This window comes from Bradyrhizobium sp. CB82 (assembly GCF_029714405.1).
GTDB lineage: Bacteria > Pseudomonadota > Alphaproteobacteria > Rhizobiales > Xanthobacteraceae > Bradyrhizobium.
In genome coordinates this window covers 3,380,835-3,436,683 of record NZ_CP121650.1, presented here as the reverse complement: position 1 = coordinate 3,436,683, position 55,849 = coordinate 3,380,835, and the positions used below count along the sequence as shown (strand labels likewise).

52 protein-coding genes, 3 pseudogenes and 1 riboswitch (2 of these 56 only partly in view) are annotated in these 55,849 nt (G+C 63.8%); of the genes and pseudogenes, 23 read left to right on the top strand and 32 right to left on the bottom strand.

The window, feature by feature from the left end; translation table 11 throughout:
* On the bottom strand, positions 1–2,584 hold the 5' portion of the coding sequence (alaS, locus tag QA640_RS16390) for an alanine--tRNA ligase (RefSeq protein WP_283041633.1). The gene continues 95 nt to the left of window position 1, outside the view; only the first 2,584 of its 2,679 coding nucleotides appear in the window; the start codon lies at positions 2,582–2,584; its stop codon lies beyond the left edge, outside the window.
* Between the two features lie 220 nt (positions 2,585–2,804).
* Positions 2,805–2,893, top strand: a riboswitch (glycine riboswitch).
* Positions 2,894–3,038: 145 nt separating this feature from the next.
* On the opposite strand from alaS, the gene gcvT reads away from it, so the two are divergent.
* The 3 genes from gcvT to gcvP are packed head-to-tail and all read left to right on the top strand — an operon-like array spanning position 3,039 to position 7,466.
* Positions 3,039–4,187: a glycine cleavage system aminomethyltransferase GcvT gene (gcvT, locus tag QA640_RS16385; protein WP_283041632.1), complete on the top strand. Its 1,149-nt coding sequence runs from the start codon at positions 3,039–3,041 to the stop codon at positions 4,185–4,187.
* Between the two features lie 10 nt (positions 4,188–4,197).
* Positions 4,198–4,566 carry a glycine cleavage system protein GcvH gene (gene gcvH / locus QA640_RS16380; protein WP_283041631.1) on the top strand — a complete coding sequence of 123 codons (369 nt, stop codon included), beginning with the start codon at positions 4,198–4,200 and terminating at the stop codon, positions 4,564–4,566.
* Between the two features lie 17 nt (positions 4,567–4,583).
* Positions 4,584–7,466 (top strand): aminomethyl-transferring glycine dehydrogenase, encoded by a 2,883-nt coding sequence (gene gcvP / locus QA640_RS16375; RefSeq protein ID WP_283041630.1) that lies wholly within the window; start codon positions 4,584–4,586, stop codon positions 7,464–7,466.
* A gap of 90 nt (positions 7,467–7,556) precedes the next feature.
* Here gcvP and recA read toward each other — a convergent pair whose 3' ends face one another.
* From recA to QA640_RS16360, 3 genes are all read right to left on the bottom strand, one after another.
* On the bottom strand, positions 7,557–8,645 hold the full coding sequence (recA, locus tag QA640_RS16370) for a recombinase RecA (protein WP_027527840.1): 1,089 nt from the start codon (positions 8,643–8,645) through the stop codon (positions 7,557–7,559).
* A gap of 1,163 nt (positions 8,646–9,808) precedes the next feature.
* A complete protein-coding gene (locus tag QA640_RS16365) occupies positions 9,809–10,018 on the bottom strand; it encodes a DUF2798 domain-containing protein (RefSeq protein WP_283041629.1) in 210 nt (69 codons plus the stop codon).
* 543 nt (positions 10,019–10,561) lie between these two features.
* Positions 10,562–10,732: a hypothetical protein gene (locus QA640_RS16360; protein WP_283041628.1), complete on the bottom strand. Its 171-nt coding sequence runs from the start codon at positions 10,730–10,732 to the stop codon at positions 10,562–10,564.
* A 287-nt stretch (positions 10,733–11,019) separates the two neighbouring features.
* Here QA640_RS16360 and QA640_RS16355 point away from each other — a divergent pair, with 287 nt between their 5' ends.
* The gene (locus tag QA640_RS16355; protein ID WP_283041627.1) at positions 11,020–11,208 is read left to right on the top strand and encodes a hypothetical protein; all 189 of its coding nucleotides are present in this window, start codon (positions 11,020–11,022) and stop codon (positions 11,206–11,208) included.
* A gap of 183 nt (positions 11,209–11,391) precedes the next feature.
* Positions 11,392–11,625: a hypothetical protein gene (locus QA640_RS16350; protein ID WP_283041626.1), complete on the top strand. Its 234-nt coding sequence runs from the start codon at positions 11,392–11,394 to the stop codon at positions 11,623–11,625.
* A 137-nt stretch (positions 11,626–11,762) separates the two neighbouring features.
* Here QA640_RS16350 and QA640_RS16345 read toward each other — a convergent pair whose 3' ends face one another.
* From QA640_RS16345 to QA640_RS16335, 3 genes are all read right to left on the bottom strand, one after another.
* A complete protein-coding gene (locus QA640_RS16345; protein ID WP_283041625.1) occupies positions 11,763–12,113 on the bottom strand; it encodes a hypothetical protein in 351 nt (116 codons plus the stop codon).
* Positions 12,114–12,368: 255 nt separating this feature from the next.
* The gene (locus QA640_RS16340) at positions 12,369–12,599 is read right to left on the bottom strand and encodes a hypothetical protein (RefSeq protein ID WP_027526271.1); all 231 of its coding nucleotides are present in this window, start codon (positions 12,597–12,599) and stop codon (positions 12,369–12,371) included.
* 80 nt (positions 12,600–12,679) lie between these two features.
* Positions 12,680–12,970, bottom strand: a complete 291-nt coding sequence (locus tag QA640_RS16335; RefSeq protein ID WP_283041624.1) for a hypothetical protein — start codon at positions 12,968–12,970, stop codon at positions 12,680–12,682.
* A 353-nt stretch (positions 12,971–13,323) separates the two neighbouring features.
* Between QA640_RS16335 and QA640_RS16330 the strand changes: the two genes are divergently transcribed.
* Together QA640_RS16330 and QA640_RS16325 are read left to right on the top strand one after the other, a co-directional pair.
* Entirely contained in the window at positions 13,324–13,788 is a 465-nt protein-coding gene (locus tag QA640_RS16330) for a PaaI family thioesterase (protein ID WP_283041623.1), read from the top strand.
* 296 nt (positions 13,789–14,084) lie between these two features.
* A complete protein-coding gene (locus tag QA640_RS16325; protein ID WP_283041622.1) occupies positions 14,085–14,327 on the top strand; it encodes a PilZ domain-containing protein in 243 nt (80 codons plus the stop codon).
* A 50-nt stretch (positions 14,328–14,377) separates the two neighbouring features.
* Here QA640_RS16325 and QA640_RS16320 read toward each other — a convergent pair whose 3' ends face one another.
* Positions 14,378–16,387 carry a pyrroloquinoline quinone-dependent dehydrogenase gene (locus QA640_RS16320; RefSeq protein ID WP_283042809.1) on the bottom strand — a complete coding sequence of 670 codons (2,010 nt, stop codon included), beginning with the start codon at positions 16,385–16,387 and terminating at the stop codon, positions 14,378–14,380.
* 58 nt (positions 16,388–16,445) lie between these two features.
* Positions 16,446–16,676 (bottom strand): hypothetical protein, encoded by a 231-nt coding sequence (locus QA640_RS16315; RefSeq protein ID WP_283041621.1) that lies wholly within the window; start codon positions 16,674–16,676, stop codon positions 16,446–16,448.
* Positions 16,677–16,821: 145 nt separating this feature from the next.
* Here QA640_RS16315 and QA640_RS16310 point away from each other — a divergent pair, with 145 nt between their 5' ends.
* Together QA640_RS16310 and QA640_RS16305 are read left to right on the top strand one after the other, a co-directional pair.
* Positions 16,822–17,226 (top strand): hypothetical protein, encoded by a 405-nt coding sequence (locus tag QA640_RS16310; RefSeq protein ID WP_283041620.1) that lies wholly within the window; start codon positions 16,822–16,824, stop codon positions 17,224–17,226.
* Between the two features lie 143 nt (positions 17,227–17,369).
* Positions 17,370–17,696 carry a hypothetical protein gene (locus QA640_RS16305; protein WP_283041619.1) on the top strand — a complete coding sequence of 109 codons (327 nt, stop codon included), beginning with the start codon at positions 17,370–17,372 and terminating at the stop codon, positions 17,694–17,696.
* Positions 17,697–17,798: 102 nt separating this feature from the next.
* Here QA640_RS16305 and QA640_RS16300 read toward each other — a convergent pair.
* Positions 17,799–17,915 (bottom strand): annotated as a pseudogene (locus QA640_RS16300) (carboxymuconolactone decarboxylase family protein); the annotation flags it as partial.
* Positions 17,916–18,384: 469 nt separating this feature from the next.
* Here QA640_RS16300 and QA640_RS16295 point away from each other — a divergent pair.
* On the top strand, positions 18,385–19,575 hold the full coding sequence (locus tag QA640_RS16295) for a GNAT family N-acetyltransferase (RefSeq protein ID WP_283041618.1): 1,191 nt from the start codon (positions 18,385–18,387) through the stop codon (positions 19,573–19,575).
* 5 nt (positions 19,576–19,580) lie between these two features.
* On the opposite strand, the gene QA640_RS16290 is transcribed toward QA640_RS16295, so the two are convergent.
* Positions 19,581–20,246, bottom strand: coding sequence for a DsbA family oxidoreductase (locus tag QA640_RS16290; protein WP_283042808.1), 666 nt, complete (start codon positions 20,244–20,246; stop codon positions 19,581–19,583).
* An 83-nt stretch (positions 20,247–20,329) separates the two neighbouring features.
* Complete coding sequence (locus QA640_RS16285; RefSeq protein ID WP_283041617.1) at positions 20,330–21,151, bottom strand: helix-turn-helix transcriptional regulator; 822 nt, start codon at positions 21,149–21,151, stop codon at positions 20,330–20,332.
* Positions 21,152–21,252: 101 nt separating this feature from the next.
* Here QA640_RS16285 and QA640_RS16280 point away from each other — a divergent pair, with 101 nt between their 5' ends.
* Together QA640_RS16280 and QA640_RS16275 are read left to right on the top strand one after the other, a co-directional pair.
* Complete coding sequence (locus QA640_RS16280; protein ID WP_283041616.1) at positions 21,253–21,483, top strand: hypothetical protein; 231 nt, start codon at positions 21,253–21,255, stop codon at positions 21,481–21,483.
* A gap of 34 nt (positions 21,484–21,517) precedes the next feature.
* On the top strand, positions 21,518–21,916 hold the full coding sequence (locus tag QA640_RS16275; RefSeq protein WP_283041615.1) for a hypothetical protein: 399 nt from the start codon (positions 21,518–21,520) through the stop codon (positions 21,914–21,916).
* 136 nt (positions 21,917–22,052) lie between these two features.
* Here the strand turns inward: QA640_RS16275 and QA640_RS16270 are convergent, their stop codons facing one another.
* The gene (locus tag QA640_RS16270) at positions 22,053–22,622 is read right to left on the bottom strand and encodes an SET domain-containing protein (protein ID WP_283041614.1); all 570 of its coding nucleotides are present in this window, start codon (positions 22,620–22,622) and stop codon (positions 22,053–22,055) included.
* 263 nt (positions 22,623–22,885) lie between these two features.
* Positions 22,886–23,620, bottom strand: coding sequence for a TetR/AcrR family transcriptional regulator (locus tag QA640_RS16265; protein ID WP_283041613.1), 735 nt, complete (start codon positions 23,618–23,620; stop codon positions 22,886–22,888).
* Positions 23,621–23,738: 118 nt separating this feature from the next.
* Here QA640_RS16265 and QA640_RS16260 point away from each other — a divergent pair.
* The 5 genes and pseudogenes from QA640_RS16260 (at position 23,739) to QA640_RS16240 (ending at position 27,395) form a co-directional block, all read left to right on the top strand.
* Positions 23,739–25,123: pseudogene (locus QA640_RS16260) on the top strand (carotenoid oxygenase family protein).
* A gap of 171 nt (positions 25,124–25,294) precedes the next feature.
* Positions 25,295–25,777: an MAPEG family protein gene (locus QA640_RS16255; protein WP_283041612.1), complete on the top strand. Its 483-nt coding sequence runs from the start codon at positions 25,295–25,297 to the stop codon at positions 25,775–25,777.
* A 76-nt stretch (positions 25,778–25,853) separates the two neighbouring features.
* Positions 25,854–26,423: a hypothetical protein gene (locus QA640_RS16250; protein WP_283041611.1), complete on the top strand. Its 570-nt coding sequence runs from the start codon at positions 25,854–25,856 to the stop codon at positions 26,421–26,423.
* Between the two features lie 15 nt (positions 26,424–26,438).
* Positions 26,439–26,993 (top strand): septation protein IspZ, encoded by a 555-nt coding sequence (locus QA640_RS16245; protein WP_283041610.1) that lies wholly within the window; start codon positions 26,439–26,441, stop codon positions 26,991–26,993.
* A gap of 105 nt (positions 26,994–27,098) precedes the next feature.
* Positions 27,099–27,395, top strand: a complete 297-nt coding sequence (locus QA640_RS16240; protein WP_283041609.1) for a hypothetical protein — start codon at positions 27,099–27,101, stop codon at positions 27,393–27,395.
* Between the two features lie 284 nt (positions 27,396–27,679).
* Here QA640_RS16240 and QA640_RS16235 read toward each other — a convergent pair.
* The 3 genes and pseudogenes from QA640_RS16235 to QA640_RS16225 form a co-directional block, all read right to left on the bottom strand.
* Positions 27,680–28,618: pseudogene (locus tag QA640_RS16235) on the bottom strand (IS630 family transposase).
* 75 nt (positions 28,619–28,693) lie between these two features.
* Positions 28,694–30,538 carry a DEAD/DEAH box helicase gene (locus QA640_RS16230; protein ID WP_283041608.1) on the bottom strand — a complete coding sequence of 615 codons (1,845 nt, stop codon included), beginning with the start codon at positions 30,536–30,538 and terminating at the stop codon, positions 28,694–28,696.
* A gap of 275 nt (positions 30,539–30,813) precedes the next feature.
* A complete protein-coding gene (locus QA640_RS16225) occupies positions 30,814–32,469 on the bottom strand; it encodes a fumarate hydratase (protein WP_283041607.1) in 1,656 nt (551 codons plus the stop codon).
* A gap of 250 nt (positions 32,470–32,719) precedes the next feature.
* Between QA640_RS16225 and QA640_RS16220 the strand changes: the two genes are divergently transcribed.
* On the top strand, positions 32,720–33,199 hold the full coding sequence (locus tag QA640_RS16220; RefSeq protein ID WP_283041606.1) for a hypothetical protein: 480 nt from the start codon (positions 32,720–32,722) through the stop codon (positions 33,197–33,199).
* A 294-nt stretch (positions 33,200–33,493) separates the two neighbouring features.
* A complete protein-coding gene (locus QA640_RS16215) occupies positions 33,494–33,667 on the top strand; it encodes a hypothetical protein (protein WP_283041605.1) in 174 nt (57 codons plus the stop codon).
* Between the two features lie 173 nt (positions 33,668–33,840).
* Here QA640_RS16215 and QA640_RS16210 read toward each other — a convergent pair whose 3' ends face one another.
* The 10 genes from QA640_RS16210 to flgB form a co-directional block, all read right to left on the bottom strand.
* A complete protein-coding gene (locus QA640_RS16210; protein ID WP_283041604.1) occupies positions 33,841–34,548 on the bottom strand; it encodes a glutathione S-transferase in 708 nt (235 codons plus the stop codon).
* A gap of 225 nt (positions 34,549–34,773) precedes the next feature.
* Positions 34,774–35,463, bottom strand: a complete 690-nt coding sequence (locus tag QA640_RS16205; protein WP_283041603.1) for a lectin — start codon at positions 35,461–35,463, stop codon at positions 34,774–34,776.
* A gap of 149 nt (positions 35,464–35,612) precedes the next feature.
* On the bottom strand, positions 35,613–36,584 hold the full coding sequence (locus tag QA640_RS16200) for a TIM44-like domain-containing protein (RefSeq protein WP_283041602.1): 972 nt from the start codon (positions 36,582–36,584) through the stop codon (positions 35,613–35,615).
* Between the two features lie 201 nt (positions 36,585–36,785).
* Positions 36,786–39,371 carry a cell cycle histidine kinase CckA gene (locus tag QA640_RS16195; protein WP_283041601.1) on the bottom strand — a complete coding sequence of 862 codons (2,586 nt, stop codon included), beginning with the start codon at positions 39,369–39,371 and terminating at the stop codon, positions 36,786–36,788.
* Between the two features lie 155 nt (positions 39,372–39,526).
* Positions 39,527–40,606 carry a flagellar biosynthesis protein FlhB gene (flhB, locus tag QA640_RS16190; RefSeq protein ID WP_283041600.1) on the bottom strand — a complete coding sequence of 360 codons (1,080 nt, stop codon included), beginning with the start codon at positions 40,604–40,606 and terminating at the stop codon, positions 39,527–39,529.
* Positions 40,607–40,609: 3 nt separating this feature from the next.
* Positions 40,610–41,380 carry a flagellar biosynthetic protein FliR gene (gene fliR / locus QA640_RS16185; RefSeq protein WP_283041598.1) on the bottom strand — a complete coding sequence of 257 codons (771 nt, stop codon included), beginning with the start codon at positions 41,378–41,380 and terminating at the stop codon, positions 40,610–40,612.
* Positions 41,381–41,397: 17 nt separating this feature from the next.
* The gene (gene fliQ / locus QA640_RS16180) at positions 41,398–41,661 is read right to left on the bottom strand and encodes a flagellar biosynthesis protein FliQ (RefSeq protein ID WP_007612284.1); all 264 of its coding nucleotides are present in this window, start codon (positions 41,659–41,661) and stop codon (positions 41,398–41,400) included.
* Between the two features lie 161 nt (positions 41,662–41,822).
* On the bottom strand, positions 41,823–42,131 hold the full coding sequence (gene fliE, locus QA640_RS16175) for a flagellar hook-basal body complex protein FliE (RefSeq protein ID WP_283041597.1): 309 nt from the start codon (positions 42,129–42,131) through the stop codon (positions 41,823–41,825).
* 17 nt (positions 42,132–42,148) lie between these two features.
* Entirely contained in the window at positions 42,149–42,574 is a 426-nt protein-coding gene (gene flgC, locus QA640_RS16170) for a flagellar basal body rod protein FlgC (RefSeq protein ID WP_283041596.1), read from the bottom strand.
* Between the two features lie 18 nt (positions 42,575–42,592).
* Entirely contained in the window at positions 42,593–42,997 is a 405-nt protein-coding gene (gene flgB, locus QA640_RS16165) for a flagellar basal body rod protein FlgB (RefSeq protein WP_283041595.1), read from the bottom strand.
* 351 nt (positions 42,998–43,348) lie between these two features.
* Here flgB and QA640_RS16160 point away from each other — a divergent pair, with 351 nt between their 5' ends.
* Both QA640_RS16160 and fliP read left to right on the top strand, forming a co-directional pair.
* Positions 43,349–44,293: a flagellar biosynthetic protein FliO gene (locus QA640_RS16160; protein WP_283041594.1), complete on the top strand. Its 945-nt coding sequence runs from the start codon at positions 43,349–43,351 to the stop codon at positions 44,291–44,293.
* Positions 44,290–45,045 (top strand): flagellar type III secretion system pore protein FliP, encoded by a 756-nt coding sequence (gene fliP / locus QA640_RS16155; RefSeq protein WP_283041593.1) that lies wholly within the window; start codon positions 44,290–44,292, stop codon positions 45,043–45,045. The genes QA640_RS16160 and fliP overlap by 4 nt, the downstream gene beginning before the upstream one ends.
* Positions 45,046–45,159: 114 nt before the next feature.
* Here the strand turns inward: fliP and QA640_RS16150 are convergent, their stop codons facing one another.
* Complete coding sequence (locus QA640_RS16150; protein WP_283041592.1) at positions 45,160–45,396, bottom strand: hypothetical protein; 237 nt, start codon at positions 45,394–45,396, stop codon at positions 45,160–45,162.
* Positions 45,397–45,502: 106 nt separating this feature from the next.
* A complete protein-coding gene (locus QA640_RS16145) occupies positions 45,503–49,249 on the bottom strand; it encodes a tetratricopeptide repeat protein (RefSeq protein ID WP_283041591.1) in 3,747 nt (1,248 codons plus the stop codon).
* Between the two features lie 237 nt (positions 49,250–49,486).
* Here QA640_RS16145 and QA640_RS16140 point away from each other — a divergent pair, with 237 nt between their 5' ends.
* On the top strand, positions 49,487–52,279 hold the full coding sequence (locus tag QA640_RS16140; protein WP_283041590.1) for a UPF0182 family protein: 2,793 nt from the start codon (positions 49,487–49,489) through the stop codon (positions 52,277–52,279).
* A gap of 70 nt (positions 52,280–52,349) precedes the next feature.
* Here the strand turns inward: QA640_RS16140 and QA640_RS16135 are convergent, their stop codons facing one another.
* The 3 genes from QA640_RS16135 to QA640_RS16125 all read right to left on the bottom strand — a co-directional run bounded on the left by QA640_RS16135 (position 52,350) and on the right by QA640_RS16125 (position 54,462).
* Positions 52,350–52,646 carry a hypothetical protein gene (locus QA640_RS16135; RefSeq protein ID WP_283041589.1) on the bottom strand — a complete coding sequence of 99 codons (297 nt, stop codon included), beginning with the start codon at positions 52,644–52,646 and terminating at the stop codon, positions 52,350–52,352.
* A gap of 164 nt (positions 52,647–52,810) precedes the next feature.
* Positions 52,811–53,671, bottom strand: a complete 861-nt coding sequence (locus QA640_RS16130; RefSeq protein WP_283041588.1) for a tetratricopeptide repeat protein — start codon at positions 53,669–53,671, stop codon at positions 52,811–52,813.
* A 50-nt stretch (positions 53,672–53,721) separates the two neighbouring features.
* Positions 53,722–54,462 (bottom strand): FecR family protein, encoded by a 741-nt coding sequence (locus tag QA640_RS16125; protein ID WP_283041587.1) that lies wholly within the window; start codon positions 54,460–54,462, stop codon positions 53,722–53,724.
* Positions 54,463–54,773: 311 nt separating this feature from the next.
* Here QA640_RS16125 and QA640_RS16120 point away from each other — a divergent pair, with 311 nt between their 5' ends.
* Positions 54,774–55,849, top strand: the beginning of a protein-coding gene (locus tag QA640_RS16120) for a VCBS domain-containing protein (protein ID WP_283041586.1). It continues 2,137 nt past the right edge of the window; the window shows 1,076 of its 3,213 coding nt (coding positions 1–1,076); it begins with the start codon at positions 54,774–54,776; its stop codon lies beyond the right edge, outside the window.

Below are 55,849 nucleotides of genomic sequence, written 5' to 3'. Positions count from 1 at the left end.
CGCCACCCTTGCCGCCGAGCGCTTCGGAGGCGACGCGAACCAGATTAACTGCGTTGAAGCGCGAAGTGAGGTCGGCGGTGACACCAACCACAACGCCGGCCTTGCCGTCCTCGGTGACGCCGACGATCGCGACGACGCCGGAGCCGATCTGCTTCTTGCCGTCGTCGGCAAGGCTCTTGAGATCCTTCATCTCGATGCCCTCGACCGCACGCGCCATCAGTTTGACGTCGCCGACCTCGCGCACGCCTGCGGCTGCGCCATTGCCGGACGACGCAGCGCCGCCCATCGCGAGCTTCTTGCGCGCGTCGGACAATTCACGCTCCAGCTTCTTGCGCTCGTCCATCAGCGCGGTGATGCGCGCCGGCACGTCCTCGAGCGAGGTGCGCAGCTCGGCGGCTGCGGTCTTCGCCAGCGCCATGGTGTCGTTGGCATGCTTGCGTGCATGACGCCCGGTCAGCGCCTCGATACGGCGCACGCCGGAAGCGACCGCGCTCTCGCTTGTCAGCGTGATCAGGCCGATATCGCCGGTGCGCTTGACATGAGTGCCGCCGCAGAGCTCGACCGACCAGCCCATTGCGTTGGCGCCGTGTTCGCGCGCGGTCTTGCCCATCGAGACGACGCGGACCTCGTCGCCATATTTCTCGCCGAACAGCGCACGCGCGCCGGCTTCGCGGGCCTCGTCGACACCCATGATGCGCGTCGTGACCTCGTCATTTTCCAGCACAACGTCATTGGCAATGTCCTCGACGCGGGCGAGCTCCGCCGGCGTGATCGGCTTGGGATGCACGAAGTCGAAACGCAGGCGATCGGGCGCGACCAGCGAGCCGCGCTGAGCGATATGATCGCCCAGTACCTGGCGCAGCGCCTCGTGGAGAAGATGCGTCGCGGAGTGATGGGCGCGGATCGAGGACCGGCGCGCGTGGTCAACTTCGAGCTGGAGCGCGGTGCCGGCCTTAAGCGTCCCCTGCTCCACCGTGCCGATATGCACGAAGAGATCGCCGAGCTTCTTCTGCGTGTCGGTGACACGAAATTTGATCCCGCCCTCGCCGACCATCACGCCGGTATCGCCGACCTGGCCGCCGGACTCCGCATAGAACGGGGTCTGGTTGAGCACGATCGAGCCGGTCTCGCCGGCCTTGAGGCTGTCGGTTTCCTTGCCGTCCTTCACCAGCGCCGCGACGACGCCTTCGGCGCTCTCGGTCTCATAGCCGAGGAATTCGGTGGCCCCCAGCTTTTCGCGCAGCGGGAACCAGATCGCCTCGCTGGCGGCCTCGCCCGAGCCCGCCCAGGACGCACGCGCCTTCTCGCGTTGACGCTCCATCGCATCGGTGAAGGCAGACTGGTCGACGCTGATACCGCGCGACTTTAGCGCGTCCTGTGTGAGATCCAGCGGGAAGCCGTAAGTGTCGTAGAGCGTGAAGGCGACGTCGCCGTCGAACATGTCGCCCTTCTTCAATGACGCGCTCTTCTCGTCGAGGATGGCAAGGCCGCGCGCCAGCGTCTTGCGGAAGCGGGTTTCCTCCAGCCGCAGCGTTTCCTCGATCAGCTTTTCCGCGCGCACCAGCTCGGGATAGGCCTGGCCCATCTCACGCACCAGCGCCCAGACGAGGCGATGCATCAGCGGCTCCTTCGCGCCCAGAAGCTGCGCGTGGCGCATCGCCCGTCGCATGATCCGGCGCAGCACGTAGCCGCGGCCCTCGTTCGAGGGCAGTACGCCATCAGACACAAGGAAGGCCGAGGAGCGGAGGTGATCGGCGATCACCCTGAACGAGGCGACCGTCTGCTCATTCGGTCCGCTACCAAGCGCGGACGCGGTCGCATCGATCAGCTGACGGAAGAGATCGGTCTCGAACACACTGTCGACGCCCTGCAGGATGCAGGCCATGCGCTCCAGCCCCATGCCGGTGTCGATCGAGGGGCGCGGCAACGGCTGGCGCTCCTCCTTCGTCACCTGCTCGAACTGCATGAAGACCAGATTCCAGAATTCGAGGAAGCGATCGCCGTCCTCTTCCGGGCTGCCGGGAGGCCCGCCCCAGATGTGCTCGCCGCGATCGATGAAGATCTCCGAGCAAGGGCCGCACGGACCGGTATCGCCCATCGCCCAGAAATTGTCCGAGGTCGGGATGCGAATGATGCGGTCCTCGGAGAAGCCCGCGATCTTCTTCCACAGGCCGGCCGCCTCGTCGTCGGTGTGATAGACGGTGACGAGCAGCTTGTCCTTCTTCAGCCCGAAATCCTTGGTGATCAGATTCCAGGCGAGCTCGATCGCGCGCTCCTTGAAGTAGTCGCCGAAGGAGAAGTTGCCGAGCATCTCGAAGAAGGTGAGATGGCGCGCGGTGTAGCCGACATTGTCGAGGTCGTTGTGCTTGCCGCCGGCGCGCACGCATTTCTGCGAGGTGGTGGCCCGGTGATAGGGGCGCTTCTCGACGCCCGTGAAGACGTTCTTGAACTGCACCATGCCGGCATTGGTGAACATCAACGTCGGATCGTTGCGCGGCACCAATGGCGAGGACGGCACGATCTCGTGGCCGTTCTTGGCAAAGAAGTTCAGAAAGGTCGACCTGATCTCGTTGACGCCGCTCATGTTCATCCAATCGGGTGCAAGATCCGCCAGAATCCGCCCAAACCTGAAATTAAGGCTGATATCTGCGGGCGATAGCGCTTTTAGACAAGGTGAGCTGCCCTGTCCAGAAACTGTGCAGAGAGATCAGAGGGTTGCCGCAGCCGCGCAATAGGCCGTTGATAGACATTGCGGCCGCGTTGACAGCCTTGGCCAGCCTGTGTTCTGTACCTACATGTAACGTACGGCCACGTCGGGAGAGACCGGCTTTGTTGCCGGCGCCGAAGGAGCAACCGCCCCGGAAACTCTCAGGCAAAGGGACCGTGTGGCTTTGACAGCATCTGGAAAGAGGCGCCGACGGGCATTGAAGCCCGGGTGGCACCCGCCGACGGGATAATACTCTCAGGCACAGCGACAGATGGGGCTTCGACTGGTTTCCCTCGGGGAATTCTCCCCGGGAACCGCGAGGGCCCCTGTGATGCTTGCGTCGGACGACAAGAACTCCCTGAAACGTACCCTTCTTTACGACCTCCATGTCTCCGTGGGCGGCAAGATGGTGCCGTTCGCGGGCTATGAGATGCCGGTGCAGTACCCCGCCGGCGTGCTGAAGGAGCACCTCCATACCCGCAGCAAAGCGGGCCTGTTCGACGTCTCCCATATGGGCCAGATCGCGCTGCGGCCGAAATCCGGGAGGATCGAGGACGCCGCCAGCGCGCTGGAGCGGCTGGTGCCGCAGGATATCGTGGCGATCGCCAAGGGGCGGCAGCGCTATGCTCAGTTCACCAATTTCGACGGCGGCATTCTCGACGATCTGATGGTCGCCAATTTGGGTGATCACCTGTTCCTGGTCGTCAATGCCGCCTGCAAGGCCGAGGACGAGGCACATCTGCGCGCGCATCTCTCCGATGACTGCATCATCGATTCGCTGAACGACCGCGCGCTGATCGCGCTCCAGGGTCCGAAGGCCGAAGCGGCGCTGGCGAAACTTTGTGCAGAGGCACCGGCCATGAAGTTCATGGACGCCGGCCCGCACGAGGTCGCCGGCATCAGGTGCTTCGTCTCGCGCTCCGGCTACACCGGCGAGGACGGTTTCGAGATCTCGGTTCCGGCTGCCGATGCCGAACGCCTCGCCAAGATGCTGCTGGACAATCCGGACGTGCTGCCGATCGGTCTCGGGGCCCGCGACAGCCTGCGGCTGGAAGCCGGGCTCTGCCTCTACGGCCACGACATCGACACCGCCACCACGCCGGTCGAGGCCGCGCTGGAGTGGTCGGTGCAGAAGAGCCGCCGCAGCGGCGGCGCCCGCGCCGGCGGCTTTCCCGGCGCCGAAAAGATTCTCGCCCACTTCGATCACGGCGCATCCCGCCGCCGCGTCGGCCTGCGTGCCGAGGGCCGCGCCCCGGTGCGCGAGGGCGCGCTGCTGTTTGCCGAGAGCGCGGGCGGCGATCCCATTGGAAAGGTCACATCGGGCGGTTTCGGCCCAAGCCTGAGCGCGCCGGTGGCGATGGGCTACGTGCCCATGAGCCTGAGCGCGCTCGGCACAAAGCTCTTCGCCGAGGTGCGCGGCCAGCGCCTGCCGCTCGCAGTCGCTGCCATGCCCTTCGTGAAAAACACCTACAAACGCTGAGGACGAGACAATGACCACTACGCTGTACACCTCCGACCATGAATGGCTCGCCATCGACGGCGACGTCGCCACCGTCGGCATCACCGATTACGCCCAGCAGCAGCTCGGCGACATCGTGTTCGTCGAGCTGCCCAAGGTCGGCCGCGCGCTGAAGAAGACGGAAGCTGCGGCCGTGGTCGAGTCCGTGAAGGCGGCGTCGGACGTCTATGCGCCGATCTCGGGCGAAGTGCTCGAGGTCAACCAGGCGGTCGTCGACGAGCCGGCGCTAGTCAATTCGGAGGCCGCAGGCAAGGCCTGGTTCTTCAAGATCAAAATTGCCGACAAGAGCGAGCTCGGGGGCCTCATGGATGAAGCCGCCTACAAGGCACACACGGCTTAAGGACGATGGAGCAAGCGATGACCGCGCACCGTAAATCCAGCGGCGAAACCGCCGCCAGTTTCGTTCGCCGCCACATCGGCCCCTCAGTGCGCGATGTCACCGCAATGCTCGAAACGGTCGGCGCCAAGAGCGTCGATGCGCTGATGGCGGAGACGCTGCCGGCCTCGATCCGGCAGGCATCTCCGCTCGATCTGGGCAAGCCCCTGACCGAGACCGAGGCGATCGCGCACATGGCCGAGCTCGCAGCCCAAAACCAGGTCTTCACCTCGCTGATCGGCCAAGGCTATTCCGGCACCATCCTGCCCGCGGTGATCCAGCGCAACATTTTGGAAAACCCGGCCTGGTACACGGCGTATACGCCCTACCAGCCCGAGATCAGCCAGGGCCGGCTGGAGGCGCTGTTCAACTTCCAGACCATGATCTGCGACCTCACCGGGCTCGACGTCGCCAACGCCTCGCTGCTCGATGAAGCGACCGCCGCGGCCGAAGCCATGGCGCTCGCCGAGCGGCACTCGCAGGTGAAAGCGCAAGCCTTCTTCGTCGACAAGGACGTGCATCCGCAGACGCTCGCGGTGATGCGCACCCGCGCAGAGCCCTTGGGCTGGAACCTGATCGTCGGCGATCCCCTCAGTGATCTCGACAAGACAGACGTGCTTGGTGCACTGCTGCAATATCCCGGCAGCTCGGGCGCGGTGCGCGACCTGCGGCCGGCCATTGCGACGCTGCGCGCCAAGGGCGCCCTTGCGATCGTTGCCGCCGATCTGCTGGCGCTGACGCTGCTGGCCTCGCCCGGCGAGCTCGGCGCAGATATCGCGATCGGCTCGGCACAGCGTTTTGGCGTGCCGATGGGCTATGGCGGCCCGCACGCAGCCTACATGGCGGTGCGCGATGCGCTGAAGCGGTCGCTGCCCGGCCGCATCGTCGGCCTGTCCGTGGACTCGCGTGGTGCACCCGCCTATCGCCTCGCGCTCCAGACCCGCGAGCAGCATATCCGCCGTGAGAAAGCGACCTCCAACATCTGCACCGCGCAGGTGCTGCTCGCCGTGATCGCCTCGATGTATGCGGTCTATCATGGCCCTGAAGGCCTCTCGCAGATCGCACGCATGGTGCATCGCCGCACCGCCGTGCTGGCCGCGGGTCTGCGCAAGCTCGGCTTCGCGCCACGTTCCGAACACTTCTTCGATACAGTCAGCGTGGACGTTGGTACGAAGCGTGACGAGATCATCGCGCGCGCCACGGCCGAGACAATCAATCTCGGCCTCGGCAGCGACGGCCTGCGCATCGCGCTGGACGAGACCACGACCCCGGCCACCATCGAGGCGGTCTGGCGCGCGTTCGGAGGCAAGCTCGCTTATGCCGAGATCGACGCGACCACGCGCGAGGCGCTGCCCGAGGCGTTGAAGCGGACCACCGGCTTCCTCACCCATCCGGTGTTCCATGCGCATCGCTCGGAAACCGAGATGCTGCGCTACATGCGCAAGCTCAGCGATCGCGACCTCGCGCTCGACCGCGCGATGATCCCGCTCGGCTCGTGCACCATGAAGCTCAACGCGACCACCGAGATGATGCCGCTGACCTGGCCGGAGTTTTCCAGCCTGCATCCATTTGCCCCGCGCGGGCAGGCGGTGGGCTATCATGCGCTGTTCGCACGGCTTGAAAAATGGCTGTGCGACATCACCGGCTACGACGCGATCTCGCTCCAGCCGAATTCGGGCGCGCAAGGCGAATATGCCGGCCTGCTTGCGATCCGCGGCTATCACGCGGCACGTGGCGAGAGCCATCGCAAGGTGTGCCTGATCCCCTCCTCCGCCCACGGCACCAACCCGGCCTCCGCCGCGATGGTCGGCATGGAGGTGGTGGTCGTCGCCTGCGAGAAGAATGGCGACGTCGACGTCAATGACCTCCGCGCCAAGGCCGAAAAGCATTCGGACGATCTCGCCGCGGTGATGATCACCTATCCCTCGACGCATGGCGTATTCGAGGAGCACATCAGCGAGATCTGCGACATCGTGCATGGCCATGGCGGCCAGGTCTATCTCGACGGCGCAAACCTGAACGCGCAGGTCGGCCTGTCACGGCCCGGCGACTACGGCGCCGATGTCAGCCACCTCAATTTGCACAAGACGTTCTGTATCCCGCATGGCGGCGGCGGTCCGGGCATGGGCCCGATCGGCGTAAAAGCGCACCTTGCGCCGTTCCTGCCAAGTCATCCGGAGATTCGTCATCCCGCGCCCCACGCGGACGCGGCGGTTGGCCCGGTGTCGGCAGCAGCGTTCGGCTCGGCCTCGATCCTGACCATCTCCTACATCTACATCCTGATGATGGGCGGCGAAGGCTTGAAGCGCGCGACCGAGATCGCAATCCTCAACGCCAACTACGTCGCGGCGCGTTTGGATGCGTATTTCCCAGTGCTCTACAAGAACGCGAAGGGCCGCGTCGCGCACGAATGCATCATCGATCCGCGCCCGCTGAAAACGACGAGCGGCGTCACCGTCGACGACATCGCCAAGCGCCTGATCGACTACGGCTTCCATGCTCCGACTATGAGCTTCCCGGTCCCGGGCACGCTGATGATCGAGCCGACCGAGTCGGAATCAAAGGCCGAGCTCGATCGCTTCTGCGACGCCATGATCGCGATCCGGAAGGAGATCGCCGAGGTCGAGAGCGGCCGCTTCAAGATCGAGGCATCACCGCTGCGCAACGCGCCGCACACCGTGCACGACATCGCCGATGACGATTGGAAGCGCGCCTACAGCCGCAGCGAAGGTTGCTTCCCCGCCGGCACCTCGCGCACCGACAAATACTGGTGCCCGGTGGGCCGCGTCGACAACGTCTATGGCGACCGTAACCTCGTGTGCACCTGCCCGCCGGTGAGCGACTACGCGCAGGCTGCGGAGTGAGGCCAACGGCTTAACGAAACGGGCGCCGAAGACGTCGGCAACTCAACGTCCTCAGCGCCCGCTCCTCGCGAAACTTTACCTGCGCGAGCCCTACTCCTCCGTCGGCTCCTCGCCGTCGGCGTCGCGCTCGGGATTGCCAGCTAAAATTTGCTCGGCAATCAGGCCGGAGTTTTGCCGGATCGCGGTCTCGATCTTGGCGGTGACGTCCGGGTTGGCCTTCAGGAACGCTTTGGAGTTCTCGCGGCCCTGGCCGAGGCGCTGGCTGTCATAGGAGAACCAGGCGCCAGACTTTTCGACGATGCCGGCCTTGACACCGAGATCGAGGATTTCGCCCATCTTGGACACGCCCTCGCCGTACATGATGTCGAACTCGACCTGCTTGAAGGGCGGTGCCAGCTTGTTCTTCACCACCTTCACGCGCGTGGTGTTGCCGACGACCTCGTCGCGCTCCTTGATCGCGCCGATGCGACGGATGTCGAGGCGGACCGAGGCGTAGAACTTCAGCGCGTTACCGCCGGTCGTGGTTTCCGGCGAGCCGTACATCACGCCGATCTTCATGCGGATCTGGTTGATGAAGATCACCATGGTGTTGGATTTGTTGATGGAGGCCGTCAGCTTGCGCAGCGCCTGGCTCATCAACCGCGCCTGGAGACCGGGCAGCGATTCCCCCATCTCGCCTTCGAGTTCGGCCTTCGGCACGAGTGCCGCGACCGAATCGATCACCATCACGTCCACCGCGCCCGAACGCACCAGCGTGTCGCAGATTTCCAGCGCCTGCTCGCCGGTATCGGGCTGGGAGATCAGGAGGTCGTCGATGTTGACGCCGAGCTTGCGCGCATAGACCGGATCGAGCGCGTGCTCCGCGTCGATGAAGGCGCAGATGCCGCCCTTCTTCTGCGCTTCCGCCACCGTGTGCAGTGCCAGCGTCGTTTTGCCTGAGGATTCCGGCCCGTAGATCTCGACGATGCGCCCCTTGGGCAGGCCGCCGATGCCGAGCGCGATATCAAGCCCGAGCGAGCCGGACGACACCGCCTCGATGTCCATCGAACGGTCGCTTTTGCCGAGCTTCATCACCGAGCCCTTGCCGAACTGGCGCTCGATCTGAGAGAGCGCGGCAGCCAAGGCTTTACTCTTGTCCATGGAAGATCCTTCGACGATACGCAGGGCAGTAGCGGACATTTGGTCGTGCTCCTTATGGCGGGGATTCGGCGTCGCGACAAACGGTTGGCGAAGCAGGTCGGCGATAAAAGTAACGTACACCGTTTGTTCCAGGTTCGCAATATGTTCTTTTGCGCTTCGACGGTACTGTCCGCATTTAACCCTCTGTGTACTAATTTGAATTCGGCAGTGTCCTAATTTGTTCGTCAGCTGCCACAACCTGTTCATCCACCAGATGGATTAGGCGTAAGAGGTGGGCAATTGGTGCCATCCCGGCGGGGCGCCGAACCGCTCAGGGTGGAGACGGTTTCGGGTTCACACCAAAATCCGTGAAAACAACCCCATGCAAAGGAGCCGGGCCAATTGTGATCCACGTGACGCCAAGGTGATTTCGACAGCCTTTTAGCCCGTTTATCGCCGGGCGCCGATCGAGGAACGGTGGAAAGATGTCTTCGGCTGTCTTCAGGATTGCGCTGTCGCTGACAAACTTTCGATCCGGCCACCAGTCTCGTGCTCCCAAGACCACGACTGAAGGGGCTGGCAGGCCGCCGCAATGTCGCTCGCTCTCATGGTCCAAAACTGAGGACGGCGGCGAGCAAGGCCGCACCGCCTAAAGCATGATCCGGAAAAGTGTGAAGCGGTTTTCCCTCGCGACAAGCGCGGAAACGCGTTTGCGCGGAGATCATGCACAAACAACAACCTCTAAAGCGCGATGACGATTCATCCCAGTCTCATCGCGCTTTAGCGGCCTCTGTCTCTCCGCGCGTGCCGGCCTACAGCACGGCCAGCAGAATGAGCCCCACGACCAACACGACAAAACCCATCGCCGTCGCAGCGGCGAATGATCGCTCTACGTTATCCATATGCCACCCCCTGATCGGCGGGCCACGTTCCCCCATGGCGTCGCCGAACTCGCAGAGTCTCCTCAATCGCTGTGTCGTAATTTCTGCGAGTGGGTGTCGGAATTGGGACGGGATTCGTCCTTGAGATGGCAAGGCGACCCAGCCGCAATCTGGGCTTGAAGAGTCAATCGCCCACTTCTGCCTGTAAGCTCCTTGTAAGCTGCGCGGGTTAACTTTGCTTGGCTACGGTGTTGCAGCCCAGCACCTCAGCCTCCAATAACCTTCTGCCCCGCCCGGCTCTCCCCGGCGGGGCTTTTTTTGTTCGCTGTCCCGCAATCAGCATCATCCGGAAAAGTGTGAAGCGGTTTTGCGCGTCCGCTGCACCGAGAAGGATCTGATCGCGGCCGCCGCCACGACAGGCAGCATCGCGGCCCAGGAGATCAGCCAGGACAGTAGCCAGTGTTTGAGGACGTCGGGCACCGCGGTTGCGGGCAGGCTCGCAATGGCGGCGGCGGCGATCAGGCAAGTCGGGCGGTGGATCGCGCCGAACATGAAATGGCTGTAGCAACCGGAAATGCCGAGCAAGAGGCGCTTTTGTCTTTCGACCCGACACGGGCGAAGCAAGGCACTTGCCGCGGCCTCATCTCGCCCCGCGAGGCGATCCGGGTGCTAGCGGCGGCCCGGCGGATGGCTCGCCGCCGCAGCCAGGCGGCGGCAGTTTCGACAGTCCCTCGAAGCGCCAGAAGGTGATCTGGCTCGTCTCGCCGCATCGCTCGCAAGCTAGCCTCTCCTCGCCGAGGCTGTAACGCCCGCGCCCGAAGACGGCAGGCGATGCCGGCTGCCTGCAATGCGGACAGACCAGCGAAAAGTTTCGCGCAGCCCAGCGCAACATGAGATTCCGAAGCCAGCCCACTTTACGAGGTCGAGTTTCTTACGAGGTCAAGTCAGGTACCATATCGTGAAACCTAGCGGTGTCATGTGTGTTCAAACATTGCAATGGGCGTTCATGCCGCATGTCGTTCGTTGACATGTCGCTCGCGGAACCCGTGGTTCTCCGGCCATGAACAAAGTTCCTGCCCCGGCCGCCGCACCCGGTCAATTCGGATAGTTGGTCCGCCCACCGTCCCGGTCGTGCATCTGAAGGATGCGCACAAAATCTGCCATGCTCGAACGATCGTCCCCTTCGCTTGCGCGCAGATTGTAGCCGTTTGTCTCGGCCCGGTCGCGTTGCCAGACCCACTTGAGGAGGTCGACGATCAGTTTCATGGAATCCGAACGCGTTGCCGGGTCGCCGGGTGTTGAGCCGAATGGTTTTGGATAAATCCTTGCCGAGCCAATGCACGGTCGGCCGGCTGGTTCCCTTAGCCCTGCCGAAATTTTGCGTTGCACCATTCGAGGCCAGCATATTTCGCAACACCTCATCGCCGGGTTTCGCACCGTACGGAAGGATTTGTTTGCATTATCCATGGCTTAGCGGCAAATTTGATGCACCGGGGGAATATTATGACGTTCAACATGTTATGTTAACCAACGGTGAATCGTGGAGGTAGGCCATGAATCACAGGGGCATCGAGTTCACTGTGGCCAAGACGGCGATACAAGGCGTCTGGCAGTGGCAATTCCGTATCGGTGAAACGGTCAAGACCGGCAAGACCGAGACCAGGATCGATCTCCTTGCCATCCGTCGCGTGCAACTGCGCATCGACCGGGAACTCAAGGCCATGGATCGCAAGACGGCTTGAGCTGGTCGCCCTTGTCAGCGAGATCCGCCGTGCCCGTGTGGCTGCGGGGTAATAAGCATTGTCTATAAAACTTTGCTGCTGACGAATCCCGTAGAGTTCCGGAGTTGATCTACCTGCGGTTTGGGATTGCACTGCGCGCCTACATGGCCTCGGGACGCGGCCATTACGCGATCGGTGCCAGCCATGCCGCTCTATTTCTTCCGGATCCGGAACGGGCGCTATTCGGGCTCATCCGAGCAGGCCTCCGAATTTTCCGACCGCGATGCCGCATGGAAGGAAATGACCCATGTCTGCGCCGACATGGCCGCCGGTATCGCCCGCAAGCTGCAAGAGAATTCCGAATGGCACATGGAGCTCCTGGACGAGGCCAAGCAACCCGTCTTCCGGATTCGGATCGTCGCGGAATCCTTTGATTAGAGCATGATCCGGAAAAGTGTGAAGCGGTTTTCCCTCGCGACAAACGCGGAACGCGTTTGGGCGGAGATCGTGCGCAAACAACAACCTAAAGCGCGATGACGATTCATCCTAATCTCATCGCGCTTTAGTCGCCAAGGTCAGCCGCGTCTGGTCGCCCTGCCCTCGGGCTTCCCGGCCGCCTCGCTGGCCGCCTCGCGCTGGCGCTTCCGCCGCAAATCGCTGGCGCGAACGAAGCGCGCCCCGACGTGTTCGCCATTGCGCCAGGTCAGCATGCAGATGCGGATCACCTCGCCGCCGGTCGTGAACGACAGGCCGAACACTTTCGGTACCGGCAGCGCACCGACGTCGATGGAAACGCCGTCGTCGGAGACATCGACGATCGTGCATTCGATCCACGGCGCATCGGGCGCAGGAATCAGAAATCCGGGCCTATAGAGATCGACCCGCACATGTCTGCGGGCGCCGAGGTCTTTGCGGTGCCGGGCCATGGCTCTCCCCTGGGAGAGGAGAGCCTAAACCGCAAAGCTTTGAACGGGGTTTCCGAAAAAGACTAAAAGTTGCTGCAAGCTGAAGGTCGGTCCAAAGCGGGCGGCCCTGGACCATGATCCCGTCCCGAAGGGCCGCGTCGGGGCAAGCTGCGAAGCGGTTTTCCCTTGCGACAAACGCGGAGCGCGTTTGCGCAGAGATCATGCTCAAACAACAACCTGAGACGTGATGACGATTGTTCCCAATCTCATCGCGATCTAGTCGGCGCTCGGCAGCCTCCGCATCGTGAACTCGATGTCGCCGCCAGGCAGTTCGCGCCAGCTTTCGACCTCACTCATATAGCCGGCCTTGGGATAGCGGGCGAAGAAGGCCTGCGCCTTCGCCCTCGCCGCCTCGCGCGGCAATGTGAAGGTCTCGCGCAAATAGCCGTCGCCCGCCTTGCGCCGGCGCGCCATCCGGTCGGCAAGATCCCGCGGGCGAAATACCATGTCGCAGCTCCTTCACCCCTACCGCCCCCTTGAATATAGGGACACCGGAGAGCGAAGAGGAGTCCGGCGGACAGGGACGGTCAATTGGCGGTTGGAGCGGTCTTGGTCTTCTTGGTCGCAGCAGAGGCTTTTGGCGCGGCAGCCTTGGGGGGATCGGCGCGCATGCCGCCCCAGGGATCGTTGGCCGCCTTGGCGTCCGGAATCTTCTTCAGCGTCTCCTTGTAGCGCTGGTCGCGCTCAGCGTCGGCCGCCTTCTCGTCATCGGTCTTGCCTGGCGCATCCTCCATCATATTGATGTGGGGCATTGCATTTTGCGCGTAAACCGGCCCGGCAAGCACCGCCAGCAGCGCCGCCACACGGGAAACCTTCATCACGTCACTCCTTAGTCATCGATGGTCGGTCCGGCGCGTCGTCAGCCGTGACGCCGCATGCCCGTGCGACCCGCTAGAAACGGTCCAATCTGCAGGATTTGGGCGATTGCAGCCAATCGTCCCAGATCGGTCCGCATTTGGTGCACCCGCCCAGCGCAAGGCCGACCAGGCCCAAGCAAAACACCAAGACAAATCGTCGCAACATCATCCACCCTGTTCGGAAAGCGCCGCATCATAGGGGCCGAAGTCGGGCATTTTCAAGCCAAGGAGGGGCGCCGGGGAACGAGGTGACTTTGCCGGTCCAAACCGGGCAGAATGGCCGAAACATCGGGCAACAGCGGGAAACGGAATTCATGCCAACGCAGCCAACGACAGAATTCGGCATCGAGGAGGCAAGGCGCGTGCTTGGCGACGTGTTCGCGCCTTGGGTTCAGGATCTCGGCCTGTCGGTCGAGCGCATCGACCACGAACCGCCTCCGAACGATCAGGATTGGCAGCCAGGTGCGGTGCTGCGCATGGCGTTCTCGGAGCGGCTGTGCCGCAGCGGCGGCGTGGTCTGCGGCCAGGCCCTGATGGCGCTCGCCGACACCTCCATGGTGATCGCGATCCTCGCCGCCAACCGCGGCTACCGGCCGATGACGACCGTCGACCAGACCACGCACTTCATGCGCGCGGTCTCATCATCGGACGTCTTGGCTGATGCGAAGGTGGTGCGGCTCGGACGCACCATGAGCTTCGGTCGCGTCACGCTGTTGTCCGCCATCGACCACAAGCCGGTGGCGATGGTCTCGAGCGCGTTTGCGATGCTGCCGGGCTAAAGCGCAATGAGGTCGGGATGACTCGTCATCGCACTTTGGGTTGGTTCTTTGAGCATCATCTCCGCGCAAACGCGTTCCGCATTTTGTCGCGAGGGGAAACCGTTCGCACCTTGCGCTAACGCGGCCGCGCCATAATTGATCAGCCTCCTTGCGAGGCCGCGGGAAGCGCACGCGCCCGCCGCGCACTGTCGTAAACGAAGTATGAAGCGCCCCGCAAGTACGACGTATATTGAATTTAGTTCGATGTAATTTCTGTGCCGTAATTTACGTACTCTGAGTTTTTTGGATTAACGAACATGATCGAGAAGCGTGCAGCGCAGCGACATCGGGTTTTCAAGGGTGCGACGATCTCGTTTGAAAGCCGCGGCGTTGCCTGCATGGTTCGCAATTTGTCGAGCGGAGGCGCTGCAATCGACCTCGACGGCCGCGTTTTGCTACCGCCGTCGTTCACCCTGTCGATCTCCAGCGATCAGTTCGTGCGCAAGTGCCGCACCGTGTGGCGCAACGACAAACGCCTCGGTCTTGCCTTCGAACAGTAACGCACAGGCTGTGAACCGCGGTTCGCAAAGATGCGCCTTTTGCCAGGCGACTAGACCGTCCTGCGGCGACTCACGCGCCAGCGGAAGCCGGCGATGACGAGCGCGATCGTCACGAGCACAAGCACGGCGACCGCAGCCCAGAACCGGCCGCCGGGACGATCGAGCGTGCGCGACAACAACGAGGGCGATTCCCCTGCCGGCGCCAGGCGGAACGCGACCACGCTATCGCCGATCGACGTGCCGCCCTCCGAGTGGCCGCCGGCGCCGATCGCGACATATTGCTCGCCCTTCCAGAGATAAGTCATGGGATTGGCAACGCCGGGCACAGGCAGCCGGCCCTGCCACAGCTCGCGTCCGCTGCGCGCATCGAAGGCGCGCAGATAAGCATCCATCGCGCCGGTGAAGACGAGACCGCCCGCAGTGATCGCGACGCCATTGACGAGCGGCGTGCCCCACGGAAACGGCAGGCCGAGCGGCGCGAGATCCTCGGTGGTGCCGACCGTGGAGCGCCAGAGGATCTTGCCGGCCTTGAGGTCGACCGCGACCATCTCGCCCCATGGCGGCTTGACGCAGATCAGCCCCATCGGGGACATCACCACTGAACGCGACATCGCAAAAGGCGCGCCATTCTGCTGGCCGAAATCATGGCCCGGCGGCGGGTTGAAGCCGGCCGCATCCGCACGCGGGATCAGCTTGATGAGGTGCGCAACCCGGCTGGTGTTGGCATAGAGGATCTGGTTGACTGGATCGAACGCCGCGCTGCCCCAGTTCACGCCGCCGCCGGTGAACGGAAACTCCAGCGTACCTTGCGTCGAGGGCGGCGTGAACAGGCCCTCATTGTGTGCCGTTGCGAACTGCTGTTTGCAGGCGGAGCCCATGCCGGGGATCAGCGAGAAAGTATCGTCCGCCGAGATCGTCTGCTGCGTCAGCGCCGGCACATGGGTCGGGAACGGCTGCGTCGGCGACAGTTTTTCGCCCTCGGCCGCGCTTTGCGGAACGCTGCGCTCCTCGACCGGCCACACCGGCTCGCCGTTGTCGCGGTCGAGCACGAAGACGAACCCGTGCTTCGTCGGCTGGATCACGACGTCGCGCTGACCTTCGCCGGTATCGATGCGCGCGAGCGTCGGCTGCGCCGGCAGATCGTAATCCCAGAGATCATGATGCACGATCTGGAACGACCATGCGAGCTCGCCGGTCTCGATGCGCAGAGCGACGACCGAATTGGCGTGCTCGTTGTTGCCGGGACGTTTGCCGCCCCAGAAATCCGGCGAGGGCGAAGTCGTCGGCAAGAACACCAGTCCGCGTGCCTCGTCCACCGACATCGGTGCCCAGACATTGGCGTGACCGGCCTCGATGCGGTCACGCTTCAGAGGCTCAAAGCTCCAGCGCGGCTGGCCGCTGCGCGCGTCGAAGGCGCGCACAGTGCCCGCCGGCGCGTTGACGCGCCGGTTGTCGCCGATCGCAGAACCCACCACGACGACGCCGCGCCCGACCGCGGGCGGCGAGGTGATCTGGAATTCGCCGGGCCATTCCAGCTTCATGCCGACGTCGATTCTGACCTCGCCCTTGTCACCGAAACCGGCACAGGGAATTCCGGTCTTCGCGTCGAGCGCGATCAGGCGGGCATCGTTGGTGCCCGTGAAGATGCGGGCGCGGCACGAAGCATCCGCCGGCGCCTGGTCATCGACCCAATAGCTGACGCCGCGGCAGACGAAGCGGTTTGCGGGGCGATAGTCGGTGCTGATTTTCGGATTGTAGCGCCACTTCTCGGCACCCGTACCGGGATCGAGCGCGATCACCTCGTTGAAGGGCGAGCAGAAGATCAGGCTGTCCTCGACGAACAGCGGCGTCGCTTCGAATTTCGTGCGCTTCATCACCTCGGGCGGACGCGTGACGAGATCGCCGGTGTGATATTCGAAGGCGCGAACGAGATTGCCGACATTGTCGGGCGTGATCTCGTTCAGCGTCGAGAACTTTAGACCGCCGGGATCGCCGCCCCAAGAACTCCAGCCCGCGTTCCAGCCGGCATCCGAACCGAACGCCGGTGCAGTCGCGAGCATCAGGATGGCGAGCAAGCCGCCTGGTCGGCGCAGGCGGATCATAGGCGCAGGTCCGGCACTATTTCGGCTTCCTGGCGGGCTCGGACTGGCGCGCGCCGCCCCACGGGTCGTATTTCTCCTTGGGATCAGGAATGCGCTCGAGGGCGGCCTTGTACGCCTTCTCGTCAACCTCGGGGGCCTTCTTCTCGGTCTTGGGACCGTCATTGCCGTGGCGTCGGCCGCCCATTTGGGCCTGCGCAGGCGCGGCAACGACCGCGAGCACTGTCACCGCGACGACAACAATCCTCATGCGTCAATCCCCCCACCTGGCGTATCAGCCTAACCTGCATTGCCTTATTGGCAAATCCCCGCTCCCGCTCAGCAAATATTGATCGGTAGGGACTTCGATCGGCCGCGTTCGCACCTATTTGTGGTTGCGCAGGGGATCTTCACGGATGCTACGAATCATTGCTCATGCGGCACTGCTCGCTGGCGCGCTGGCGCTCGGCGCGTGCGGCTTTGCTGACAGCCGCGCGCCGGTGCCCGAGTTCATGCGCATGAAAGACGCCGAGCGGCCACCTCCCGAACCCCCGCCCGACGTCAAGAAGATCGTTCGCGAGCAGCTGGAGGTTGTTTTCACGGCGGCGTCATATCCGCGCGAGGTGCAGGTCGCCCCGCCCCATCACGAGGTCCGCGGGCTGGGGTGGACGTCCTGCGTGCGCGCGCAGCTCACATCGGCAACCGGCACCGCGCTCGGCACCCAGACCTACATCGTGACCATCAGCGCCGACAAGGTCGTCGACCGGCGCCGCGCAGAAGCCGACGACATCTGCGGATCCGAAACCTATGAGCCGATTTAGGGGGAACGGCCCGTCTTCCGCCCGGACAAGAGGAGTTCCCGGGAACATCAGTCATGTTCAGGGGAAAAACCCGCAAAGGCCCCCGGAACGAATGCGCGCCCCCATTCTTGTCACCCCGAGGGCAGTTGCCACGGAGGAGACTGATGCGGACAACGATGATTGGACTGCTGGCGGGCGTCGGGGCCCTGGCCGCGACGGGAGCCGCGAAGGCTGCCGATATCTACACGACCAGCGAATACACCAATCCCGATCTCGTGCAGCAGGTGCGCCTCGTCTGCGACGACGCCGGCCGCTGCTGGCGCACCCATAACGGCGCGCGCGTGATCGTCCGCGATTCCTACGGCTACATGCCGCGCGACCGTTACTATGAGCGACGCACCTATCGCGACTGGGACGAACCGCGCGCGGGCGTCGGCATTCGCGCGCCGGGCGTCAGTGTCGGCGTGGGTGTCGGCGACGATCGCTGGTAGTTCCATCCAGCCTGGAGATCGAGGGGACCGCATGGCGATGGCCGTGCGGTCCCCCTCTCGTAAAACGGTCTCAGGCAGCAACCGTCTGCTGCTGGCGCGAGGCGCCTCGGTGTGAAAGCCGATACAGCCGTCACAATGCGCGGCAACGCCGAGCGCGAGCGCAATCAGCTCCTTGGTTTTCTTGTCGAGCGCGCCATCCCGCGTCGCGGCCTGCGCGAGATCATGATCGCCAGGTGGACCGGCAGCGCCTGGGTGCTCTATTTCGCCGATGCGCCGACGCTGGTGAAGATCTCGCCACGTTCCAGGCACCCTTCATCGCCTATCTCTGGATCGGCATTCTCACCGCCACCATGCAAGCTGGCCGTCGAGGTCGGACAGGACCAGACCCGCGAAGTCAGGATGTCGGTGCAGGTCGATCCGGTCCGCGTTCCGCAGACGGCGGTGGGTATCGAGATCAGGATCACGGATCGCGCCAATGGCGAAAGCGCAAGCACGCGCGACCATTTTGTGCCGGCCGACCAGTAACGAGGCGACATCCGGCGGACTGCGCCGGATGGTCAACGGATCGTTAACACTACCGTTCGAATTGGCGGCTCGCGCCAACGGTATCTTCCAATCTTTGCGCTAAAGCATGAGCTGACGCGGTCCGGGCTTCGGCGCGGCCGGCGTCGACGAGGAACGGCGGGACGTGGTCGATATCGCACATCGAGCTGCGATCAAGGGCGCATCGGCAAGCGATGCCACGCCTCCGCGCGCCCGCAACCTCTCCGATACCGCACCGCTCGTCCCGCTCGTGTCAGTTGACCTCAGGCAATGGCAGGCTCTCAGCGCGCGGGCGATCGAGCCGAACGGCTATTATCTGCCGCCCTGGGAGCTCGCCGTCAGCGCGACCGCCCGGGGCCGCACCGGCGCAATGGCGCTATGCGCGGTCGATACGTCGACGCAACTGATCGGGCTGATGCCGGTCGTCTCGCTATGGCGCGCCTTGAAAATCCCTCTCCCCGCGCTGGCGAGCGCGCATCCCTACGGCACGCTGTGCAGTCCATTGCTTGATCGTGACACCGCTAGCGAAGCCGCAGCGCGCCTGCTCGATCAGGCGCGGGAAGCCGGCGCCCACGCCTTGATCCTGCGCGACGTCGCGCTCGATGGTGCGGCGATGAGGTCGCTGGCTGCGATCTTGACCAGCAACGGTTTGAAGCCGAGCGTGCTGAGCTCGTACATGCGCGCCAGTCTCGATGCGACGCAGGATGGCGATACGCTGCTGCGCGCGGCACTTGGGGCGAAGAAGCTCAAGGAGCTTCGGCGCCAGCGGCACCGGCTCGAAGAGCATGGTCCGGTCATGTTCGACGTCGCTCGCACGCCTGACACGGTCAAAGCAGCGCTCGAAGCGTTCCTGCAGCTCGAGGCGAGCGGCTGGAAAGGCAAGCGCGGCACTGCCCTGATCCAGCACGCAGGCGATGCCACCTTCATTCGCCGCGCCGCGCCCGCGCTCGCCGAAACCGGCCAATGCGAGATCATCAACCTGCGCGCCGGGACAACGCCGGTTGCCGCCGGCCTCGTGCTGCGCCACCGCGACCGCGCCTTCTTCTTCAAGCTGGGGATCGACGAGCGTTTTACGAAATATTCGCCGGGCATGCAGCTCACGCTCGACCTGACCCGTCATCTCTGTGCCGATCCAGCCATCGCAAGCGCCGATTCCACGGCAAGCGCCGACCACCCGATGATCAATCCGGTCTGGCGCGGCCGCTTTGCAATCGGCGATGTGCTGATTCCGCTGCGGCGGAATGATCCGGTGGTGGCGCTGATCAAAGCGGCACTGGTCGCGCGCACCGCGGCGCTGGACGCCGCACGGGCAGCGCTTCACTTGCTCCGCAAGTAGAACGACTACTCCGCTGCCTGCGCGTTGATCTCCTCCGACACCTGGCGGATGGCGCGGGCGAGCAGGTTCGGATCCTGGGCGCCGGAGACGGCGTATTTCTGCGCGAAGACATAGGTCGGCACGCCCGAAATGCCTTTCTCGGCAGCGTCCTGCGCCTGGGCCGAGATCAGGGCGACGTCCTCGTCGGAGGCGAGCCGTCGTCGCACGTCGTCCGCACTGAGCCCGACATCGGCCGCCGCCTGCACCAGCACGTTCACATCGGTGAGATCGCCGCCGTCGCGGAAATAGAGCTCCATCAGCCGCTGCTTCATCTCAGGCGCCTTGCCGGCAGCCTCCGCCCAGTGGATCAGGCGGTGGCAGTCGATGGTGTTGGGCTGGCGCTGCACGAGATCGGGCCGATAGGTGAGGCCCTCCTCGCTCGCGGCCGCGACGACGCGGCCGGCGATGCCCTTATAGGCCTCGACCGAGCCGAATTTCTTGGTCAGATACGCCTCGCGGCTGATGCCCTCGCGGGGCACCCAGGGATTGAGGAAGAACGGGCGGAAGTTGAGCTCGACCGGCACGTCCGGCACCAGCGCCAGCGCATTCTCGATCCGGCGCTTGCCGATATAGCACCAGGGGCACACCACGTCGGAGACCACGTCGATCTGAAGTGGCTTCAGCGTGCTCATGTTAGGTGAGCTCATGGCAATCTCCTTCGGCGGACTTTTGGTTCCGCCGGAAGATAAGCTGAACGCGCCCCGAGGCAAGGGCGCTAGCCCATTTTGGCCGCCATCTGCTTCAGCCGCTCTGCCGTGCGCTCATCCGCCGGGAAGAACGTCTCCAGCGCCAGCTCCGACAGCGTGATATCGACGGGCGTGCCGAACACCATGGTGGTGGAGAAGAAACTTAGTATCTCGCCCTCATGGCGCAGCTTGAAGGGGATCGCGACGCTGTCGCCCGAGAGCGGCGTGGTGCGTGCCGGAATCGGATAGCTCTTCAGATCGTTGTAGAGCTTGATCAATTCAGGATCGGCGGTCGCCTCGCATTGCCGGTGCAGCCGCTCGAGCAGATGCCCGCACCATTCAGCGAGGTTGACGGTACGCGGCGCCAGCGCCTCGGGATGGAACGCGAGCCGCAGCACGTTGAAGGGCTGGCCGAGCAGCCGCTGCGGGATGCCATCGAGCAGCGGCGCCACCATGCGGTTGGCGGAGACCAGGTTCCAGTGCCGGTCATAGGCGAGTGCCGGGTTTGGCTCATGCGCCCTAAGTACGAGGTCGATCGCCTGGCGGGCTGACTTCAAGGCGGGATCCTCCAGCGGACGCTGCGGAAAGGCCGGCGCGTAGCCGGCGGAAACCAAGAGCACGTTGCGTTCGCGCAAGGGAACATCGAGCCGCTCGGCGAGCTTCAGCACCATCTCGCGCGAAGGCATCGCGCGGCCGGTCTCGACGAAGCTCAAATGCCGCGCCGAGATTTCCGCTTCGCCCGCGAGATCGAGCTGGCTCATGCGGCGGCGCTGCCGCCATTCGCGCAAGTGATCGCCGATATGGATGGGCTGGGCGCGCTCGGCTCGCGCCGCGGATGCGTGTGCGTTCATGGTCGAAAACCTAGCACGCGGATTTCGTCCCTTCCATTACGTCGGAGGTAATCGAATTGCTCCGCCGGGCAGCTCATCTTCGCAGACGACAGGAGATGACCATGATCGCGCTACTTCTCTATCGGACCGTTGCCGACACCCTGCTGCCCTGGTCACTGAAGTTTGCAACCCGCATGCTCGCGCGCAGCCTGAACATGCCGGAACCGCTGGTGCATTCGACCGGCGACTTCGTCGTCGCGCAGGTGCTGGCGTTCGAGCACAGCGTCGGAAAAAGCCTCTGCCCGTTCCGTCTTGCACGCATCATTCGCGCCTTCTGGCGCGGCCTGCACTGATCTTCACCCCGAAGCCCACAGAAGGAGAACGACCATGATCTTCGCATCCACCTTCCTGCGCCGCGCCTTGCTCGCCGACGCGATCTTCAGCGGTATCTCGGCCGTCGGCCTCACGTTCGGCGCCGGCGTCTTCGCAACCCTCTTCAATCTGCCCGAGGCGCTGCTGCGGGAGACCGGCCTGTTCCTGATCGCCTATGCCGCACTGGTCGGATGGCTCGCCTCGCGCAGCTCGGTGCCGAGAGCGCTCGTCATCCTCGTCGTGGTCGGCAACGCCGCCTGGACGGTGGCGAGCATCGCACTGTTGTTCTCCGGTGCGGTGTCGCCGAACCTTGCCGGCGAGCTGATGGTTGTCGCGCAGGCGATCGCGACCGGCGTGTTCGCGGAGTTGCAGTATGTGGGGTTGCGGAGGAGCACGAGCGCTGTGACGGCGTGACGTTGCGTTACCAATCGCTGTCGTCGCCCGGCTCGACCGGGCGACCCAGTATTCCAGAGGCAGCGGACGTATGCGGAGAAGCCGCGGCGTACTGGACGCCGCAACCTGCGCGGGGCACGACCGCGGAGATTGGCGCCTACGCCCGCGCGCGGCCGTTGGACTTGCCGTTGACGTGCTTGCCGTTGACGTGCTTGCCGTTGAGCTTCTTCGTTTTCGCACCCGCCTTCTGCGCCTTGCGCTCGGCGCGCGCCTTCACCTTGGCCCGCTCGACCCGCGCCTCGGCGCGGAGCTTCTTGCGTTTCTTCTCACAAGATTGGCACTTGCAGCCGATCGGCTTCAGATAGGCTTTGAAGTAGTCGGTGCCGTAGTCGTAGTTGATCTCGTCACCGGGCTCGATGTTCTTGATCGCCCGGATGAAGACCTTGCGCTCGCGCGGGCGCACGTCGGATTCCGCATTCGGCCGGCAGGAATGGTTGATGTAGCGGGCGACGTTCTTGCGCACCGAGCCGTCGATGGTCCAGCGGCCGTTGAGCTCAAACAGATATTTGTTCTCGATGTCGTCCTGCTCGGGAATCCGCGAGTCCAGGATCGGTCCGAAATAGCGGATGATCCGGGTACCCTTCTTGATCGGTTTGGTGGCGAAGAGGCCGAGTCCGGTCTTGGAGCGGCCGACGCGATAGGGCTTGTTCGAAGAGATGGCTGGCATGATCAGACGGATACGACAAACACGAACGAAGGGCCTGCCCAGCAGGCGAAGGCGCTCTTCTAGAACGATTCCGCGCTCCTGTCAGGTGTTTCCCACCCCCGTTTGAACCTTCCCCACAACGAACGCGCCCGATTTTGAGCGAGTTCCGACGTAGGACGCAGGTCTGTCCCGGCGAGGCCGGCCAGCGAGTTCGCACGCGACACTGCCGACCAATATGCGCGCGGGTTCAGTGCGGCTCGAAGGCAGACCGAGCTCGCGACGCGTCAGGGCTTGGCGGCGCCACTCTCGATAGGCTGCTTCCCCGTCACCGTCGACTTCAGGATGGCCTCCAGAAGCAGTTCGGCCGTGGTGCCTTTGGGCAGCCGCTCCAGAATGTCCACGAGGCGGCCGTCGAGCAGCAGCATGGTGAAGCCGTGCACCATCGACCAGGCGCGCGCGATCGCGGCAGCCTGGTCAAGCGTCATGGTATCGCGGCTGATCTGCTCCTGCCGCATCGCGCCGATGGCGTTGGCGAGCCCCGCGAAGGAGGCCTCCGCGGCTTCGTGCAGCGAGGGCCTGGAATAATCGAGCCGCTCGGTGCGGAACATGATGCCGTACATGCCGGGATGGGCCTGCGCATAGGCGACATAGGCCTTGGGTCGCGCCAGCGCCCGCTCGAGTGGGGTCGTCGCGGCATCGCAGGCCGAGGCCATCGCCGCATTGAACTGGCGGAAGCCGACCGCAGCGAGTTCGCTGACGAGACCGGTGAGATCGCCGAAATGATGGGTCGGCGCGGCATGCGACACACCAGCCTCGCGCGCCACCGCACGCAGCGTCAGGCCGGCGAGCCCCTCGCGCTCCAGCACGCTTTCCGCCGCCTTCAGCAGCGCCTCGCGCAGCGCCCCGTGGTGATAGGGCGTCTCGGCCTTTGCACTCGCGGCACGGCGCGACCGCTTCCTCGCGGCGGATGACGGCGATTTTCCGGGGCGAGTGCGGCGGATTGTTTCGGTCTTGGCCATGAGTGGGGTTATATGACGCGATTTTGACAGTGTAAAGATTTCGCTTGACCGAAGCTTGAAGCAACAATAGTCTATCTTTACGATGTAAAGATCGGGAGTATCCGCAGTGCAGCAGGACATGTTCAGCCAGGTGCCGGCCAATCGCGCGCCGATCCCGTTCGAAGCCGACGCGCCGTTCCTGAAGATCGTCGGCGAATTGCCCCGCGAACTCAACGGCACCCTCTATCGCAACGGCCCCAATCCGCAGTTCGAATCTCCCGGCGCACACTGGTTCGTCGGCGACGGCATGCTGCACGCCTTCCGTCTCGAGAACGGCCGCGCGAGCTATCGCAACCGCTGGGTCCGCACGCCGAAATGGCAGGCCGAGCACGATGCCGGCCGCGCGCTGTTCGGCGGCTTCGGCCGCAAGCTGCCTGATGCGCCAGCAAGCGCGACCGACGGCGGCGTCGCCAACACCAACGTCATCTTCCACGCCGGCAAGCTGCTCGCACTCGAGGAAGGCCATCTGCCGACCGAGATCGAGCCGGACACGCTCGCCACGCGTGGCTACTGCAACTACCAGGGCCGCGTCGCGGGGCCCTTCAATGCACATCCGAAGATCGATCCCGTGACCGGCGAGATGGTGTTCTTCGGCTACAATGCGAGCGGCCCGCTCACGCCACCCTGTCCTACGGCGCGATCGACGCTAGCGGCAAGGCGACGCGCTTTACGCGTTTCGAGGCGCCCTATGCCAGCATGGTGCACGACTTCATCGTCACCGAGAACCACGTGCTGTTTCCGATCCTGCCCATCACCGGCAGCATGGAGCGTGCGATGAAGGGCCAGCCGCCCTACGCCTGGGAGCCTGAGAAAGGTGCCTATGTCGGCGTGATGAAGCGCAACGGCTCGCCGGATGACATCGTCTGGTTCCGCGCTGAAGCCTGCTACGTCTTCCACGTCATGAACGCCTGGGAAGACGGCAACCGCATCATCGCCGACGTCATGCAGTTCGAGGAGGCGCCGCTGTTTCCGCATCCCGACGGTAGGTCGACGAACCCCGAGAAATCGTTCGCGCGGCATTGCCGCTGGACCTTCGATCTCACCGGGAATACCGACCGCTTCCAGCAGACTTATCTCGACGATCTCACCGGCGAATTCCCGCGCGTCGATGACCGGCGCGCAGGTTCGAAGACCAGCCACGGCTGGTACGCCTGCGCCAATCCAAAACTGCCGATGTTCACCGCGCTGTCCGGCATCGCGCACGTCAACGGTGCGGGAAATCGCCTCGGCCAATATCTGCTGCCGGCCGGCGACAGCATTTCAGAACCGGTGTTCGTCGAGCGAGGCAAGGATGCCGCGGAAGCTGACGGCTGGCTGCTCGCAGTGGTCTGGCGCGCCCGCGAGAACCGCAGCGATCTCGCCGTGTTCAACGCCACTGATATCGAGGCCGGCCCCGTCGCGCTCGTTCAGCTCGGTCACCGGGTGCCCGACGGTTTTCATGGCAACTGGGTGGGTGCGGCGTAAGACCTTCCGTTATTCGGGGCGGAGCGAAGCGACGAGCTATGATGCGCAATTGCGCATCTGAGAATCATGTTACCGCGCGCCGCGTGAAGGATTCCGGGCTCGCGCCAGGTGGCGCGCCCCGGAAGGACACTGCGCTTCGAAGCTGCCGAGAATCTCGCCGAGGAACCTCACATGCACATGCCGGCCATCACCGCGTTCTATCTCGCCATCCTCGCCCTGATCTACGCCGTCCTCGCGCTGCAAGTGGTCGGGCTGAGGCGGAGCAACAAGGCCGCCTTCAGCGATGGCGGCAACATGAGCTTGCGCAACGCAATCCGCGCCCATGGCAACTTCATGGAATATGTGCCGATCATCACGCTGATGGTGGCCCTGATCGAGATGTCGGGCGCCTCCGCACTGCGCATTCACTTCTTCATGGGCGCACTCGTGCTGTCGCGGTTGCTGCATCCGATCGGCATGTACGCCGCGCCGAACTCGCTACGGTTTCAGATCGGTCGCGTCGGCGGCATTTTCATCACCATCGGCCTGTTGATCGCATGCGCGCTGACGATCCTGTCGCGGCTGCCGCTGGGCGATTTCGCCGAAAAGATATCATCGCAAGCCATTGCAGCAATTCATTTTTTACAAGTCATTCACATCATTTTGACACTGTAAAGATTTCGCTTGACCCCGCCCTTGGTCTGAATTATTCATCTTTACACTGTAAAGATCGGCTCGATCGAGGCGGCTCATGACACTCTTCCTGATCCTTGCCCCCTACGGCGCCTTTGGCTTCCTGATGTTCCTGGCATCGGCAAAGGTCAGCGTGATCACGGCCTCCGCGATATGCCTTGTCACCATCGCGATCGATGTGGGGCGCGGCCGCTCGGTGAAGATCCTCGCCGCCGGATCGGCGATCCTGTTCGCCGGCATCGGCGTCTATCTCACGCTCGTCGATCCCACGCTGAGCGCGCTGCCGGTGAAGGTCTCGGTCGATGCCGGCATCTTCATCATCTCGCTCGGCTCGATGCTGCTCCGCCGCCCCTTCACGCTGCAATATGCCCTCGAAGAAGTCCCCGCCGAGACGGCGGCGATGCCGGGCTTCCTGCGCGCCAACTACACGATCACCGCCGCTTGGACCGCGGCCGCGCTGTTGATGATGGTCTCCAACATCGTGCTGCTCTACGTGCCCGGCCTGCCGATCTGGTCGAGTCTTGCCGTGGCGATCGCCGCCCGCAACAGCGCACTTTATTTCACGAAATGGTATCCTAAGCACCGCAGGATCAAGTACGGCTCGCCCGCCGTGCTGCCCAACTCCTAACCGACAGGACCGACGATGAAGGACGTATTCGCCCGCCTCGCCTCCGATTTCCTCTCGATCATCGTCTTCCTGGTCATCTATCTCGCAACCGACAACATCATCCTGGCAACGTCGTTGGCGATTGCGGGAGCGATCGCGCAGGTGATCTATGCCCGCGTCAAGGGCAACTCGCTCGGCTACATGACCTATGCCTCGCTCGCACTGGTCATCGTGCTGGGGAGCGTCACCATTCTCACCCAGGATCCGCGTTTCGTGCTGGCAAAACCCTCGATCGCCCATTTCGCGATCGGCGCGATCATGCTCAAGCGCGGCTGGATGCTGCGCTACATGCCGGCACGCGTGACCGGCGTCATTCCGGAATATGTCACCGCCGCAGGCTACGCCTGGGCCGCGCTGATGTTCGCGCTCGGCGCCGGCACCATCGCGGTTGCTGCGACCGGCGATCTCAAACTGTGGGCGTTCTACGTCTCGGTCGTCGCGGTCGGCGCCAAGGTCGCGGCCTTCGCCATCCAATACGTGATCTTCCGCATCGTCATCACCGGGCGCCTGCGCGCCGCCGCCCGCGCCTGAATGCGGCGAAGAGAGCGTTAGGCAGCGGCTTTGAGTTGGGCTATACGCTCAACTCTGGACGGAACGCGCAACGCGGGCTCATCGCGACAGCTTAGGGAGACGGGAATGGCTGTGGACGGCAACTGGAATCTGACCATGACGACGCCAATGGGTGAGCGCCAGGCGACGCTGAGCCTGACGAGCTCGGGCGGCACGCTCACGGGCACGCAGGGCGCGGAAGGCAACACCGCCGAGATCTTCGACGGCGCGGTCAGCGGCGATTCCGTCAACTGGAAGGTTTCGATCACCAACCCGATGCCGCTGACGCTCGAATTCATCGGGACGGTCTCCGGCAACAGCATGAGCGGTGAGATGGGCATCGGCCCGATGGGCAACTTTCCCTTCACCGGCACGCGGGCCTAACCGCTCTCTTCACCCATGCATGCTCTCCGCTTCCTCGCTGCGACGGTCTGTCCGGCGCAGCAGCAACGGAGCGCGATGCAGCTGACCAAGAACCGCGGTGGAGCGCGCGAGCCGCGCTAGCCTCTGTTCGGCAACAGATCAGCCGCGACGATCTTTCCTTGACTTCTTTCCGCGTGCGCCCTTCGCATGCCATGCGCTTGCCTGGTGCGGTTGGCCGGCGTGGCCGAGCTTGTTCCGGTGCTTCTTTTTCTTCCCGAGTTCCGGCTCGCTAGAGCCTGATGAGATTAAGTTCGATAGCCTGAATTTTTGAGGTAGTTGGCGCATTCCTCTGAGGTGAAGGCATCCAGTGCGTGGCCGATTGCGGTGCAGACGGCCTCGACGGTTCGCGCGGCAGCTTTACGGAGCAAGTGCTTAAGCTTGGCAAAGACCTGTTCGATCGGGTTCAGGTCGGGCGAGTATTTTGGCAGGAAGAAGAGTTTGGCGCCGACCGAGCGGATGAGCTGGCGAACCGCTTTGCTCCTGTGGCTGCCGAGGTTATCCAAGACGACGATGTCACCGGGCTGAAGGGCGGCAGGAGGACCTTCTCGACATAGGTGCGGAAGCTCACGCCATCGATCGGCCCCTCGATGAACCATGGCGCATCGATCCGGTCATGGCGCAGGGCCGCCAGGAAGGTCATGGTCTTCCAGCGGCCGTGGGGGACCTTGGCGTGAAGTCTGCTCCCGCGCGGCGCCCATCCCCGCAAGGGCGCCATATCGGTCCGGGTCCAGGTCTCGTCGATGAAGACCAGCCGTTCAGCTTCGACGCGACCTTGATACTTTGCCCACTGGGCTCGCCGCCGCGCCACGTCGGGACGATCGCGTTCGCCAGCCGCCACGCTTTTTTTTGAAGCTGAGCTTCTCGGCATGCACGAAGTCCCACACCGAGTGGTAGTCGACCTTCAGGCCACGGTCGGCAAGCTCGGCAACGAGACCGCGTATCGTGAAATCGCCGTCCTTGATCCGTTGTGACAGCCAGACCGCGTGCTCGCCCGAAATTGCCTTCGGCTTGTAGCCGCCGATCTGGCCAGGCTCGACGCTGCCGGTCTCATCGACCCGCTTCATCCAACCGATGGCCGTGCTGATCGCCACTCCAAACTGCTTGGCGGCCTGATTGCGGGACATCCCGCTCTCAATTGCCGCCACTACACGCTTGCGAAGATCCAGAGAATACGGCTTGCCCATCCCATGCTGGCCTCCTGCCCAGCCAGCATGGTGAATCAGACGCGGACTGATTTGGGAATCCCAAATCGACTCAGACTAATCCCATCCCGCTTTAGCGAATTTCGACCCGCTGTCGCCGTGCGGCTTGCCCCGTTGCTTACCGGTTGTCGCATCACCGGAATAGTCGCTGCGAGGCGCACTGTGATTGTTATCGCTCGCCTCGCGCCGGGGCGCGTGTGTGCGCTTGTCCGAGGGCGTCTGGCCCTGGAGAGCATCAGCCATCGGCTCGATGCGTATGCTGTCCTCCTTGTTCGGACGCCGGATCTTGACGGCGAAGGATTCCGCGACCCGCTCGGAAATCTCGAACTCGGTGGTGGTGTCCATAATCCGGATGGCGCCGATGTCACGGTTGTCGATGCCGCCGCGACGGCAAATCATCGGTAAGAGCCAGCGTGCCTCCGCGTTCTTTCTTCGTCCGATAGCGGCGCAGAACCATACGCTGGCCTCCGCCATGCCGTGACGCGACAATGACTTTCCCGGCTTCGATCGGGGTCCGGCGGGGCGGTCATCGCCGCGCGAGGTTCTCGCGTTGTCTCGACCGCGCCCGTCGCGTGGCCGCCCGCTAGCCTCACCGAGATCGAGAATGTCTTCGGGCGAAGGAAGCCGCGCGCGGTACAGACGCGCGAGCGCCACGGCGATATCCTCAGGCGACCGCTCGGCGAGCAACGCCCGCGCCAGGACCAGATCGTCGGAGGTCGCCTCCTCGGTGAACACCGCATCCTTCAGCATGCGTTCATGATCGAGCTTGCGGATCTCATCCGCCTGCGGAGCTGTACCCCAGACAGCGTCGGTGCCGGACAGATTCAGCAGCAGTTCCGCACGCCGTCGTCGTGCGGGTGGCACCAGCAGGACGCTGACACCCTTCCGGCCCGCACGGCCGGTGCGACCCGAGCGATGCTGCATGACCTCCGCGTCATTCGGCAGATCCGCATGAACGACGAGGTCGAGGCTCGGCAGATCGATGCCGCGCGCCGCCACGTCGGTCGCCACGCAGACGCGGGAACGTCCATCCCGCAACGCCTGCAGAGCCTGGGTTCGCTCGTTCTGCGTCAACTCGCCGGAGAGCGCGACCACGGAAAAACCGCGCTCGAGCAGCGCCGCCTGCAAATGCCTGACAGCATCTCTCGTGTTGCAAAACACCAGTGCGCTCGGCGACTCGAAAAAGCGCAAGACGTTGACGACCGCGTGCTCGACGTCGCCAGGAGCGATCCGGATGGCGCGGTACTCGATATCGGCATGACCGCCTTCGTCGCCGGCGACCTCGATCCGAAACGCCTGTTGCTGATACTGCTTTGCCAGCGCAACGATGCCACGCGGAAAGGTCGCCGAAAACAGCAACGTGCGGCGCGTGTCCGGCGTGGTCTCGAGGATGAATTCCATGTCCTCGCGAAAACCGAGATTGAGCATCTCATCGGCCTCGTCGAGAACGACGGTCTTCAATTCCGAGATGTCGAGATGGCCGCGCCGCAAGTGATCGCTCAATCGGCCGGGCGTCCCGACCACGATGTGGGCGCCGGCCGCAAGCTCGCGCTGTTCGCGGCGCGGATCCATGCCGCCGACACAGGAGACGACGCGCCCCTCGGCATGTTGATAGAGCCATGCGAGCTCGCGATGGACCTGCAAGGCGAGCTCACGGGTTGGCGCGACGATCAAGGCAAGCGGTGCGGCAGCCCGCTCGAGGCGCTCCAAGCTGCCGAGCAGATTCTTTGCAATGGCGAGCCCGTAAGCAACGGTCTTGCCGGAGCCGGTCTGGGCCGAAACGAGAAGGTCGCGGTCAACAGCTTCGTCCGCAAGCACGGCGATCTGAACAGGGGTCGGCCTTTCATAGTTGCGCTCGGCGAGAGCGCGAGCGAGCGGCGGACTTGTGGTCGGGAATGACACGAGATGAATAGCCTTGGTTGGTTCAGGCAGCGATGGTCCGGCCGAACGACTCGAAGCCGGCAGTCCGGCCGACGGCGCGGCCGCACGCGCGGCGACTTGTATCCGTTGCGAACTCTTCCGAGGACCCAAAGCGCAATGAGATTGAGATGAATCGTCATCGCGCTTTAGGTTGTTGTTTGAGCATGATCTCCTTCGCAAACGCCTTCCGCGTTTGTCGCGAGGGCAAACCGCTGCACACTTTGCGCGAACGCGGCCCTGCGGGTCCGGATCATGCTCTAGCCCAGATTCAACTCCTTGAAGAAGTCGTTGCCCTTGTCATCGATGATGATGAACGCCGGGAAATCGACCACTTCGATGCGCCAGATCGCTTCCATGCCGAGCTCGGGATATTCGAGCACCTCGACCTTCTTGATGCAGTGCTCGGCGAGGTTCGCCGCGGCACCGCCGATCGAGCCGAGATAGAAGCCGCCGTATTTCTTGCAGGCCTCGCGCACGGCCGGCGCGCGGTTGCCCTTGGCGACCATCACCATCGAGCCGCCTGCGGCCTGGAACTGGTCGACGAAGGAATCCATGCGGCCCGCCGTGGTCGGGCCGAACGCACCGGAGGCGTAGCCCTCGGGCGTTTTCGCAGGACCCGCGTAGTAGACCGGATGGTTCTTGAAATAATCCGGCAGTGGCTCGCCCTTCTCGAGCCGCGCGCGCAGCTTGGCGTGCGCAGAGTCGCGCGCCACGATCATGGTGCCGGTCATCGACACCCGCGTCTTGATCGGATGCTTCGACAACGTCGCGAGGATGTCCTTCATCGGCTGGTTGAGGTCGATCTTGACGACCTCGCCGCCGAGTGTCTGCTCGACCTGCGGCAGATATTGCGCGGGGTTATGCTCGAGCTCCTCGAGATAGATGCCGTCCCTGGTGATCTTGCCGAGCACTTGGCGGTCGGCCGAGCAGGACACCCCTAACCCGATCGGCAGCGAAGCGCCATGGCGCGGCATGCGGATCACGCGCACGTCGTGGCAGAAATACTTGCCGCCGAACTGCGCGCCGACGCCGAGCGACTGCGTCATCTTGTGGATTTCCTGCTCCATCTCGACGTCGCGGAATGCGTTGCCGTCGGGCGAGCCGTGCGTCGGCAGCGCGTCGAGATAGCGGGCGGAGGCGAGCTTTACCGTCTTCATGCAGAGCTCAGCCGAGGTGCCGCCGATCACGATCGCGAGGTGATAGGGCGGGCACGCGGCGGTGCCGAGCGTCAGCACCTTCTCCTTCAGGAAAGCAAGCAGCCGGTCCTTGGTCAGCACCGAGGGGGTTGCCTGGAACAGGAAGCTCTTGTTGGCGCTTCCGCCGCCCTTCGCCATGAACATGAACTTGTAGGCGTCGTCACCCTCGGCATAGATCTCGCACTGCGCCGGCATGTTGTTGGCGGTGTTCTTCTCCTCATACATCGACAGCGGTGCGACCTGCGAGTAGCGCAGGTTGCGGCGCAGGTAAGCGTCGCGCGCGCCTTCCGACAACGCCGCCTCGTCCTCGCCGTCGGTGATGACGTTGCAGCCTTTCTTGCCCATGATGATCGCGGTGCCGGTGTCCTGGCACATCGGCAGCACGCCGCCGGCCGCGATGTTGGCATTCTTCAGGAAGTCGAGCGCGACGAACTTGTCGTTCGGGCTGGCCTCACCGTCCTCCAGGATCGCGCGGAGCTGCTTCAGATGCCCCGGCCGCAGATAGTGGTTGATCTCGCCGAAGGCAGCCTCCGAAAGCGCCCGCAGCGCCTCCCGCGACACCACCAGCATGTCCTTGCCCAGAACCTTTTCGACCCGCACGCCCTCGCTGGAAATCTTCTTGTAGGGTGTCTCATCCTTGCCCAGCGGAAACAGCGGGGTGTGCTTGTAGGGCGGGACGGGCTGGGACTGATCGGGAAAGGCGGTGGGAGCGTTCATGAGGTGGATCTCGGGTTCTGGGGCTCTCTTGCAGGCCCCTGGCATAGAGGCGTTCTAAGCGCATTTTCGGCGCAAAAGGAAGGGAGCTCTGAGCCGTCCGGCCATCCCGATTCGCTGTCCTGGCCTCGGTCGTTCCAGACGCCATCGTGCGGCGGTCACGTTCAGCGCCCCCGCACGACAATGCCGGGTTGCACCCCTTGCGCTTCGGTCCCGCCGACTGTTGAATGCCCGCCCGAAGGGGCTTTTCATCATGACATTGAACTTGAACGTCCGTGGCGCCACCCTGCTTGCCGCCGCAATTACCGGCCTTGCCGTCCTCGCCTCCCCTGCCCGTGCGGACCAATGCGACGACATTGCAAAGCAGCTCGCGAGCGGCATCGACGGGCTGAAGGTCAACTTCAAGGCCGCCAATATCATCTACCTCACCCAGCCGGCGGCGAAGGAATTGTCGCTCGGCTGTCGCGCCCAGGGTCAGACCTATTCCAACGAGCTCTACGCCAAGGGCGACCGCCGGCCGACGCCGCAGTTCTATGATCTGGTCGCCTCGGCGGCGGCGATCATCTTCACGCTGCCGAAGGACGACACCACGACCGGTGCGACGCGCTGCCTGAAGCGCATGGGCATTTTGCGCGGCGACAAGGTGACGATGCGCTACAAGCGGCTGAACATGGAGTGCACGCGCACCAGGACCGAAGCCTCGATCGCGATCACGCGGCCGAAGGAAGAATAGGCGGAGGCGTAGTCTTCTGCTTGCTTAGTCACAACGCCGGCTCCACAAACTCCGTCATTGCGAGCGAAGCGAAGCAATCCAGACTGCAGCCGCGGTGGGATTCTGGATTGCTTCGCTGCGCTCGCAATGACGGGGAGAGAGCGGTCTCTTGCTGACGCGCTCTCAATTGCGGTGACAAAAGCCACCGTCATGAGCCGCGCGCACGAAAATCCCTCGCATTTTAACGATCCGCTTCACGGAAGCTTCGGCTCCCGCGGATCATGCTCGCGTGTTTCAATCTGTGAGGATTTGCGGATGAGTGTTTCCAGCGTTACGCCGCCCCCGATCGCGATCGTGGTGCCGAACTACGACACGACCAAGCAACAGGACGACCAGACCCAGGCCAACGATTCCGATTCCAGCTATCAGCCGCCGCCGGCTCCGCCGCTGCCGCCGGGCCAGGGCACGCGGATCGATCAGTACGCCTAACTCTCGCTCGCCTTAAAGCCGCATCTTTGCCAGATAGCGGCTCTAGCATCATGTGCGAACTGCAACGGAAACGCGCATGATCGCAAGACTGCTCTTGCAGAACTCGATTGTCGTCGTCGCGATGGGCTCGCTGCTGTTTGCGGGCGCTGGCACGCTCGATTGGCGTGGTAGCTTTAGGCGTCGAGCTCCTTGTAGCGACGGAAGATGCCCTGCTCGTTGAAGGGAATGCGGCGCTCACTTGCGAGATAGGCCTTGATGTTCGGCCGCGCCGCGACGCGGTCGCGCAGCGCGACGAGGCCGGGGATCTCCTTCTCGAACGCGCGCATGCGCTTTGGAAACGCATAGCGCAGGCCGTCGACGATCTGGAACAGCGACAAATCGGCGTAGGTCAGCCTGCGGCTGGTGACATAGACGCCGCCATTGGCATCGAGAAGCTGTTCGAAATAGCCGAGATATTTTGGCACGCGCTCCTTCCAGAACTCGGCCGTGCGCTTCTTCGCAGCCGGCCGTGCGTCCTCGTAGTAGAGCGACGGCCCGAGCGGATGATGGGTATCGTGGATCTCCAGCACGAAATCGGCGATCGTCAGCTGGAGCTGGTGCACCCACAATCTGCCTGCTTCGGTCTTCGGAGCAAGGCCGTGGCGGCTACCTAGATAAAGCAGGATGTTGGCGGTCTGGCCGATGACGAGCTTGCCGGCTTTCAGGAACGGCGGCGCAAAGGGCGGCGTGCCGCCATGCGCATCCATCAGCTTCATCATCGCAGCCGTGCCGCGGGGCCCGCGCGCCACGTCGACATAGGTCGCCCCCGCCTCCTCCAGCGCCAGGCGCACATATTCGCCGCGGCCCTGGATTTCGGGCCAGTAATAAAGCTCGTATTTCATGAAGGAGTCCCGTGAGAATCCGGGACAAGTCTAGCACGCGATGCCAGTTCCGTCGTTGGCGAGACGAAACCCTGCCACCGCATTCCCGTCATTTGCGAGCGAAGCGAAGCAATCCAGACTGTCATCGCGGAACGGATCTGGATTGCTTCGTCGCGGAGCCTGTCATCCGGCCCGCCGAAGGCGGGACCGGGTGGCTCCTCGCAATGACGGGCGAGAGAGCCGGCCTCAGTTCGCCGCGAAACAGTAGAGCAGCCCGTCGCCGCCGGTGCTCTTCAGGTCGGCTTGCGAGCAGCCACCGTCGGACCCGCGCGACAGATGCGAGCTATTCCACGATTTCGAGGCCTCGTCGTCGCGCAGGCCCCGACGATCGAGATGGCCGACCATCGCGGCCCCTTGCGTGCTCGACGTCCAGTTCTTGCAGGTGCGGTCATCCGGACCGGGAAAGGCGGTGCCATCAGGTTGCGATCCCGTGAGGACGTCATGCCGGTTCGGCTGGTCGCCAATACCGTTGATCCCCTCGCCCTTCTCATTCAGAGCAGTCTGCTTGGTGAGATTGTTGGTCGGGCTATGCAGGTCGGCAACGTCCTTTGCGATGACGGCACCCTTCGCATTCTGCCACGGCCCCTTTCCGATGCGGTCGCGCGCATTGACGGCCGGCTTGCCGTCGGCGGCCTGTGTCGAAAGATACGCGTGCCAGGTCTTGGTACCGGCGCCGGCGGACTGGGCGAGCTTCTGGCATTGCGCATCGGCACCATCGAGGCCACCGAGATCGGCGCCCTTGCCGGGCCCGTTGGAGGTGACGAAGAAGGTCATGTCGGCCGATTGCGCCTGCGCAGGCGGCGCCGCGAGCAAGGCGAGCGCAGCCACGGCGAACGCGAGGCCTGGGGATGTCGTCGGTCTTTCGAAACGGGTCATCGTTTCCTCCGGTTAGGATCGTATTTGGGCCGCCGCCTGACTCGAACCCAAGGCACGCCGCATTATTCCGTCGGCGTGGCGTGAAGTTGCCCGAACAAAAAAGGCGCCGTGCCGGAGCACGACGCCCTTGTTCCCTCATTTGCTGGCGATCAATTGGCCTGCTGGATCGCCGACAGTTCCCAGTTGCTGCCGGGCCGGCGCGCGAAGGTCCAGACCTCCGTGACCTCGCTCGGCTGCTCGCTGCCGGCGACGATCGCGCCGGTGTTGCGATCGACCGTCTTGTCGGTCAGCGCAAAGCGCATCGCGACGGTCGCATAATCGGTCACGTCCTCGCGCCAGGCTTCGGCCAGGTCGCCCTGCAACAGTTTCACGTTGGAAACCTTGTTGACGACGTTGCGGGCGCGGTTCTCTGCCAGATCCTTCTCGAAATAGGCGACCATCTCCGGCGTCGCCAGCGTGTGCAGTTTTGCAACGTCCTCGTTCGACCAGGCGGTCTGGATGTCGCCGAGCAGGCGCTCGAAGCTTTCGTAGTCGGCTGGCTGGATCTCCAGCGGAGCGTTGTTGGCGCCGAGCCCGAAACCAAGTCCGCTACGATAGCTCGGCTGCGGTCCGCTGCCTGCACCAGCGCCGGCATAGGCCGCCTGCGACATGTGACGGCGCTGCCACCATGACATCGCCATCCGCACCAGGAACACCACCAGCACGATCTGGAGGATCAGGCCGAGGATCGATGACAGGCCGCCCAACCCACCGAACAGGCCGCCGCCGAACAACAACCCGAACAGGCCGGCGCCGATGAAGCCCGCGGCGAGCCCGCGCAGCATGCTGCCGCCCGGACGGTTGAACATGCCGCCGCCTATCGGCGCGGTCGAGTTCGCGCCTGGCTGGCTATAGGTGCGGTTAAAGGGTGTGGCCGTGCCCGGTGCGGTCGAGGTTGACGGCGGCGCGGAGAAGGTCCGCGAACCGCGCGAGCCCGACGAGAAACCGCCACCGACGCGGGCGTCGGCGGAGGTGATCGCGAGCGCGGTCGGCAGCGCGAGCGCAAGCACGACGGCAATCGCCTTCACGAGACTGCGGCTACGTAACGAGAAATTCATGTGCGTTTCCCAAATCCCCGGCATGGGGAGGTGCGATTAAGATGGGCAGTGGAACGCAAAAGTGAAGCCGGTTTCGGAACCTGCGGCTGCGGCCCTCGGTCGCGGAGCGGTGCTCTATTACCACTTGTCTATCGAATCGTTGCCGCCATGGCTCCAAGCGGCCGTCCCGGCGGAGAGTCACGCGACTCCGGAGTTTACCCGCGCGCTCTTCCGCCCTATCCCGCCTCACCCCGCCTTCATCGTCTCCTTCACGGCGGCGACGAGCTGGCTCAGCGTGAACGGTTTTGGCAGGAAGTCGAACTGCTGGCCTTCGGGCAGGCTCTTCTCGAAGGCGTCCTCGGCATAGCCGGATACGAAGATGAATTTGATGTCGGGATTCTTCTCCCGCATCGCCTTCAGAAGCGTCGGGCCGTCCATCTCCGGCATCACGACGTCGGAGACGACGAGATCGATGGCGCCACTCTGCTCGTCCAGCACCTCCATCGCCTCAACGCCATTCTCGGCCTCGACCACGGTGTAGCCGCGCGAGCGCAGGCCGCGCGCGTTGAGTGCGCGCAGGCCCTCCTCGTCCTCGACGAGCAGGATGGTGCCCTGCCCCGTGAGATCGGTGCGCGGCTTTGCTTCGGCCGCGGGTGCCTCCCTGGCCGCGCCGTTCGTCGGCGCGACGGCAGCGGTGCCGGTCGCCGGCGTTTCGACCTGCGCTTCGGGTTCGGCATGGTGCCGCGGCAGAAAGATGTGGAACGAGGTGCCCTTGCCCGGCTCGGAATCGACGTAGATGAAGCCGCCCGTCTGCTTGACGATGCCGTAGACGGTGGACAGCCCGAGCCCCGTGCCCTTGCCGACCTCCTTGGTCGAGAAGAACGGCTCAAAGATCTTGTCGCGGATATCGGCCGGGATGCCGGTGCCGGTGTCGGCGACCTCGATCCGCACATAATCGGCAGCCGGCATACCCTTATAGGCGAGCTTGCCCGCTTCCTCCGCGGCGACGTTGGCGGTGCGGATGATCAGCTTGCCGCCGTCGGGCATCGCATCGCGTGCATTCACCGCAAGGTTCACGATGACCTGCTCGAACTGGGAGACGTCGACCTTGACCGGCCAGAGGTCGCGGCCGTGGACGAGATCGAGCTTCACCTTCTCGCCGATCAGTCGGCGGAGCAGCATGGTGAGATCTGAGAGCGCATCGCCGAGATCGAGCACCTGCGGCCGCAGCGTCTGACGGCGCGAGAATGCGAGGAGCTGGCGCACCAGAGTCGCAGCCCGCGTCGCGTTCTGCTTGATCTGCATGATGTCCTGGAACGACGGATCGGTCGGCTTGTGCGCATTCAGCAGGAAGTCGTTCGCCATCATGATGGCGGACAGCACGTTGTTGAAGTCGTGGGCGATGCCGCCGGCGAGCTGGCCGACCGTCTCCATCTTCTGCGACTGGTTGATCTGGTTCTCCAGCGCGCGCCGCTCTGTTGTCTCGAGCATGTAGACGATCGCAGCTTCCGTATCGCGCTCATCCTCCTCGACCGGCGTGACGAAGAACTGGCCCCAGCGCTCCCTGGCTCCTTCCAGCGCCACCTCGACCGGCGAGACGTCAGCCTGGCCTGCTGCGGCCCGGTTGATCGCCGCGATCAGCAGATTCCGGTCGCGCGAATTGATCGCGCGGAAAATCGACTTGCTGGCGCTGTCGAGGCCAAGGCCCTGCGCCAGCTTGGCGTAACGCGCATTCGCCCGCACCACATTGCCGCCGCGATCCACGGTAGCGATCGCCATCGGCGTGTGGTCGAAGAAGCGCATGAACCGCACTTCGGCGGCGCGGTCGGGATCGCTGCGCTCGTCGCGGGCCCGGCTGATCACGAGGGTGCGCGACGGGCCCGGCGTACCGTCGGCTCCGAAGGCCAGCTTGTGATAGAGCCGCACTGGCATGGTCTTGCCGGTGCGCATGCGCAGGTCGATGTCGAAGACTTCCGTCTTCACCTCGCCCGGCACCGCTACGATCGAGGTCAGCAGCGAGGCGCCATCGCCGGAGACGATGTCGGTGAGCTTGAGGCCGCCCGAGCCGATCTCGGCGAGATCATAGTCGAGCCAGTTGGCGAGCGTCGCGTTGACGTAGGCGAGCTCGCCGGCCGGATCGACCGAGAAGAAGCCGCACGGCGCGTGATCGAGATATTCGATCGCGTGCTGGAGCTCCTGGAACACATCCTCCTGGCGCTCGCGATCGCGGGTAATGTCGGCAATCGACCACACCGCATATCTGGCTTCGCGCTTGCCCGCGCCGAGCGGGCGCACCCGCATGCGCAGCCAGCGCCCTTGGCTGCCATCATGGCCGGAGGTGCGCACCTCCTCCTGCTGCCGCTTGCCTTCGCGGGCGGCTTTCAGCAGGCGGAACACGGCCTCCGACACATCAGGGTTGCCGATGAAGACGCGCTCGACGGGCCGCACGTCCTGCGGCCCGGAGGCGCCTGTCATGGTCAGGTAAGCCGCGTTGGAATAGACGACATGGCCGCGCGGATCGGTCACGGCGAGCCCGTCAAAGGCATGATCGGAGATGCGAGCAATGATGGGATCGTCGAGATTGCGGTCGGCGAAGCGAACGATGCCAGCGGCAAAGGCGAACAGGTTGAACAGGCCAACCATCGCCAGCACGGCGAGGATGCCGAGGATATAGGGCTGCGCCTGGGTCCGGCCGAGCGTCATCAGCCCGACGGCGACCGCCACGAGCGTCGCCGCCACCAGGAACACCAGCGCAATGCTGCCCGAGCGCTGCGGCGGCTCATGCACCGCAACAGGCTCGTGTGACAGGTCGTGGTCGGTCTCGGCGGTCATCCCAGGTCAGCGCAGCCTGTCGGCAGGAAAAGAACGCGCGAACCGCGCGCAACGGGCCCTCCCTGCCTGAATCGGACCCGCAGGCGCAAGGGCGGTAGGGGCGAAACGTACGCTGATTCCCAGTTTACGGCCATTTCCGGTACTTTTCGGGTGCTTTATTGCCGTCCGGCGCCGAATCCGCGCTTCAGCCGCATGACGTACCCGATGACCTCGGCAACAGCATGGTAGTGCTCGACCGGGATTTCCTGGTCGATCTCCACGGTGGCATAGAGCGCGCGCGCCAGCGGCACGTTCTCGACGATCGGAATGTCGTGCTTGCGGGCGACCTCCCTGATCTTGAAGGCGAGATTGTCGACGCCCTTGGCGACGCAGATCGGCGCCTGCATGCCACGCTCGTAGGACAAAGCCACAGAATAGTGGGTCGGATTGGTGATGATCACGGAGGCCTTTGGAACTGCCGCCATCATACGCTTCTTGGCGCGCTGCTGCCTGAGCTGCCTGATCTTGCCCTTGACGTGCGGGTCGCCTTCAGACTGCTTGAACTCCTCCTTGATCTCCTGCAGCGACATCTTCTGGCGCTGGAACCAGGACCGGTACTGGAACAGGTAGTCGGCGATCGCCACGACCGCGAGCGCGGCCACCACAGCGCCGAGCAGGTGCACGGTCATGCTGGTGGTGACGCCGAGCATGGCGGACGGATCGAGCTTGACCATCGATTCCACGCGATGCCCCTCCGGCCACAGGATCATGGTCATGACCGCGCCGAGCGCCACCAGCTTGCCGACGCCCTTGAGGAAGTTCGCCGCCGCCTGCTTGCCGAAGATGCGCTTGAAGCCGGCGCCGGGCGAGATCTTGCTCAGCTTCGGCTTGAGCGACTCGCCCGACCACACCAGCCGGTGCTGGAGCATGTTGCCGGCGATCGCGGCGAGCGCCAACATCAACAGCGGCACGCCGATCGCGGCGATAATGGCAAATTCGAGCTGCTGCGCCAGCGCAATCAGGCTCTTGCCGTCAGTCCTGATCATCCAGGAATTGGCGAGCAAATTGCGCATCGGTATCAACAGGCCGCCGCCGATCGAGCCCGAGAAGGTCGAGATCACGAGCGTGCCGCCCGCGATCACGAACCAGGTGTTGATCTCCTGACTCTTGGCGACGTCGCCACGTTCGAGCGCCTCCTCGAGACGTTTTTGCGTCGGGTCTTCTGTTTGGCTCTCGGGATCGTTGTCTTCCGCCATGGATCACCTGAGCGGCATCATCTGGTGCATCACACCGATGAAATAGTCGAGGAAGGTGCCCATCATCGCCGCGAGCACTACGGCGAGCACGAGGAAGCCGGCGAAGATCGAGAGCGGCACGCCGACGAAATAGACCTGCATCTGCGGCATCAGCCGTGCCAGCACGCCGAGCCCGATATTGAAGACGAGGCCGAACACCAGGAACGGCCCGGAAAGCTGCAAGCCCAGCCGAAACGCGGCCGCGAAGGCGCGCGTCGCAAGCGAAGCGACATCGCCGCTTGCCATCGTCTCCCCCGGCGCGAAGATCGCATAGCTGTCGTTGAGCGCTGATATCACGAGGTGATGGCTGTCGGTCGCGAACAGCAGCGTCACGCCCAGCATGGTCAGGAAATTGCCGACCAGCACGCCCTGCTGGCCCTGCGTCGGATCGACCGAGGTGACGAAGCCGAGCCCCATCTGCTGCGCGATCACCGCACCGGCGACCTGGAGGGCGGCGAGCGTCACGCGTGCGGTCGCCCCCAGCACGATGCCGATCGCGATCTCATGCAGCATCAAAACCAGGAGCGAGGCGATCGAGCCCATGTCGACGTGGTAGGCGCTCCGATGCAGCGGCAGAATGATCAGCGTGAGCAGCAGCGCGATCGACAGTTTGATGCGCGTCGGAATGTTGGTCTCGCCGAGCCCCGGCAGCAGCATCACCATCGCGCCGACCCGGGCGAAGGCGAGCATGAAGGCGGCGGCGAGCGCCGGCAGCAGCGAGATGTCGATGCGCATGGCTTACGCACTGTGCCTCAGCCGCCGATGATTCGCGACGAGATCCGCAGCATGTGGGAATGGAGCGCGTCGGCCATGAATGGCAGCGCCAGCAGCATGGTCGCGAAGATCGCGAGGATTTTCGGCACGTAGATCAGGGTCTGCTCCTGGATCTGCGTCAGCGCCTGGAACAGCGACACCACGACACCAACCACGAGCCCCACCACCATCAGCGGCGACGACACGATCACGATCGTCCAGATCGCATCTCGCGCCACGTCAAGCGTTTCAGGTCCGGTCATTGCACGATTCCTCTATACGAAACTCGCATCCCCGCCGACGCGGCGGCGAGTGGGGCGACGCCCTCTCCCCGTCATTGCGAGCGCAGCGAAGCAATCCAGAGAGGCATCCGCGGAAAGATTCTGGATTGCTTCGCTGCGCTCGCAATGACAAGTGCAAGGAATCAAATCGCCATCTTCATGATGTCTTCGTAGGACTGGATCACCCGGTCGCGCACCGACACCAGCGTCGAGACGGCGACGTCGGTTTCGGCCACCGCCGTCACCACGTCCATCACGTTGGCCTTGCCGCTCGCCATGGCCACGGTCTGCGCATCGGATTTGCGACCTGATTCCATGACGCTGCCGATGGAGTCCTTGAGCAGTGCGGCGAAGGACGGGCCGTTCGTTTCCGACCCCTTGCCGGCGGCGCTGTTTTCGAGCACGCGCGCGAGGCTGGCATAGGCGTTGGCAGCAATCGTCGGTGAAGCCATGGCTTTGAGCCTCCTGTTCAGGCCTTGAGGATGTCGAGCGTGCGCTGGATCATCCGGCGCGTTGCACTGATGATGTTGAGATTGGCTTCATAGGACCGCTGCGCGTCGCGCATGTCGGTCATTTCGACCACCGAGTTCACGTTCGGATATTTGACGTTGCCGCTCGCATCCGCGGCCGGATTGTTCGGCTCGTATTTGACGCGGAAGTCGGACTGATCGGGCTTGATCTTGCCGAGGGTGACGACCTGCGCGTCCAGCGTGCGGTCGAGCGTGGAGGAGAAGGTGGGTACCTTGCGGCGGTAGGGATCGCCGCCGACGCTCTGGGCGGTCGAGTCCGCGTTCGCGATGTTTTCCGAGATCACCCGCATGCGCCCGGCCTGCGCACGCAGGCCGGAGGTCGCAATCGCCATCGAGCGGGCAAAGTCGCTGCTGTCATTGGCCATGATGCGCCTCCGCTAGCTTTAACCCTTGCCGATCGCAGTCTTCAGAAGATGCAGGCTTTTCGAGTAGAGCGAGGTCGCGGCCGCGTAATCCATCTGGTTCGAGGCGGACTTCATCATCTCCTCCTCGAGATTGACGGCATTGCCCGCAGGGCGGGTTTCGAAGCCCGCATTCTTGTTCTGGTCGAAACTCGACGGTGCGCCGGACGGCGTCATGTGCGCGGAACTGGTGCGGGCCATCGCGAGCGGCCCCATCGAGCCGGTGACCGCGCCGGTCTTGTCGAACTTGGGCTCGACAAGGTCGCGCGGCCGGAAGTGGGGCGTGTCGGAATTGGAGACGTTCTCGGACAGGACGCGCTGGCGTTCCTGGTGCCACTGCATCTTGGTGCGAAGCGCCGAGAGCACCGGGAGGTCATTGATGGACATGGCTTGCGGCTCCTTGCCCCGGATCAGGCCCGGAGCTAGGCAGAATTTGCCGCCTGTATGGTTAACGGCTGGTTAAGATGCTAGCGGCAGGTGTCCCTCCTTGAGACGCGCCGGTTTCGCGCCCGTGATTCTACGCCTCCAAAACACTCGTTAACCCAATCGCTTGGCTCCGGAACTATTCCCAAGAAGTCATTTTGGATCGGACGATTCATAGGTTATTAAGAACCCGGGGACGGCAGAACTTGCCGTTGGGTGTTAAGGGATCGAACTTCTGGGGCGTCGCGGGCTGGTGGTCGGGATGGATTTCGACCATTGGCCGCATGAGACAAGCGCCATTTGCCGGGGACAAGCATGCAAGGCCCTTTGACCTTTATCTTAGCGTTCATCGTCGTTCTGGCGCTGATCGGCTTGGCCGCGTGGTTGGTTCGCCGATTCGCCACGAACCGGCTGGGCGCCAACACGCAGCGCGGCCGGATGCCACGGCTTGCCGTGATCGACGCTGCCGCTGTGGATGGCCGCCGCCGCCTGGTGCTGGTCCGGCGCGACAATGTCGAACATCTCCTCATGATCGGCGGCCCGACCGACATCGTCGTCGAGCCCAACATCGTGCGCGCGGCCCCGAGTCGCGATCAGTTGCCGCAACGGTCCGGGAATGCCGAGCCGCCGCGCCTCGCCCCAATGCCCGAACCTGCCGCTTGGGATGAGCCCTCGCCGCGCCCCGAATTGCTCGACCTGCCCGAGCCGCAAATGACCGAGCCGCCGCCGCGGCCTGCGCGCCCCTCCTTCGCCGATGAAGTGCGCCGGCCCGCGCCTGCGCTGGCCGAGCGCCGCAGCGATCCGCTCGCCGGCTTCACCGCCGAGCCGATCGCGCCGCGCCCCGAGCGCGAGCCACAGGTGAGGCCCGAGCCGATGCCGCCGCGCATCCCACGCAGCGAGCCGATGATGCCGCGTCCGCCGCGCCAGAGCGAGCCGGCGAAGATCCCGCCGGTGCGTGCCGAGCGCGCCGCCGCGCCGCCGCCTCCCCCGGCGCCTTCCGCCCCGGCCGCATCTCCGCCGCCGGCCGCACCCTCGAGCGCCGAACAGAATCTCGCCGAGATGGCGCAGCGGCTCGAAGCCGCCCTGCGCCGGCCCGCCGGCGAATCGGTCGCGCCTCCCGTTGCTCCCGAGCCGCCCGCACCCGCAGTGCGCCCGTCGCGCAACGAGCCGCCTCCCCCGGCCGCGCCCGCAAAGACGAGCTTTGAAAATCTCGAAGACGAGATGGCCTCCCTGCTCGGCCGTCCGAAGCCGCCTTCGTGAGACGCCTGGCCTTCCCGCGTAGAGTTTTTTTCCTTCCTGTCATGATCGGCGCCGCTCTCCTGGCGGCGCCTGCGCATGCGCAGGACATCAGCATCAATCTCGGCGGTCAGGGCGGTGGGGGCGTCACCGAGCGCGCCATCCAGCTGATCGCGCTGCTCACGGTGTTGTCGATCGCGCCGTCGATCCTGATCATGATGACGTCGTTCACGCGCATCGTGGTCGTGTTGTCGCTGCTGCGCACTGCCATGGGGACCGCGACCGCGCCGCCGAACTCGGTGATCATCGCGCTGGCGATGTTCCTCACCTTCTTTGTGATGGGACCGGTGCTGCAAAGATCCTATGACGACGGCATCAAGCCGCTGATCGCGAATCAGATCAGCGTCGAGGACGCTCTCGAGCGCGCCTCAGTCCCTCTGCGTGGCTTCATGCAGAAGAACGTGCGCGAGAAGGATCTGAAACTCTTCATGGACCTCTCCGGCGAGCCGCCGCCGGCAACCCCCGACGAGCTCGCACTCCGCATCCTCATCCCCTCGTTCATGATCTCGGAGCTGAAGCGTGCCTTCGAGATCGGCTTCCTCCTGTTCCTGCCCTTTCTGATCATCGACCTCGTCGTCGCCTCCGTCCTGATGTCGATGGGCATGATGATGCTGCCGCCGGCGGTGGTGTCGCTGCCGTTCAAGCTGATCTTCTTCGTGCTGGTGGACGGCTGGTCGCTGGTGGCGGGAAGCCTGGTGCAGAGCTATGGGGGGTGACGCGCCGGTGTGCGGCCGCCTAAAGCGCGATGAGATGAATCGTCATCGCGCTTTAGGTTGTTGTTTGCGCATGATCTTTTCGGAAAACCGCTTCGCACTTTTCCGGATCATGCTTTAGCCGTTCACGTCATACTGCTTGCTGAGGTGATCGCCGATCTGCACGAGCATGGCGACGCATTCGGGGTAGCCGGGCTTATTGATGGTGGCTTGGTCAGATTCGTCGCGGAATTCCCAGCTTTCGCCATCGCGGAGAATGATGATCTTCATACCGTCCGAACAATCGGCATGGACCTTCAATTCGGCTTTCGCCATGGCAATCAGTTCGGCTTCGGACTTGACGGGCTTGCTCATCTCATCGCTCTCCGGGCACCGGCGCTCGATCCGGATACGCTGCGCCTTGATTGGCAAGTTGCCGCCTCATGGAGCAACTGTCGAGAGGCCGAAGGTAGCAGAGAGCCTAGCGGGTCATCTTGATCTGCCTCACGGGCGGGATCGCAGGCAGCGAGCCGGTGTGCTCGGTGTCGTCCTTGGCCTGCGGCAGCATGGGCGCGCGGGCGGTGGCGTCCGGGAAGCGCTGCTTCATCTCGCGCAGGAAGCCCTCGAGCGTGTCGACGCTGGCAGCGAGTTTTGCGATCTCGGCGAATTCGGCGCTGGAGGCGGCTGCCGGCTTGCTCGCAATGTCGAAGGCGAGCCGGTCGGAGCTCTCGCTCATCAAGGGCGCGTATTTCTCGCGGAAGCGCGACAGCCCGATCGCATCGTCGGCGAGCGCGTAGCCGACGGCGGCGCGGATCACGTCGCTCTTCTCGACCGCGTTGAGCGGCTTGAAGTCGCGAAAACGCTCACCGTAATAGAGCTCGATCTGCTCGGCGGATTCGCGCCAGCGCCGCGCCGCCCAGAAGATGTCGGAGCGCAGGCGGATGGCCTCGCGGCCGGCGACGTTGGAGACGATGTCGAGCGCGAGGTCGTGGCGGCCGACGTCGCTCTGCGCGCGCGCCTCGAGCAGTAGACGCTGCTGGCGCAATTCGCCGGAGAGGTCGCTGATGCGGCTCGCGCGCAGCGCCGAGATCGCCATGTCGGGCTTGCGGTTGGCGAGATAGACCATCGCAAGGCGGGCGGCGACCTGCGCGCGCGCGGCGCCTTCGAGGCGGTGGTCGACCTGGTATTGCAGGAGCTCGGCGGCCTGGTCGAGCAGGTCTATGGACGCCAGGCGATCGGCAAGCTTGCGGATCAGCTCGTCGCCGCGCCGGCCGATCGGCGTCAGCTCGCGGAACTCGTAGAACATCCCGAGCGCCTCGATCGGCGGAAGATCGTCGCCCTTGGAGCTCAAGAATATCTGCGCGAACAGCTCCTGCGCGAGGTCCTGCGCCTGGCGCGAGGCGTCCGCATTCGGCTGGAGCTTGGTCGCGGTGCGCGCCGCCGCGAGCGCATCCCGGTAGCGCCCCATGTCGGCGTGCATCCGCGCCAGCATCTGGAGCGTCTTCACCTCGATGGCATCGCCGCGCCAGGTCATCGCCAGCGTCTCCAGCTCGCGCAGCGCGTCGTCCTTGGTGATCTCGTCGCGTTTCTGACGAAGCGCGACCTCCAGTTGCTTGGCTTCGGCCGCCGCCGGCCGGTCGTCCGAAGCGACCGCGAATGTGTAGTCGTCGAGCGCGTCCTTGTCGTGGCCGAGCGCTTCGGCGAGCCGGCCGCGCAGCACCGCGAAAGACGGTGCCATGTCCGGCGGGACGCCGACGACTTCGAGCTCGCTGCGCCGCTTGGAGGCGCCGGCATAGTCCTTCACCTCGAGCGAGGCCCGCATCGCATCCATCGTCACGATGCGCTGGATGTCGAGCGGCAGCGAGGCGATGGCGAACTCGACGTTCTTGAATTTTTCGCGCGCATCGGCCCATTTGCCCTGTCGCGCATAGGCGAGCGCCTTCCAGAGCTGCGAGTCATGGCTGTTGCCGATCACGGGGTTGGCGAGATCCTTCAGCCCCTGCCCCGGCCGGCCGATCAGGATGCTCGAGATCGCGTGCAAGATCAGCGCCGACGATTCCTCCTTGTTGAGGGGATCGGTCAGCATGACGTCGGTGATCGCCTTGGCCTCGTGATACATGGCGCGCGACATGTAGAAATGCGCGAGGTCAAGCCGCGGAATCGAGCGCTGCGCCGGCTCGACCGCCGCGATCGCGGCCACCAGCGCGCTCTGCCGGTTCATGAACAGTTCGGACTGGCCCTTGCGCCATTCCTCGATGTTGAATATCGGCCGCACCGCGGTCGGCGCGCGTTCGGCGGAGACGTCGACCGGCGACAGCGTCAACCCACCCTTCTTGCCGAGGATGACCTTGTCCTGGCCCACCTCGACGCCAACCTCGTCGGAGTTCGGACGAATGGCGATGCCGTGCGCGGATTCGAGCAGCGAGAGATCGACCAGGTCCTGCCGCTTGATGAAGCCGCGGACCGGCCGCGGCGCAGTGACGACGTAGAGCGTGTCGCCGGCGTCGGGATCGGTCAGCTTGTGCAGCATCCCCGGATTGGCGAACGGGATCGCGATATTGGCGAGCGCCGGATCGGTGATGTTGCGCATCATCATCAACGGTAGCGGCGTCGCCTGGATCTTGTCGGCAAGCGTCAGGAGCCAGTTGGTCTCCTTGCCGCTCTCCTCGCTCGACAGCGAATAGACCAGCGGCCGGTTGAGGCGGATGCGGATGGCCTGGCCCTTGTCGAGCGGCTTGCGGCTGACCTCGCCGATCATCGCGCCGCCCTTGGCACGGATCGGCTCAACGTCGACCGGCTTCGGCGTATCGAATACCAGCCAGACGGTGTCGCCGCGGCGAAACGCGGCGGCGGGTGTTGCGACCGAGAGCGGGAACGTCACGCGCAGGCCGTCGCTGTCGCGGCGGACATCGACGCTCGGCGTGGCGTCCTGCGAAACGACCGGGGCCGGCGCCTCGACCGGTGCGGCTTTCGCAGTGTCCTTCGCGTCCTTGACCGGCTCCTTCGCGGCCTCCTTCACCGTCTCCTTCGGCGCCTCGGCGACCATCGGTGCTACCGGCTTTGGCGCGGTAGCCGGCGCCTCTGCGGCCGGTGGTGCCGTTTTTGGCCCCTCGACCGGACGCGCGGCTACAGCAGCGACAGGCTCTTGCGCGGCCTGCACCGGCGCGGGTTTCGGCACCTCGGCAGCCGGCGGCGCGGCCGCGGCCTCAGGCTTCACCTCGATCTTCGCCTCGCGCGCGATGGTCTCGGAGGTCGGCGGCGAGATCTCGCGCGGCTTCTCCCTCTGCTCGGCGGCCGCGCGCGGTCCGTGCTCTGCGGCCGGCTTTGCCGGCGCCAGGACCTGCTCGGCCGTTGCTGCGGCCTTGTACTTGTCCGGCTGGAAGGCGACGTCGACGACATAGTTCTTGTCGTCGCGGAAGGAGTGCACATCGGCCTCACCGATCAGCGCGATCTCGACATTGGTCTGGTCGATGTCGGCCTTCTGCTTGATCGAGGCCACGTTCGGCGGGGCCGCAACGACCGCGTCGGCGAGATCGAAGTTGAGATTGGCGTTGAAGGCGAGCGTCAGCTTCTGCTCGTTGAGCACCGAGGAGACGCCGACGCCGTCGGGCATCTCGAAGACGAAGCGCACGAAGGTCGGCTGCACCGAGGCGCGGACGCGGATCGGCGGGCGCTTCTTGGTCTCGGCGGCCACGCGCTGGACGCGCAGCGCGCGCTCGGCGGCGCGCGCGCGATCGGCGAGTTCCTTCACCACGTCCATCGGCAGGCTCGGCGGCGCGCCCTTCCAGCCCTCGGGCAGAAGGTCGACGAACGTCCGCTCGCCGGCATTCATGGTGTTGACGGTAACGCGGCGCGCCAGCGACAGGCGGATCGCCCCGCCGTCGGGATCACGCCGCGCGGAGTTGACGTAGTCGGGTGCACCTTCCGGGATGCGGTCGACCGGTACATCGACCGGTCGCTCGAAGCGGATGATCAGGATCGAGCCGGCGGTCGTCACCTCGGAGGGAACGTCTTCGCCGAGCTTGATGACGAGGCGCGCAAAGCCGCCGCCGGCCGAGAATGTCGCCTCACCCCGTACCGGATCGGCACGCGCGGGCGAAGCCAGGCCCACCAACAGGCAGGCGGCCAGTGCGGACAGCGCGTGGACATGACGGCGCGAGCCCGGCACCGAGGTCAACACCAAGGCGCGGGCTCGCGACCAAAATCCAGCGGCAGCCTGTCGCGCCATTGGCGGCATTTCATCCGGTCCGACGATTCATGCCGGCAATGGGGGCCGGCCGTGCTCGACTTTAAGGTTTCGCCAATTAAGGACTTGTTAATGCTGTCGGATTGATTTGACCTGCGCTCGCTGCGCCGCACCACCGTTCCCGAACGGCCAGTTCCCCTCCGGCCTGTCGGCAGTTCGCTCTATCGGCCGCACGTGCACGGAGCGCCGCCGCGGCCGCCGTTCTGCTATAGTGCGGACATGACGATGGGGATCGCCGGACCCGGCCAGAAGGCGCCGCGGCGCAGTGTTGCGGCAGGGTTCATTATCGCGGCCATCGCCGTCGTCATTGGCCTGATCCTGCTCGCTCTCCTGAGCGACGTCCTGGTCGACTGGATGTGGTTCGCCTCGGTCGGCTACAAGCAGGTCTTCTGGATCACGATCGGCGCCAAAACCGCTGGCTTCCTCGCCGTTTTCGCAGCGACTGCGACCGCCTTGTGGGTGAACGCCCGGATTGCGCTTGGTCTTGCCGGGCGGCGAAGCCGGTTGCCTGCGGCCTTTGTCCCAACACTTGCCGCGGCTGTGGCTCAGCCTGATCCGCTTGAATTCCTGCGCGAGCGACTGCCGTGGCGTAAAGTGATCGCCGCCAGCAGCAGCCTGTTCGCCTTGCTTGTCGCCTGGGGCGAGGTCGGCAACTGGAGCACGCTCCTCCGGTTCATCTATCAGGTGCCCTACGGGAGCAATGATCCCCTATACGGCAAGGATATCGGTTTCTACCTCTTCTCCCTGCCCGCGTTTGTCGCCTTCAAGAACTGGGCAATGCTGACGCTCGTCATGAGCGCACTGCTCGCCGGATTTGTCTATTGGGTGCATGGCGACATCGAGGACCGGGCCCACCGAATGTCGCCGGCCGCGATCTCCCACGGTTCGGCGCTGCTCGGCCTGTTCTTCGGCGTGAAAGCGTGGTCCTACGGCCTCGACCGCTACCACCTGCTGTTCGGCGACAACGGCGTAGTGGTCGGCGCAGGCTATACTGACGTCAATGTCGAATTGCCGGTCCTTTGGATCCTCATCGCGCTCTCGATCGTCGCCGCCTTGGCCGCATGGGCGAACCTGTCGGTCCGCACCTACAGCCTCCCCACCGCCGCGATCGCACTGCTGTTCGGCGCTGCTTTCCTGCTATCGGGCATCATCCCCGCAGTTTTTCAGCGCTTCTACGTCAAGCCGAACGAGCTGGACTGGGAGCGTCCCTATATCGAGCGCAACATCGCGCTGACCCGGGAGGCCTATAATCTCAATCGGATCTCACCGAAGCCGTTCCCTGCGGACCAGACGCTGACCTTCAGCGCGCTCGAGGCCAACAAGGCCACGATCGAGAACATAAGGCTGTGGGATTGGCAACCACTGGCCGACACCTACGCGCAATTGCAGGAGATCCGTACCTACTACAAGCTGCGTAACCTCGATGTCGACCGCTACTGGCTCGGCGGCACCTACCAGAGCGTGATCCTCTCGGCGCGCGAGTTGAATTCCGAGCTTCTGCCGCCTAACGCGCAGACCTGGGTCAACCGTCACATCCTGTTCACCCACGGCAATGGTGCGGTGCTGAGTCCCGTCACCCAGAAGAGCAGCGAAGGGCTTCCGCTCCTCTACCTGCACGATGTTCCTCCGGTTGCACAGGGAGGTCCCGACATTCGCGAGCCGCGCATCTACTACGGGCAGCAGACCGACGACTACGTCATCGTCAAGGCAACCGTGCCGGAGTTCGATTATCCCAAGGGAAAGGACAACGTCTACGCGTCATATGACGGCGCCGGCGGCGTCCCGCTGTCGAGCTTGTTTCGGCGACTGATCTTCGCCCACTACTTCAACGACGTGAACCTGTTTCTTTCAGACTACATCGGCTACGGCAGCCGGATCATGATCCGGCGCAACATCCAGGAGCGGGTCGGCACGATTGCCCCGTTCCTGATTCTGGATCGCGATCCCTACCTTGTCGTCAGCGAGGGCCGGATGTTCTGGATTCAGGACGCCTACACGACCAGCGAATATTTTCCCTATGCGCAGCGTGCGTCCGGCCACAATCTCAACTACATCAGAAATTCGGTAAAGGTGATCATCGATGCCTATAACGGCACGGTCGACTTCTATCTGATGGACCAGGCGGACGCGATCGCCGCGACCTATCGTCGAATTTTCCCGGCTCTCTTCAAGCCGTTCACCGCAATGCCTCCCGATCTGCAAAGGCACATTCGCTATCCCGAGGACCTCTTCCTCATCCAGGCTCGGCTTTTCCAAACCTATCACATGGAATCTGCCGATGTTTTCTACAACCGCGAGGACCTCTGGCAATTCCCGCGCCAGCCGGCCGGCGATGGCGTCTCTTCAATGGACGGCACGACCGCGATGGCGCCCTACTACATCATCATGCGACTGCCTGGCGAAGCGCAAGCCGAGTTCTTTCTGATGATCCCGATGGTACCGAGCCGCCGCGACAACATGATCGCATGGCTCGCCGCGCGCTGCGATGAGCCCGGCTATGGCAAGCTGATCGTGTACGAATTTCCCAAGGAGAAGCTGGTCTACGGACCGTTTCAGATCGAGGCGCGCATTCATCAGAACACGGAGATATCCCAGCAGATCTCGCTATGGAACCAGATGGGATCGCGGGTGATCAGAGGAAACCTGCTCGTGATCCCGATCGAGAACTCCATCCTCTACGTGTCGCCACTATATCTGCGGGCCGAGCAAGGACACTTGCCGGAGCTGAAACGAGTGATTGCCGCCTATGGCGAGCACGTCGTCATGAAGGAAACGCTCGAGCAAGCCTTGTCGGCGCTCTTCGCGAACAGCGGGCCCTCAACGGCAGCGCCGGGTGGGACCGCGGAAACGCCTGGCGATGGGGCCGCGGCAGCACGCGCACAAGAGGCACTCGCTCACTACGGTCAGGCCATGGAGCGGTTGAAGTCCGGTGATTGGGCAGGCTTCGGCAAGGAGATCGAGGCGATGCGCAGCCTGCTTGAAGACATCCGCCGGCAATCGAGCAGTCCGTGAGGGGGCTGGCGTTGGCGCGTGCCCCCGGCGTGCTCGCGCATGTAGCGGAGTGAGTGGCCTTCAAGGACAACTACGCATCAGCTTCTATGTTCACCAAAACTTCGCCGGCGATGATCTCGGGGCTCCCCAGATCAAGGTCATGCAGGCTTGCTTGAACAAAGTCCAGCACTCTGCTGTTCGCCGCATTGGCGCTTTCGCGGTCCTCGAAAATCATCACCGCGACACCAACGCCTTCGCCCCCATCCAGCATATAATATGATTTGAATCCGCGCGATTCCCTCAGGATCCGACCAACGCCGCTCTTTGCGCGGCGAGCAGCATCCGCAACCGAACGGACCTTGGTGTACTTTCGAATGAACACGTACATCAGGCCACCCATCCGCCTTAGTCTCAGTCCCTCACATCGAAGCATATCGAGCTGCTGCTCGACCGGTGCCGACTTCCGAAACGGGTCATTGGCAGGCATCCCCGGCGTCTGACGCTGCCCGCTTGCCGCGGCACGCGGACGATTGGGAGTCAGAGCTTGTGCATCTATCGCACACCATAACGCCCGAAGTCCTCGCCGATCCCGTCCTGAATCCTTTCGGCCGCCGAAAGATCCGTATCGCCTCCCGCCTTGTCGCCCTGCCTGAGCCGGGCAAGTCCGCGTCCGTAGAGCGCACTTGCCATATTCGGGGCAAGGCGCAGCGCAGAACTATAGTCATCGATAGCCGCACTCCATTGACCCATCTTGAGATGAATCAGCCCGCGCGAGTCATGAGCCGCGGCGTTGTTCGCTGCCAGCTGAATGGCCTTGTTGCAATCCTCCAGCGCCGCCTGCAGCACACCGGTCATGGCACGGGCCCAGCAGCGGGCGTTCCACACAGCATCCAAATTCGGCTGGAGCCGGATGACCTCATCATAGTCTCGTGTGGCGTGATCGTACTCGTTCTTCTTCAGATGGGCCGCGGCGCGGTTGAAATATGCGTCGACATAGTTGGGGTCGAGCTTGATGGCCTCATCGAGCGCCTTGATCGCAAGGTCGTATTCGCCCTTCCTCAAATAGGCCACGCCGCGATTGTTGAAAGGCTTGCTATAGGCTGGATTGAGCTCGATCGATTGATCGAAATCGCGGATGGCGCGGTCATAGTCTCCCGTTTCGGCATAAGCATTGCCACGATTGTTATAAGCTATGGCCAACGCCTTCGTCGCGCCTTGATGTGCGTTGATGAATGCCGTGCAACCACCAATTCGCGTTTCGAGCGGCGCGTGCTCCGCGCTGTTGCAGAGCTCGACCGTCTTGAGATAGCTCCCATCCTCCTTCGGAGTCTGCGCCCCCGCCGGCAGCCCGAGCAACAGCAGGATGAGACACAACGCCCCACAGCCGGTGGTTCTTCCTCTCGCACGCTTCATATCAGGGTCCCGATCGCGAAACTTGGGGACTTCGTTGCTGATGAATCTTCCTAGCACCGTCGGCAGATGTTCAAGTTGAGTTTGCGTTCGGCTTTCTGTCCGGATGGGACTGCCGTGGCGGGCTTCTTGCCAGTCTTGCTCTTGCCTTCTTCAATGAGTGTCGAGAAATTTACCGTCCCATTGTCGGAGATCTCCACATGGGGCGTGGTCCCCCGGATGCCCATTGTTGCGACGGGCGTGTCGATCTTCATGTCGCCCGTCTTGGCAACGTTCCCGGCAACGAAGGTGAACGTTCCCTTGGCGAGGCTAAAAAGCGTCGAGTTGGACTTCCCATTTGGGTCGTACACATACTCGTCCAGAACCATGCGCGCGTTGCTCGATAGATTGAACGAGGCGCCATCGGTGAAGTTGATGCCGACCCGACCATCCGGCCCGGTCCGCACCACGTCCCCCTGATATACGAGATCACCGATCTTGGTTCGACTGCGCTCATCTGAGGTATTGGCCTGAACGACCACGGCGCCCACATGTTCGATCATGACTGAACCGGTGACCGCCACAACCTTCCCAATGGGTTTGGTCGACGAGTCCGCTACAGCGGGCTTGGCGGAATCGGTTTGCGCGCGCGCCGTACCCGGCAAAAGACTGGCCAGCGCCAAGACGAGGGCGGCCACCAATCCAGGTGTCATATGTGTGCACATGATCCCCCCTTCTGAGAAGATCGTGTCGCTATCGCTGTCCTTTTTTGGACCACGAAGCGCGGCAGCAATACATACAAATGTGTTGTTCAATTTAGCTTAAGGTTCTAGGTTATCGCCGATATCGCGTGAATGCCATTAATCAAATTCGTCTGATTAGGAATTTGAAGCGCTGGATGGAGATGTCTCGCGGCGGGGGTTCATGTCAGCGCTCGCGAGCTACTCCCTCTCTTGAAGTGACTGGTAATCTTGAAGTGACTGGTAATTTCGATCAGCAGATTGCAGCGGGCAAACCCTAGGGCTGCCGGCGCGAGAGCATTTTGATCTCGTAGCGAGGTCAGACCAGAGCAAACACTGCGGCACCGCGCCGGCCTGAGTTTTCGTAGCAGGCGAGGTCGAAGCCTATGTCAATTGCGTTCGGCACCGAGGCCGGAGACGAGGCCTGTGTTGTCCCTCCTCTCCAAATTGTCGGCACCGTTCACAGCGCGCTCGGTTGTGCGACGATCCGCCGTGGAAGCGGTCTCGCCACTCAAATCATGGTGGGCGATCCCATCTGCCAAGGCGACGTGATCGAGACTGACGCCGACGGCCGGATTGGTCTTCGCTTCATCGACGATACTGTCTTCAACCTCTCCGGCGACACTCGTATCGAGCTGAGCGAATTCGTCTGTGGTCTCGACGACAGGTCCTGTTCAGCCCTGCTCACCATATCCAGAGGGATCTTTGCGTTTGTTGCCGGCAGGTGGGCACGAAGTGGCGCCCTGCGGATCGACACGCCCTTTGGTGGCATTCAAGGTCGGATTCATACGGGCGGCTTCGGAATGCTCACGCTCGCAGCACTGACCTTCTCGATGTTGAAGGATGCCGAGGCCGCGGACCCGAACATCACGCTCCTGGATAATGACAGGATCACATACAAGGACCTCGAGCACGGCATCTTCGAACTCGTGACCAAGGAGGCAGTTCCGCGACATATCGTCATCGAGGATCCCGGCGAAACGGTTGTGCTCAACAAAGCCGGGTCCGCGATCAGCGTCAGCCAGGTCGTCAATACCGCGGCTCGCATGGAGGAACTGCGGGAGGCCCAACATGAGGTATGGGCCAACCTCTCGAAAGAGGTGGCCCCAAAGGGCTCCAGCACGCCTCCGCCCGTCGAGTCGTTGTCGCCGGAACCGATCAATTTCACAGAGCCCGACGGTCCCGCACAGCAACATGCGCTTCCAATCGTGCTGCCGAGCACCGTCCCGATTCCCGATAATCCGATCATTCATCCGCCGACGCTCAATTTGCAGGCGGGACCGACCGAACACGACACGGTGGTGTTTGACACTTTCACCGCGACCAGCGGAACGTTCAGTGCCAGCAGTATTGACGGCACGCCACTGACCTTCGGCATCAGCGGCGGGACCGCCGGCAATACTGTGGTGGCTGGAGTGACATACGATGTGTCCAAGGACAGTCCTTATGGAACGCTCTATGT

What these genes read in the sequence shown, in the direction of transcription:
- QA640_RS16325 (WP_283041622.1), top strand. Translation starts at nt 14,085, where the DNA reads ATGATCGAGAAGCGTGCAGCGCAGCGACATCGGGTTTTCAAGGGTGCG.
- QA640_RS16140 (WP_283041590.1), top strand. Translation starts at nt 49,487, where the DNA reads ATGACGATGGGGATCGCCGGACCCGGCCAGAAGGCGCCGCGGCGCAGT.
- flgC (WP_283041596.1), bottom strand. Translation starts at nt 42,574, where the DNA reads ATGGCCAATGACAGCAGCGACTTTGCCCGCTCGATGGCGATTGCGACC.
- QA640_RS16305 (WP_283041619.1), top strand. Translation starts at nt 17,370, where the DNA reads ATGCGGACAACGATGATTGGACTGCTGGCGGGCGTCGGGGCCCTGGCC.
- gcvH (WP_283041631.1), top strand. Translation starts at nt 4,198, where the DNA reads ATGACCACTACGCTGTACACCTCCGACCATGAATGGCTCGCCATCGAC.
- QA640_RS16315 (WP_283041621.1), bottom strand. Translation starts at nt 16,676, where the DNA reads ATGAGGATTGTTGTCGTCGCGGTGACAGTGCTCGCGGTCGTTGCCGCG.
- QA640_RS16245 (WP_283041610.1), top strand. Translation starts at nt 26,439, where the DNA reads ATGAAGGACGTATTCGCCCGCCTCGCCTCCGATTTCCTCTCGATCATC.
- QA640_RS16310 (WP_283041620.1), top strand. Translation starts at nt 16,822, where the DNA reads ATGCTACGAATCATTGCTCATGCGGCACTGCTCGCTGGCGCGCTGGCG.
- QA640_RS16215 (WP_283041605.1), top strand. Translation starts at nt 33,494, where the DNA reads ATGAGTGTTTCCAGCGTTACGCCGCCCCCGATCGCGATCGTGGTGCCG.
- flhB (WP_283041600.1), bottom strand. Translation starts at nt 40,606, where the DNA reads ATGGCGGAAGACAACGATCCCGAGAGCCAAACAGAAGACCCGACGCAA.
- flgB (WP_283041595.1), bottom strand. Translation starts at nt 42,997, where the DNA reads ATGTCCATCAATGACCTCCCGGTGCTCTCGGCGCTTCGCACCAAGATG.
- QA640_RS16350 (WP_283041626.1), top strand. Translation starts at nt 11,392, where the DNA reads ATGCCGCTCTATTTCTTCCGGATCCGGAACGGGCGCTATTCGGGCTCA.
- QA640_RS16320 (WP_283042809.1), bottom strand. Translation starts at nt 16,387, where the DNA reads ATGCTCGCGACTGCACCGGCGTTCGGTTCGGATGCCGGCTGGAACGCG.
- QA640_RS16335 (WP_283041624.1), bottom strand. Translation starts at nt 12,970, where the DNA reads ATGAAGGTTTCCCGTGTGGCGGCGCTGCTGGCGGTGCTTGCCGGGCCG.
- gcvT (WP_283041632.1), top strand. Translation starts at nt 3,039, where the DNA reads ATGCTTGCGTCGGACGACAAGAACTCCCTGAAACGTACCCTTCTTTAC.
- QA640_RS16280 (WP_283041616.1), top strand. Translation starts at nt 21,253, where the DNA reads ATGATCGCGCTACTTCTCTATCGGACCGTTGCCGACACCCTGCTGCCC.
- QA640_RS16240 (WP_283041609.1), top strand. Translation starts at nt 27,099, where the DNA reads ATGGCTGTGGACGGCAACTGGAATCTGACCATGACGACGCCAATGGGT.
- QA640_RS16255 (WP_283041612.1), top strand. Translation starts at nt 25,295, where the DNA reads ATGCACATGCCGGCCATCACCGCGTTCTATCTCGCCATCCTCGCCCTG.
- QA640_RS16265 (WP_283041613.1), bottom strand. Translation starts at nt 23,620, where the DNA reads ATGGCCAAGACCGAAACAATCCGCCGCACTCGCCCCGGAAAATCGCCG.
- QA640_RS16285 (WP_283041617.1), bottom strand. Translation starts at nt 21,151, where the DNA reads ATGAACGCACACGCATCCGCGGCGCGAGCCGAGCGCGCCCAGCCCATC.
- fliQ (WP_007612284.1), bottom strand. Translation starts at nt 41,661, where the DNA reads ATGACCGGACCTGAAACGCTTGACGTGGCGCGAGATGCGATCTGGACG.
- QA640_RS16135 (WP_283041589.1), bottom strand. Translation starts at nt 52,646, where the DNA reads ATGTACGTGTTCATTCGAAAGTACACCAAGGTCCGTTCGGTTGCGGAT.
- QA640_RS16220 (WP_283041606.1), top strand. Translation starts at nt 32,720, where the DNA reads ATGACATTGAACTTGAACGTCCGTGGCGCCACCCTGCTTGCCGCCGCA.
- gcvP (WP_283041630.1), top strand. Translation starts at nt 4,584, where the DNA reads ATGACCGCGCACCGTAAATCCAGCGGCGAAACCGCCGCCAGTTTCGTT.
- recA (WP_027527840.1), bottom strand. Translation starts at nt 8,645, where the DNA reads ATGTCCGCTACTGCCCTGCGTATCGTCGAAGGATCTTCCATGGACAAG.
- QA640_RS16360 (WP_283041628.1), bottom strand. Translation starts at nt 10,732, where the DNA reads ATGAAACTGATCGTCGACCTCCTCAAGTGGGTCTGGCAACGCGACCGG.
- QA640_RS16275 (WP_283041615.1), top strand. Translation starts at nt 21,518, where the DNA reads ATGATCTTCGCATCCACCTTCCTGCGCCGCGCCTTGCTCGCCGACGCG.
- QA640_RS16345 (WP_283041625.1), bottom strand. Translation starts at nt 12,113, where the DNA reads ATGGCCCGGCACCGCAAAGACCTCGGCGCCCGCAGACATGTGCGGGTC.
- QA640_RS16365 (WP_283041629.1), bottom strand. Translation starts at nt 10,018, where the DNA reads ATGTTCGGCGCGATCCACCGCCCGACTTGCCTGATCGCCGCCGCCGCC.
- QA640_RS16270 (WP_283041614.1), bottom strand. Translation starts at nt 22,622, where the DNA reads ATGCCAGCCATCTCTTCGAACAAGCCCTATCGCGTCGGCCGCTCCAAG.
- QA640_RS16195 (WP_283041601.1), bottom strand. Translation starts at nt 39,371, where the DNA reads ATGACCGCCGAGACCGACCACGACCTGTCACACGAGCCTGTTGCGGTG.
- QA640_RS16290 (WP_283042808.1), bottom strand. Translation starts at nt 20,246, where the DNA reads ATGAGCACGCTGAAGCCACTTCAGATCGACGTGGTCTCCGACGTGGTG.
- QA640_RS16160 (WP_283041594.1), top strand. Translation starts at nt 43,349, where the DNA reads ATGCAAGGCCCTTTGACCTTTATCTTAGCGTTCATCGTCGTTCTGGCG.
- QA640_RS16150 (WP_283041592.1), bottom strand. Translation starts at nt 45,396, where the DNA reads ATGAGCAAGCCCGTCAAGTCCGAAGCCGAACTGATTGCCATGGCGAAA.
- QA640_RS16210 (WP_283041604.1), bottom strand. Translation starts at nt 34,548, where the DNA reads ATGAAATACGAGCTTTATTACTGGCCCGAAATCCAGGGCCGCGGCGAA.
- QA640_RS16145 (WP_283041591.1), bottom strand. Translation starts at nt 49,249, where the DNA reads ATGGCGCGACAGGCTGCCGCTGGATTTTGGTCGCGAGCCCGCGCCTTG.
- QA640_RS16330 (WP_283041623.1), top strand. Translation starts at nt 13,324, where the DNA reads ATGCCAACGCAGCCAACGACAGAATTCGGCATCGAGGAGGCAAGGCGC.
- QA640_RS16225 (WP_283041607.1), bottom strand. Translation starts at nt 32,469, where the DNA reads ATGAACGCTCCCACCGCCTTTCCCGATCAGTCCCAGCCCGTCCCGCCC.
- QA640_RS16130 (WP_283041588.1), bottom strand. Translation starts at nt 53,671, where the DNA reads ATGAAGCGTGCGAGAGGAAGAACCACCGGCTGTGGGGCGTTGTGTCTC.
- fliE (WP_283041597.1), bottom strand. Translation starts at nt 42,131, where the DNA reads ATGGCTTCACCGACGATTGCTGCCAACGCCTATGCCAGCCTCGCGCGC.
- QA640_RS16340 (WP_027526271.1), bottom strand. Translation starts at nt 12,599, where the DNA reads ATGGTATTTCGCCCGCGGGATCTTGCCGACCGGATGGCGCGCCGGCGC.
- QA640_RS16200 (WP_283041602.1), bottom strand. Translation starts at nt 36,584, where the DNA reads ATGCCGGGGATTTGGGAAACGCACATGAATTTCTCGTTACGTAGCCGC.
- fliR (WP_283041598.1), bottom strand. Translation starts at nt 41,380, where the DNA reads ATGCGCATCGACATCTCGCTGCTGCCGGCGCTCGCCGCCGCCTTCATG.
- QA640_RS16355 (WP_283041627.1), top strand. Translation starts at nt 11,020, where the DNA reads ATGAATCACAGGGGCATCGAGTTCACTGTGGCCAAGACGGCGATACAA.
- QA640_RS16205 (WP_283041603.1), bottom strand. Translation starts at nt 35,463, where the DNA reads ATGACCCGTTTCGAAAGACCGACGACATCCCCAGGCCTCGCGTTCGCC.
- QA640_RS16250 (WP_283041611.1), top strand. Translation starts at nt 25,854, where the DNA reads ATGACACTCTTCCTGATCCTTGCCCCCTACGGCGCCTTTGGCTTCCTG.